Genomic DNA, 57,671 nt, shown 5'->3' on the forward strand with positions numbered 1-57,671 from the left:
AGTTTCCTGCTGGAGATCAGTTTTTTCACCTGCCTGTCGAAGAGCACGAGTCGATTGATCGGAAAGGTGTAATCGATGTCGAGGTAATCTTGTTTGAGCACCTCTGCAATTTTATCGGAAGCAATCGAAGGCTTTGCTGCCCGGTAGAAAGTCATTGCGAAGTTGCGCATGAACTTTGGGAAACTCATGAGCCATTTTTTATCCGACAGGCGAGCCAGTCTTTTGAAAACATCGTAGCCTGCGAAGAGCTCATCACCTCCGAGCCCCGAAAGGGCCATGGTGATTCCCGCCTGCTTGGTCATTTTGGAAACCACAAACGTGTTGGGCCCATCACCGCTGGGGTGATCCATAGCGTTTAGTGCATCGGGAAGAAGATCTAGAAAATCCCTGGGGTTGAGTTGTATTTCGTGGTGGTCGGTTTTGAATTTATCGGCCACCATTCGGGCGTATTTGGCTTCGCTAAATTCGGCTTCATCAAAAGCGACATTAAACGTGCTCACGCGTTTGGTAGCCACTTCACTCATCAGTCCCACAATGGCGCTAGAGTCGATTCCCCCTGAAAGAAAAGCACCAAAAGGAACATCTGCACGAAGCCGGAGATCTACGCTTTTCAACATCGATTCGCGAATGTCGGTGAGGATTTCACTGCGCGACTGGCCTGCAGATTTTCTCGAAAACTGCTGCGTGACGTCCCAGTATTTTTTGAAAATCGTCTCGTTGTCGTTGAGCACCACGTAGTGTCCGGGCATCAGCATTTTGATGTCTTTCACAATGGTGTTGGGCGCGTGAACGGTTTGGTAACGAAGGAAGTCGGCAATTGCTGTAGTGTCTGTTTTTCGCTCCACAATTCCACTTTCGAGTATCGGTCGCACCTCAGACGAAAAGACGAAGTGGCTGTTGACGTCAGCGTAGTAAAGCGGCTTGATACCCAGTCGGTCTCTGGCGATAAACAGTTCGCCTTTCGACTTGTCCCAGATAGCGAAGGCAAACATGCCATTGAATTTCTGAAGGCATGCGCGTCCCCATTTCTCGTAAGCCGCCAGAATCACCTCCGTATCCGAAGAAGTGCGGAATGGGTAATCGCTAAGCTGGTCTTTGAGTTCGCGGTAGTTGTAGATCTCACCGTTGAAAACAATCACCAGATTGCTGTCGTGACTGTAGAAAGGTTGGTTGGCCGCGTCTGTAGTGTCAATGATGGAAAGTCGCTGGTGGCCCAGCACGAGTTCGCGGGCAGCGAAAGTCCCGTTGGCATCCGGCCCTCGATGGGACAGTGTCCGGTTCATTTTTTTGACAATCGCTTCGGGTTGATCTAACCTGCTAAGCCCAAATATTCCATTGATTCCACACATGGAGGCAAAAATAGAATTATCAATTATGAATGTGTGAATTACGAATTATGAATTTGCGGAAAGGGCTGAAGGTCGATCGGCCGTTGTCCCCCGCTGGAGGGGGTGCCCGTAGGGCGGGGGAGGACATTTTGGTCTAATGGTGATTAAGTAATCTTAGTTAACTCAGGTAACTGAGGGTGTTTGATCAACGCGATGCTCTCAAGACACACACTCACACTCAAACTGAGCCTGCCGCTGCCCCCGACCCCTAAAGGGGCTATCCACGTTCGAAGGTAATTGAGTGGATTAAGGGTATTTGTGTAATTGGAGAGTGTTTGATCAACGTGATGCTCTCAAGACTCAAACTCCAACTCAAACTGAGCCTGCCGCTTCCCCCGACCCCTAAAGGGGCGATCCACGTTCGAAGGTAATTGAGTGGATTAAGGGTATTTGTGTAATTGGGGAGTGTTTGATCAACGTGATGCTCTCAAGACTTAAACTCACACTCAAACTGAGCCTGCCGCTGCCTGCCGCTTCCCCCGACCCCTAAAGGGGCGAGCCACGTTCGAAGGTAATTGAATGGATTAAGGGTATTTGTGTAATTGGGGAGTGTTTGATCAACGTTATGCTCTCAAGACTCAAACTCACACTCAAAACTGATTTGCCAATCACTCAAACTCACTGCAATCTTCCGAAGGTTGATGCACTCCGCCACCTTGTTGGTAGACTACGCTTGCTCCGAGGTGGCCGGAATAGCTGATCGTTGCAGCACCACCAAGCAGGAGCAAGACAACGATGACAGGCAGGATTTTGCCGGCCTTATTTTTTAAAATTCTCGCGGCCACATCTAAAACAGTGGCTGCCGAAAAAACCCAGGCTGAGAGTTGTGCCCACCACAGATGATCTTTCAGAACAAAAGGATCGCAGATTGTGCGCACCACCTCATTGTAGGCTTCCTGGCCGGTGAAAAAAGTGATCCAGAAAAAGACGATTCCTGTCCACAACAAAAGTGAAAGCGTGAATCGCAGGTTGGATGCAAAAGATTTCTTTTGGAACACGAGCCAGGCCAGTCCCACTGCCGAGGAAATGATTAAAATGCCAATGGCAAAATGGACGAACAGAGGATGCCACAGCTCCGTTCGCCACATTGATGGGAGTTGATCCATGATTTAGTTGAGAATCTTCACTGTGATCGGATCCAGTCTTTTACCTTTTTTCTCAAGCTCAACTTCCACGCGGTCACCTTTTTGGAGAGCAGAAAACTCCACCTTGGCATCGTTCTCCATCAAAACCGTGTTGTCGGTGAAGTACAGCTCGAGGGTCTTGCCATCATCGGTTTTAACGTAGATTTCTTTCTTTTCAGGAACCACTTCATCAGCTGTCCCCGTGTAGGTTCCGGATTCCACGATGTCTGTTTCTTCGTGCTCAGAGTGTCCTGATTCTGATTCTGAACCACTGTTGCAAGATTGAATGGCAAACATCGAAAAGACCGCCAGTGCGATCGTAAAAAATGACTTTTTCATGATTTGAGGTTTTTGTCGTGAAATACAAGTTTAGGGTTTTAGCGCGTGACTTCGAAAATCGACACGACTGAATTGATAATTTGGAAGAAGTCTAAGCGGAAGTGTGAGTAACTTTTTAGCTGGCTATTCAAAAGACCTTTTGCCTAAAAGCGAATTAATCCTCCTCCGAACTCTACTTTTTATCGATCGATCCCAAGGTTTTGGATTGTCCCTAAGTTCAAGATCGTTAGGTTCAAGCCTGATTACTTGATAGTCATAGTCCATGGAGCTTAAATTGTAAGACTGAAGGAACGTTATTCTTAATCCGGAATCCCGAAGGTTTTTAGCGATTATATCCGTGTGTATTGGCTGATCAATAACCTGAAGTGTTTCTTTTGACGTTTCGATCTTGAACTCCAAATATTCGGGGTCGGGAATGTGAATAAGAACTACACCGAGGTCCTTCAGATGTCTGCGTATTGTTTTGAAGAGATCGTTGTGTTGATCGATAGGAATATGTTCTAATACATCGGGAAGAAGCACTAAGTCAAATTTCAAATCATGTGAGAAATCAGACATGTCTGTAACATGAAATTCAATGTTATTCACATTTGAATGCAGTTTTTTAGCGAACTCAATATTCTCTTCGCTAATGTCTACAGCCACAATCTTGCCTTCTTTGATTCTGTTTACAAAGTTCAAAGTGCTATGACCCGGTCCACAACCAATTTCAAGAACATTACTTGAAGAGTTTAGGTTTCCGAGTTTATCTAGCCATTTAGCTATTTGATAATGTCTGAAATTGTAACCAGATACATTCAGGTGATTACTGAATGTATCATAGAATGTTTTAATGTGCTTATTCTCTTGCTTCATTAATAATGGCTTAGTGTATGAGGTCTGTTTGCAAACATAGAAAGAGTTTCAGTTCGGCTTAGACGGTGCGAGCATATTTCCATAAACTTTGTTTGAAATAGCCGCGAACTAGTGATTGGATGACAAATTATTTGAACCTTTGGAAGCAATAATAATCTGGGATTTTGATCAACCTTTTTCTACCTGCAAAAACTACATCATTCATTGATCTTGAGATTGACAACTTGAAAAAGATCAAGGAGTCATTTCGAGTTGTTACATATGAAGGAGCTGGGCTACACTTGGTAGTGTCGAAAGGAATAGAAATTCCCAGGAGTTTCACGAACAAACAAATTCTACATCACCTTCTAGCGAATTTTCGAGAGTTGACCTCACTCTTCTTTAAAGACCTTTTTTACTCAGGCATTTCTCTTAATTACTTGATGAATTGGAGAACCAATCTAAAGGTTCTAGTGATGGCATCAAAGAATGCAAATCTGTTGTACTCAAAAGGTCTGTTTCAGGGGGATTCACTGAACTACACTTACTTCATGAATGAGTTTGCCTTGATTCTAGCATTCGCAAAAAGGAGAAAGTACACAAATAGTTTTTTCGGCAGGGGACACGGAAGAGATGTAATTGACAGCAGAGAAAGTAGTGGAAGGTTGCCGTTTCAGTGGCTGAAGTATAAATACGCAAATCGAGTTTATGCAGTTAGCGAGGCTACTAAAAGGTATATTCAGAATAGATATCCAAAGTTTCAAGGAAAAATCGAAGTCTCCTACCTCGGGATCGAGGAACCACCCTACCAAACTCCCGAATTCGAGAGTGAAGTTTACACCATTCTGAGTGTCGGTAGAGTGAGGAATATTAAACGCTATTATCTAATTGCTGAAGCCTTGCTTCATGTTGATGCTCAGATCAAATGGGTACACATCGGAGGGGTGAGTGAAACCGATCCTACCACCTCAAGATTCTACCGCGCACTGAAAAATCTGATGACAGCAACAAATATCGAAGTGGATTTAAAGGGGGAAATGACAAACGAGGAGGTTTTTGACTTTTATCGAAACACTCCAGTCGACTTACTCCTAAGCGTGAGTGAAGATGAGGGTTTGCCTGTTTCTATGATGGAAGCGATTAGTTTCGGAGTTCCGATATTGGCAACCGATGTCGGAGGCAATTCGGAAATTGTGAATGAAAAAACTGGCAAACTCATTCCTAAAGATTTTTCATATGAGGAATTCACGAGCATCCTAAGTGAATTGCTTTCGAAATACAGCCGTGACCTGGCAGTGAGAAAGGAGATTCGGATGTTTTGGGAAAGAAATTTCGAAAACGAAACAAACTTCAAACGGTTCCTGGAAAAAACCCTTGGACTTTGATAGCTAAGCTAATTTATTTTGAACCTTCGAAATTGTAGTGGTCGCTACTTTCTCCCATAAGAATCTTTCTCTTACTTCATTAAGGGAGTTGATTTTTTTCTCAGTGAGGTTTTCTTGCTTTAAACCTATGATGCGCTCCAGCTCGTCCTTCAGGTATACAGGTTCAATTGAGCCAATTAGCCAGCCGTTGTTGGAAATAAGTTGAGAAATCGCTCCTACATCAGTGGCGAGTATTGCCAGTCCCTTTGCCATTGCCTCTAATATCACTGTTGGCATTCCTTCAGAGTGGCTGGGACAAACGAGTACATCGCACTCTCTAAGAATAGCTTCGACTTTTTCAGATTCTCTGATCAGGCCGTGATAAATAATCCGTTTCTCTTGCAGTTGTTTTTTATTAGGAATTGGACCGACAAAATGAAACTCGAATTTTAAAGATTGGTCTCGCACTAGTTGCCTCAAAGCAGCATGAAGTTCCTCTATGCCCTTTCTTCTCTCGTATCTACCAATGAAAATGAATCTCCTGATTCCATCACTATTTACCTGAGCCTGGTTTTCAACCCATCTTTCTTCAATGCCATTTGGGATTTCTATTATTTTCTTTCTGTCAATTCTGAGGTTTTCGAGGATTTCTTTGATCTTACCTCCAAAACTCGAGACGTAGTCGGCATTTTTGAGATTCCATTTAGTAGCTGAACGCAAACTCAGGTGTTCCAGTTTTACACGAAATGAAGGAGCTTTTTGAAACATCTCCAGTCCGTGGAAATTTACCAATATTGGCGTGTCTAGCTCTCCAGCTTTTCTGGCCTTGAGACAACGCCATCCGGTAAATCCCTGTGCATAGATTAAGTCATACTTTCGAGGTCTCTGTTGAATCTCCTGCCAAATAAATTGCGAGTATCTGCGGTTCTCCCGCAAATAGTGTCCTGGAAGTGAATCTTGTCTCCCCGGCCAGCGAGCACACCAAAAATCAATGTTTTCAAGCTCTTTTTTGTTGAAGAACTTTGGGTCAGCACCACTCTGAAAAGGGATTGGATCATTTTCGCCCACACAGTGAAACAGGCTCACTTTAACTCCGCTCCTCGCCAGGTAGCGTGCAAGGTGGTAGGAGTGCTTTTGCATTCCCCCCATCACCCATGGGTATATTCCATCTGTTAGCAGCGCTATCTTCATGGCTTAAGCAATGACCTTTTTGTGTGAAAACGTTTTATTTTTCTCTGCTTCGGCTTCTTGATCTTTTTTATGGACCATATCCAAAAACTGCTCTTTATTGTAGAAGTACAACATCACGAAGAAGGGCAGTCCATTGAGGAAGTAGTTGCCTTGTCGGAGCAAACACATAAGAAGCATGACTAATATTCCGTTGCTGGCTAATTTATATGGAAGGCCTTCTTTATAAAGTCTATTGCCTATAAATCCGCGAATTAGAATGACTACAAATGCCAGTGTCCCAATTAGTCCAGTCTCTGTAATTAGACGCACTAGTAGAGAGTTTCCATCCGGTTTATTAAACTCAAAATCGTAATCAATTACGGAATTTGTCAATGTGTATCGGTCAAATGCCTTTTCATAAGAACCAAGACCTGTTCCAAAGAACGGGTAGTCCTGAACACTCTGCATCGCAATATGCCAGTTGTTGTAGAGTACAAAACTGGAGGAGTTGGTATTTTCTATAGAGTAATCCTGATAGACCCAGAGTCCAATTGATGAGTCTACGCGTTTTTGGAATTCCGAAACATTGGTATAGAATAACCAGAATGCCAGAGCTACGAAAACACTGCCAAAAACCACATATCTAATTTTGAATGATTCAGTAACCATGAAAAAGATTAACAATAAACCTAAGTAGCCGGTGGATGAAGAGGATAGAACAACTACCAGGAGCACAGCTGCCGATTGATATTTATTGTAGAAGTTTTCTTGGCCCTTAAGTAGATTGTACACAGAAAGAAAAACGGCCGGAGCCATGAAAATGGTCATCTGTGCAGGTTCAGTGAAGATTGAATTCACTCGCACACCCACAATACCTCCGGGGTTGTATCCCCATTTATTTAGAATTACCCCAAAATTTGCTAGGCCTTGAAGACCAATAAGAGTGGTAAACCCCTGGAAGAGTCCGATAAGCGCAGCCCAGTAACATAGCTGCAAGTATCTCTTGTAAAGGTACTGTGCGTCAAATTCATAATACTTCAGAATGAAAAAAAAGAAGCTGACCGAAAGGAACATTCCGCCCCATACTTTTATAAATACAAAGGGTGTGGCAGTGCCTGCAGAAATGCTGACTAAGCCAACAATTAAAGTGAACCCCAAAATTGCTGCTGTGATCTTAGGAATTCCATACTTTAAGAAGAAGGGAGGAAGGAGAAGAATGTACGAGATGTAGTAAAGATAACCTTCAAAAGGAAACCTGAAAAAAATGATAGTACAAATGAAAATTGCCAAAAAAGCAAGGACTTCTACCCAGATAGAAACATGCTCAGGACGTTTGAGTGTTTTAGGAGAAAAGGTATCAGTCATACAAGTCCTCCTTCCGATAATTTTTCTCTTAGAAATTGATTTAAACTATCTCTATGGGTATCCCAAGTAAATCTTTGTGATGCACTTCTTGCGGAAGTTGAGGCTTTCCGCATTTGATCTTGATCCAAATTTTTGAAGTGATGAATTGCCGATACTAGTGCATCTACATCCCTAATGGGTACAATTATTCCGGAATTGTTTGATTCCTCAATTACGTCCGGTCCGATAGAGTGTGGAGTGGTAATTACAGGTAGACCAGCCGCCATTGCTTCCACAATCACCATCGCAAAGCCTTCAAATACTGTGGGTAAAATCAGTAAGTCGTATTCCTGATACTTGACAAAGAGTTCATTTTGAGCCATTGAGCCGTGATAGTGGAAGTTGTGCACCTCTTTTTTGAACACATCCAGTTCCTTGTAGGCATTGCCGATAACGTGAAGCTCTACATCTGTCTTAGAAAATCGTTTGATAGCATCCAGTAAGTATTTAAAGCCCTTGCGCTGAGTTACCGTACCGGCAAACAAAACCTTCAAAGGCCTTTCATTCCAGTTATCAAATGATTTTTCAGTGTAGGATACGTGATCAAGCTCAAAACCGAGAGGGATGGTTGATATTTTCGATTGATCTAATCCTGCATTCAGTAAACTTTGCCTTGAAAAGTCCGAAGCAACGACTACATGGTCAGCTACAAAAGGCTCTTCTCTCAAACGTTTTTCATAAGCTACTGGAAACTTCAGATTCGTGATTGTAGGAGCCCACTCTGGATGGAGTCGCGCCTCTTCACGCAAAATTTTGTCTACTTCGGTTACGTGAGCTGTTGCCAGTTCACAAATGGCTTGCTTTCCTACTTCTTTAGCTACTTGCATCGTAAGCAATGAACTTCCCTGAAAACCATAATGAAAATCGGATGGTCGTGCAGCAATCTTTTTTGAGGCGTATTTGTCAAAAGCTACATCACGGTCGTAGACAAGCTGTTCCAGTTTTTGAGTATGACCATGTAATAACTTGTGTACTGTTTCTGGTATTTCAAAGCGCCAGTTTGACTCCACCAAGGATCCACTTAAGCCGGGCTCAAACCTTCTTGTCCAAAAGTGATCACCAGTTTTAGTGAAAAAATCTTGCAATAAAGACGGACTTACATATCCGCTAGTTATGAACTTGTCGAGCACACCAAGCTGCATCAAATTGCGCGCAGTTTTGTACGCGTGCTGCTTTCCTGCATGTGTGAGTGTGATGGATAGTTCTTTCAAGACTTCGAGTAACTGGAATGCTCAACGTGCAAATGTATGAATTATGGTTCTCTAATTTTGTAATGAGGTTAATGCTGGTTAATTACCTTTGCCAGGTAAACTTAGCCATGTGAAAAAGAGAATAAAAAAACTACTATTCAGAGGTGATGCCAGAGGTGTCCGTAAGTTAAAGTATGGAATTGCTTCAGGAATTTTCATGGATATTGATCTCAATCATAAAACTCAGCGCATCTTAGGGCTTGACGAATTTGAGATCATGAAGGACTTTAAAAAACTTGCCAAACGGTCTGATGTATTTGTGGATGTTGGTGCTTCTGATGGTTATTATGGATTAATTTACAACAAGCTAAATCCAAAGGGGCAATCTTATCTCTTTGAAGGTGATCCCGCATTTAAAGAAATTGCTGACGCCAATTTCAAGCTCAATAGTTTCAAAGCTAACTACAAGTGGATGACAACCTTGGTGGGTATGGTGGACGGAGGAAAATTCGTAAGTCTTGATTCAACTCTCTCCTTAAAGGGAGAGAAGATTTTCTTCAAGATTGATGTGGATGGAGGCGAGTTAGATGTGCTGAAGGGTGCAACAAGGACAATTGATGACAATGAATGTTACTTTATTATTGAAACACACTCAATGGAACTTGAAGAAGATTGCATTGAATTTTTGAGGGAGAGAGGGTTTTCAACTTCAATTATTAAAAACTCTGCATGGAGAAAACTGATTCCTGAGACACGTCCAATTGAACACAACAGGTGGTTTGTAGCATCTAGAAATTTACTGTGATTTATGGTCGGTGAGAAAACCGGAAATAGAAGTTAGTTTCTTTTGGACTACCTCATCCCAGGTGAAATGTGATTTAACTTTTCTCAGGGAATTATTTTGGAGTTGACTCAACTCTGCCGAGTTAAGTTCAATGATTTTTTCAACTGCACGTGAGAATAATTCGTAGCCGTGATTCTCCAAGAGAGCTCCGACTTCGTCTGATACCATTTCAGATACAGCTCCCACATCAGTCGCGATAATTGCGCAACCGGATGCCATGCCTTCAAGAATTACATTGGGCATTCCTTCGGCCGAACTGGGACAGAGAAGAACATCGGCCTTTTGAAGTTCCTTGCGGATATCGAACTCATCATGAAGTGGACCGGTGTATTCAACGTTAGGCAATTTCAACTGCCTGGATTCCGGGATTGGTCCCACAAATGTAAACGTACAGCTCTCGGGATCGCACTCTCGAATGACCTGCTCGATGAGATGTATTCCTTTCCTCCGAGTGTATCTACCTAAAAAAACAAAGTTGGTTTTACCGTTATGTCTCGTTTTCTTTTCGTCTTGAAGCAGCCAATCTTCACTAATGCCAGTGGGGATTTCGTAAATCTGCTCAGGTAGAACTCCGGTCTTTTTCTTCAGTATCTCAGAGATTTTCCCGCCATAGGAGAAAACTATATCGGCCATGCGAGAGTTAAAAATAGTTGGCTCCTTGTGAAAGAATGTTCCCAAGAAGTCTGTGGCATTAGTTTGGGTTTGAAAGATCTCATATCCATGGAGCATCACTCCAATAGGTGGTATACTTTTTCCTTTTTGCTTTTCTTCAAGGTATTTCCAGGAGGTGTAATTTTTGGAATACACGAAATCGACATTGTCACTGTGCTTAAGAAAAGCTTCATAAACGCGGCAGGAATATTCATAGGACTCGCGGACATAGTGGCCGGGAAGCTTTTTGTGTTTAGGAAAAGGTATGAAGAAGGAAGTGATGCTTCTTAACTCATCTTTGGAAAAGACAGAGGATAAATTGGAGTAATCCTTTTCAACGCCCTCCTCATAGGATTGCGCAAAGTAGGGCACAGTATGATAGAGGTCAATTTCGATGCCATTTCTCGCCAAATATTTACACAGATAATAACTGTGACGTTGGATGCCGCCCATTACCAATGGAGAGATACCGTCTGTGAAAAGTGCGATTTTCATTAATTGACGAAATTAATGTTTTAGAGGCCTAATAGAAGTTGAGTTGCTTTTTTTAACCCTTTAATGTGAAACGGGAATTTCGATTGAATCCATGCGTAAAATCCTAGCCAACGGGTTTGACTTTTTATTGAGCACGTTTCGATTAACTTCCTGCTCAATTCAATGTAGGATGATTTACTCAATGAACCGATTCGGTGTTGGTGGGATATGGCGCTTAGGGTTTCAAGCAGAGTTCCTGCCAGAAACTGCTTTAGTTCGTGTGGTACCAAGATTTCAAACTTTCTGTAGTACATGATTGCGCCTGCAATGTAGTTCTTGTGGAATTCGTCCCCTTTGAAGCTGTGTCTGTTAGCTGAAATCCTGTAGTAGCAATCTGCTGCTTTTTCTGGGAAAGTTCTGACTCTCGCTCCAGCCAAAAGACATTTCGTGTGAAACTCCACATCTTGCAACCGGGGAAAGCTCTCATCAAAACCACCAACCTTTTCGATGAAGGATTTTCTCCAAATGGGAGCTACTGTTGTCCATTGTAGATCGTGCTTGAGAAAGCATTTTAAAAGTTCATCTTCATTTTTTTTTGGAACCCAGGACATAGAGAGGTCTCGGTCACCAGGCTGATTTTCGAAAACCGCCATCGTCATCACCCAGGCATCGTAGTTTGGAAATGTTTGAGTGAGCGCCAGCCGATTCTCAATACAGTTTTCTGCAAGGAGGTCATCGGAGTCGAGGAAGATGACAAACTCACCATTAGCTTTGGACAGCCCGAAATTCCTTGCACTACTGCCACCTTTTCCGGGATTTCTGTATAGCTTCAATTGCTTGTGTTCTTTTATTAGGTTTTCTAGAAGCTCCCAGGATCCATCGGTTGAATTATCATCCACTGCGATCCACTCTACACCGGCAATATGATTCTTAGCGAGAGATGATATCGTCTCTTCGATAAAATTGGCCTTGTTGTAATTTGGGATGATGACAGATAATTTCATTCGATGTAAGGCTTATGAGAAGATTTTATCTTTTCATTTCTAAAATCTAAGGGCTTGTTGGAAAGAACTACATAAAAGTACTCTTCAAATGGATAGACTTTCACGACAGTCATTGGGTAACCTTGAATGTCAATTTTATCGCCTGGCTCAATTTCATCTGGTTTTTGAATATGTTCAACCTGCTGTGGATTGAACTCATAGCCAGGTAGAATTTTATATATGTCAAAGCACTGCTCTGGTGCCCGATGAAGACTATCAGCCAAATTATTGTAATACTCTGGGTTTTCTCTCTTTCGATAATGGTGATAGGCTGGGATTAAATCTGTATAAAATTGATGAAAATGGGTAAACCCATTAACTGCAAGTTTACCTTTGGTCAGCGGGTTCAATTCAATATGTGCATCTCTAATCTTGAAACTGGCATTGAGCAAATTGAAATATGAGACCAATGAGATGGAAAGGGCTAACTGCACAATTGCCACAGCCTTCAACAGGCTCAACTTCTTCAATAAAACATAAAGAATAATTGAAAGTGTAATTAGGGTTCCTGAGAAAATCGAAATCCATTTCACCCAACCTGGAAGTGGAGTATAGTTCCAGGTGTGATTCCAAAATACGGGTTCAGTCAAGTTCCTGAAAACTGTCAGGTAGATGAAAAAACTCAAGATTGAAGCAGTAATGAGAGTGACCCTAAGGGGTTTATGGCTCAAGCGAGCTACTGCAAAAGTGAGAACAATAACTATGAATGGAACAAGTATGGGGACCAGTGAAATCCACTTTTTGAAAGGATAGGAGTGAACAAATGCTCCTTGAAGAACCGCACAAATCATTGTAATGAAGCCAACTACAATAACCCTCTGCTGAATTGAGGTTAGTTGATTTCTCAACCCCTTAAGAGCCAGGATAATCCCGCCCAGAAATAGAGAACAGAAGAAAGTGATTAAAAGCAAGGGGTTGTATTGAAACAGATGAGTGAATAATATGCCAGCAGCTGAATAAATCATATTCATGGTAGTGCCCACCAATGTAAGTGCTGGTTTTTCTGACACTCCGCCACCATGAGCTGAAAGTGCATTTATGAATGAGAAGATGCTTTCTCCGAATGCAGCGAGTAATAAAGAAAACAACCCAATTGCAGCTACACCTCCACTGATGGCCCAAAGAGGAAGAAAATACTTCTTCTTGAAAATTGAGTAAAGCAATAAATAAATACCTGCCGCTAGACTTAAGAAAGCATTGTAAGGGTAGATAAAAAGTACAATAAAAACTGCAAGAAAGCCTATAATGATTGCCTGGGGTTTATTTATTTCAGCTCGCCACAATAGTGCCAACACCATTAATGAATTTCCAAAAATTGAATAAACCTGTGGGTTGGAGTGTCTGGCGAAGTTGAAAAACGTAAAATCAACAGCTAGCAGAACAATTGCTGAAATGGCTACGATCAGTCCAGTCCTGGATGAATTTAATCTAGTCAAGGTTAAACCGAGCAGTAAAAGTGAGACGAACCCTATCAATACAACAGGGACTCTCAAACCGTAATAAGAGTTACCAATTGTGTTTAAGCTTATGATCGTTAAAGGGTAACTGTAAAGCTCATAGCCTGAATGGTCGGTCGAAAAATCAGTTGATCGATTATTTTGTTCATTGAACTGATCAATTGCCAAAGCTGCATAATAAGCCTCGTCTTCTTGAGTGATGCTCATTATACTGTATGGTAGAACATCCTGATCGAGAGAAATGAAGTAGATCGAAAATAAAGAAAGGGCAAGTAAAGCGAGAATAACCTGGCTACGAAGAGGGGGTAAGTTCATTTTTTGTTATTCAAGGTTTTGCTTTATTTTTTCTGAAATTGTTTTTGCCTCATCAGGCTTTAAGTCATAAAACAAGGGCAGTCTCAATAAGCCCTCCGAATACCAATCACAATGAGGCAAACTTCGTCCATCGTGCTTTCCTTCGAAGTACGGACTTTTATGTAAGCCCAAATAATGAAAAACAGAATGAATTCCGTTTTTCTTTAGGTGGTCGATCACATCTTGCCGCTCTTCAGAATTATTGAAAACCAGGTAAAATACATGACCGTTCCTGGTGGCGTAATCCGGCACTTCAGGTAGTTGAATCTTTGATTCGAGAGGTTTGAGGTTTTCGTAATAGGTGTTCCAAAGTGCAATCCGTTTTTCCTGGATTTCATCGAGATGCTCGAGCTGAGCATACAAGAAAGCAGCAATCACTTCGGAAGGCAAGTAAGAAGATCCAATGTCGACCCACCCGTATTTGTCGACTTCTCCTCTCCAAAAAGCAGCACGATTGGTTCCCTTTTCCCAAATGATTTCGGCCCGTTCTGCAAAACGTTCATCGTTGATCACCAGCATGCCGCCTTCGCCCGAAATAATGTTTTTGGTTTCGTGAAAAGAAAACGTCCCGAGATGACCGATGCCTCCCAGTGGTTTGCCTTTGTAATAAGAGTCAATGGCCTGTGCCGCATCTTCAATTACAAAGAGATTGTATTTGTCGGCAATCTCCATAATCCTGTCCATATCGCAAGCGATGCCGCCATAGTGAACGGCTACAATCGCCTTTGTCTTTTTGGTGATCAGCGGTTCAATTTTCTCAGCGTCCAGGTTGGGGTTCGACTCCATGCTGTCGGCAAACACAATTTTGGCCCCGCGAAGCACAAAAGCATTGGCCGTACTGACAAATGTATAAGCAGGCATGATGACTTCATCGCCAGGCTGAATGTCAATGAGTAAAGCAGCCATTTCAAGAGCATCGGTGCAAGAGGTAGTCAATAACGTTTTTCGGAACCCAAACCTGGATTCAAAAAACTCCTGGCATAGCTGTGTATACTTTCCGTTACCGGATATTTTTCCCGATTGAACGGCATCTTCAATATATGCAGTTTCTTTGCCGGTGAGAAATGGTTTATTGAATGGGATCATTGCTTTTTCTATTGATCAGTAGCTACCTAAAATGTGTTCATTATCGAAACACCAAATAAACAAAATGTCAAGGGATTAATGTGTCTCATGAATAGACTTCATTAGATTTATCCCAAACTTAAAAGATGAGTATTGAAGCTTTAGATTGGGATTCGGACTTTTTTGGATTGCCGGTGTACTTCGCTGTTAGTGTTGATGTTAAATCTTTAGGAAGAGAGATTGAAAAGTTAAAGAGAACACCGGGACCAAAGCTTGTTTATGTTTTGTGTGACAACCCTTGTGATTTGAGTTTTCTGGAAAGTTCTCAATCCGCTGTCCACCTAATGGACGAGAAAGTGACTTATTTAAAAGATCAATTAGTTTACAGGGATTTGGGAGGTAGCGCATGGGAGTTTGAAGGTGAAAAACCTGATGATAAACTACTAGACCTAGCAATCGAGAGTGGAGTGTTTTCCAGATTCAACAAAGACCCCTTGATACCCAGGGATAAGTTCGAAGAGCTTTATCAGAGGTGGATAGAGAACTCCGTTAATGGAAAAATTGCTTCTTCTGTTTTAGTAACAGGAAGTGAAGATCACTTAACGGGCATGGTTACACTAGGTGAAAAGAATAATCGAGCTGATATCGGAATAATAGCAGTGGATGGTAATGCTCGAGGTAAGGGGGTGGGCAAAACGTTAATACTTGCGTCCCAAAACTGGGCTGTTAGAAATGGATTCAAAGAGTTACAAGTTGTAACACAAAAAGAAAACTCACCAGCTTGCCGGCTCTATGAATCATGTGGTTTTAATATATGTAAGTCGCAATATGTTTATCATGTTTGGATAAACTCTTAGCTCCTCTTTGCATTTGTTTTTCTCGCAATTAAGTAAATCGGCCGCCTTTTGACTCCTTCGAAAGTTTTCCCTACATATAATCCGATAAGTCCTAAAGTTGATAAAATGATTCCGCTGAGAAACCAAATCGAAATAATCAGACTTGCGTACCCCAGTACTACGATCTCACCTTTTAGCCATTGAATTAACTCAAATATGGCAAAGCCAAACGAAAATATCGAAACGATCAATCCAGCTTTGATAACCAGTCTGATAGGCTTGTCTGAAAAAGCCAATACAATGTCCATTGCTAGATGCAAGAGTTTTTTGAAATTATAAGAGGTTTTTCCTTCAGCTCTCGAGCTGTGTTCAACATCGAGCTTTGTTACCTTAAACCCAACCCAGTTTACCATAGTTGGGAAGTACCTGATGTACTCCCTCATCTGTCCAATGGCGTCAATGACAGATCTATGATAGATTCCGAAGTTTGCTACAGCTGGATCTTGTTTCGTTCCGGTCAGGTAGCTAAGCACTTTGTAGAACAATCTAGAAAAAGATCTCTTTAAAAAATTGTCTTGTCTTTGATGTCTTCTTGCCAGGACAATATCATAGCCTTTCCTTGCTTCCTGGTAGAGCCGTTCGATCTCTTCAGGTCTGTCTTGAAGGTCGCAATCCATAACAACGACCCACTCACCTTGTGCGTGATCTAGTCCAGCGGTGATGGCATAATGTTGTCCGAAATTTCTGCTTAGTTTAATGCCTTTAATTTCTGGATATTTTTCAGATAGTTCCTCAATAACCTCCCAGGAATGGTCTGGGCTGCCATCTTCTACAAGAATCAGCTCGAAATTATCAACTATTTGGATCACTGAATCTCGGACTCGATCAACTAATTCATTAAGTAAGCTTTCACCCATATAAACAGGGCTGACTATAGATATATCCACCATAGAAAGAAATTCACTTTTTAATTGGTTCGAAATTAATCTAAATTTCATGTTTTGCCCTGATCAAAACACTTCATTCTTCAATTATCAGGACTCAATGCCTTATCTTTCGGGAATTTCATCAAAGACAAATTAAAGCTATTGTGATGGGGGTTTCTATTGGGAATTCAAATAAGTACTTGCCATACGCGCTGCTAACTGTTGTAAGTGTTTCTGTTTTCACGTTCATAACATTTAATATTTCTACAGATATTCAAGCACATGCGGCACAGGCATTAAGTATTAAGAGCGGGGTGGCCGATTATCCTCCTAATCTTTTTTATTACTGGCTGTTAAACGTACTTTCTTTAGGTGCTGAAACAATAAATGTTTATTATATATTATCGATAGGGCTTCTAACGCTGGCTGTTTTAGTAAAGTACCATGTCACCTTGAAGATTTTCTCGAATTACTTCAGCAAGCTTACTACAGTTAAAGGTTTTCATGCTGCTTTATTATCACTTTCCTTGTGCGTGTTCTTTTCTCTACCGGATATTTATAACTACCATTATCTTGGTTATTATTACTTAGGGCGAATAACTCCAAATGTTTGGCATAATTCTACAACGATATTTGTTATGCCTTTTGCTTTGTTGTTGTTTTGGGAGCAATACAAGGTTATAGTAAGTGAACGTCTGAGTTCGTGGCGACTTGTCCTAATCAGTTCTCTTGTTCTGCTAAACTTATTGATTAAACCATCGTTTCTTTTTGTTTTTATTCCTATAACATGCTTGTTTTTGGTGCAAAAATTTAATTCAGATATCAGAAGACTATTCTTGAGTTTAATTCCCGCATTAGTGGGGGTCTTGGGGGTTTTCTTGCAGTATGTTGCTATTTATGAACTCGAATACGGTTCATTTCATCAAAGTGATTCTTCTGTATCAATTTCTTTGATTCCCTTTTCAGGTTTAAGTCAGTATTTACCGAACTGGTATATACCTGTTTCAATATTAATTTCTTATTTGTTTCCACTAACTTTTTTGGTGTTTTACCCTGAGCAGCTGAAGTCGAGGTTAGTTCGGTTTAGTTTATGGCTAGTATTCCTGGCTCTGCTTATTAGTGCTTTTGTGACTGAGGAGGGGCCCAGAAAGGGGCATTTGAATTTTTTTTGGCAAAGTATTATAGCTACTTATATCCTCATGCTTGTCACTACCCTAAAGTACTATAGTTTGCGATTGGCTTCAGGATCTAGGCTTAGCCTTAAGCTAAAGTTGCTAGAAGTTCTGTGGATACTACATATTATCTCAGGAGTCTTTTACTTCCTGAGATTGCTGGTCTATGAAATTTACAAATAAGCGTAGTTAACTGTTAATCTTGGTTTTTTTGTCAAGTAATAGTGCTTTAATTTTTTCGGCTTTCTCAAAGCCTAAAAAAGCTATTAGGATAATAATCGGTTTGCCTAAAATATCAGTTATATTAAACTTGTATCGACCTTTGAGATGTGTTTTATAGAGATTCAGGGCCAAATCTTCATCAAATGGATAAACGATATGGATAGTGTCGAAAAGTGCGGCCTGAGCTTCTGATTTCGGTGCGAGGTTACATTCGATAACATGCAAAAATATCTGCTCGCGCAGCTGAGCATATCGCTGCCAATTGCCCTTAGGGTCCCTTTGAGATATCGAGCCTGATTCTCGTGTTTGAATGTTAGTTAGAGGTGTAGTGTCATAAAGGATGATGTCATGTATCTTCATCATTCTAAACATCAGGTCGGCTTCCTGGCTGCTTTTCAGTGACTCGTCCCAACCACCTGCCTTTTCAACTAATTCTCTATTGAACAAATTGCTTGAGGTTATTCCCAGTTTAGTTCTCATTAGTTCTATCCAGGGTGATGTCTCATTGTCAGGAATGAATTGCTCTGTTTTTTGTCCATCTTTGTTCATTCTTTCAAATGCACCTACAACGAAAGCTGCTGAGCTTCCAGTGATAAGCTTTATCTGGCTTTCAATCTTTTCTTCTTTTAAAATATCATCTGCGTCAAGGAATTGAATGTATGTGCCACTAGAAATTTCCAGTCCGGCATTTCGTGCGGCACTTGCGCCTTTGTTTTGCTGTTGAATGACTTTGAAAGGAAATGACGAATCACTCTGAAATTCTTTGAGGATTTTAAAGGATTGGTCGGTGCTTCCGTCATCCACACAAATGATTTCAAGATTTGTATAGGTTTGATTCTTCACTGAGTTCAAACAATCAGCGAGATATCGTTCTACGTTGTAGCAGGGTATGATGACCGATACTTTCACGAGGCTAAACTAAAAACAAAATTCGTGCGAGCTCCTGTCTCTTAAGTAGGAATTCATTTCTTTTGCCGGATAGATAGGAAGTCCAATATGAAGCCACCCAATCGAGAAAAGTACTTCGAAGGAAAATTGTCTGACTACAGCCCTTATGTAGATACTCTCAGTGGGGTGAAGCGCCTCAAGTTTTGGTTCAATATCTGGCGCGATAAGCGCAAGGCAGAACGTAAATTGAAAGAGTCTATTAATAAAGGCGAGTGTTTTTTTGGCCCTTTTAAAGGTGAATTTGGTCACTTCCTAGCGCATACTGCCCCTTTTGTTGGTTACTTACACAGCCATGGTGTCAAAGTGCATTATTGTGGGATGGAGCTGCACAAACCTTTCTTAATTGATGAGAATGGAGAATCACTTGTCACTAGCTATTCTTCACTGAGGGATTTTTTTGGTGAGGTAAAGCCCAGTGCTAACATAACCTCTACGCCTGAGGATGTAACCAGAGAGATTGATCGTTTTAAAAAGAAGGCCGAAGAGTCTGACCTTCCTTTCTGGAATATCGATGACGAGTATTATTACTGGTTTATCCATCGCAACTGGATCACTGACAATGGCTATGGTGAAACTCCAAACCTCGAAATGACATACAAAACTCGCGATGAGAACAGCGCAGTAATTTTTGCACGAAAAAAAGGAGCAGCTAAAAGCAGTAACAATGGAGAACCATGGGACTACATGCGGTTGGCTCGGACAATTTCACCTTTCTTTGACAAAGTATATCTGGCCGGTCATCCTTCATTGAGCGATAATACTTTAAAAGCAGAGGGGAATATTCAGCTAAGTCTGTCAACGGATAATCGTGACATTTTAGAAAGCTGCAGTAATGCGTCACTTATACTAACCCAACATTCGGGCGCGTGTTTCATTGGGGAGTATACCAATAGCCAGGTATTGACAATATACAAAGGTGATGGGCCAATTGGAAGTGTTCGTAATACTCTCAGATTTAAAGATTATATAGGTCAAAAGTACCCTCTCGAATTCGCCTTCAGCGAAGAAGAAGTTGTTAGTTTTGTCGAGGATTTTGTTAAAAGAAGAAAATGAAGAGATTAGAAATAGATTACACGCTTGGGGCAATGGATGTCCTTGTTAGCCTCGCTCGCTACAACTTTGTGATGAGGACTGTTAATAATAAAGATGCCAAAGTTTTGGACTTTGGTTGTGGTTCTGGCTATGGAACTCGTGCACTCAAGGAACGCTTTAGCAATGTTATTGGATTTGATGAGTATCCCGATGATTACAAGCCATCTGGAGTTGAAGTAGTAACTGACTTGAATGAGCTCCCCATAGATCATTTTGATGTGGTAACGTGTTTTGAAGTTATTGAGCACATGGGTGAAAACGACCAGGAAAGTTTGATGCAAAATCTAGCTAAGGTTCTCAATGAAAATGGAACCCTTTTCATCTCGACTGTTCGAAAAATGGATCCCCCGCCAACCGAAAACAGGAAAAAGGAGCACGTCAGAGAGTTGACTTACGAGGAGCTACTTTCTTTTTGTGAGTCGAAATTTCACAATGTTTTTACATTTGGTCAGATCGATCAAAATATTTCAACATTCTACAAGGACAATCACTATCACTTCGTATTCATTTGCACGAATAAAAAGTAGAACATGGAACTTCTTGAGAGAATTCAAAGCCTTTCATCAGAGCTCAAGGTCCTCGTGGTCGGTGAAACGATCATCGATGAATTCGTGAATGTGTCTTACGAAGGACAATCGATGAAGTCAATGTGTCCTGTTTTCCGTCTCGAAGGTGAAAAGACTGAACAGGAGGGTGGGGCTGGAGCTATTGCAAATCATTTACGTCCTTTTGTAAAAGATCTCAAGCTCGTTACGAATGAAAATCGCGAGATTGTGAAAACCCGTTATGTTGATGTGGGGGATGAGAAAAAGCACGTGGAGGTGAATAAGTTCGATACGTCTTCTTTCGGACCATTTTCTGTTGATGTAACTGCTTATGATGTGGTTATAGTCGCAGACTTTGGCCACGGCTTTTGTAATGAGATCGACATTAACGAAGGTTTCCACCTGATGTGTCAAACCAACTCAAACAACTTTGGCTTTAACAGACTTTCAAAGTGGAAGGATTACCGAAAGAAGAGTGTTTGTCTTGACCTTCGGGAAGCAAGCCTGCAGATGAACAAGCGAATCAAAAAGATGGATCGTCAGTCTGCGCTGGATCTCTACGGATACGAAATGAACACCGAGGATCTTTTCGCAACTATCGGGAAGGATGGAGCGGTATACACCAATGGCAGCGATGTTATATTTCACCCGAGTTTTAAAAGTGAAATCGTTGATACGATAGGTGCCGGAGATACCTTTTTCGCTTTTGCCTGTCTGATGTCGCATCTTGATTTGGATCCAAAAGAAATACTCACTCTGCCATCGCTTGCGGCCAGTTTATCTACCACCTGGCTTTGCAACGAGAAATCAGTCACGCCTCAATTACTTCAAGATTATGCTAAAGGAAAAGATACAGTCGTACCAAAAAGTCTTTGATCAGTTTTTCACTGACTCTGAAATCATAAGTCAAATGGAGGCTGCCGAAATGGAAATTCGCAGTGCGCAAAGACTTTTCTTCGTTGGCAACGGTGGATCGAATTCTATTTGCTCTCACATGATGGAGGACTTCTGCAAAATCGCCAACTACCCGACCTTCGCCTTTTCTGATGCGGCATTGATTACCTGTTTTGCCAACGACTACGGGTATGATCGCGCCATGGCTGAATGGCTAAAGCGTCACTTGCACGAAGGGGATCTACTCATTGCCATCAGTAGCTCGGGAAATTCGGCTAACATTATTAATGCTGTCAAGCAAGCGAAAACCAGCGGAGCAAAAACAGTAACTCTTTCCGGGTTTAAACCTAACAATAAGCTCCGCACTCTGGGAGACGTCAATATCTACACCCCAGCCGAAGACTACGGTATGGTAGAGTGTTTTCATCAGACGATCTTGCACATGATTTTGGATGCGTTGGGGGAGTAACCCTCCAGTCCTCCAGTCCTCCCCCGGCCTGCGGCCACCCCCTCCGAAGGGGGACATAGCGTTGGCCGTCTTCATTCGGAAAAAATCAAAATAATATTCTGTGCAATGACAGGACTTGCAATGGAGTTTCAGGCTGCTCGACCACTGTCCCCCTCTGGAGGGGGTGCCCTTTAGGGCGGGGGAGGATTTAGCATCTTCACCAATCATAATTCTTACCTTTACCCACTCAAAATTTTCCGAACATGAAAAACGTACTGATCACCGGGGTTGCCGGGTTTATTGGTTCCAATTTGCTGGACTACCTGATGGAACAAACCGACTGGCAAATTACCGGGGTTGACAACTTCTCAACGGGACACAAACGCAATATTGAGCAGCACCTTTCGGACAGCCGATTTGACTTGAAAGAGATGGAGTGCAAAGACCTCGAGTCCCTGAAAGATTTTGATATCGTTTTTCACCTGGCGGCTTTGCCCCGCATTCAGCCGAGTTTTGAACTCATAAACGAGCACATCGATGCAAACCTCAATCAGGCGGTGCATTTGCTCGAATTGATGATTAAGGATAATCACTATCCGAGGTTTGTATATAGTGGCTCAAGCGGGATTTACGGCACTCCGGAGACTATTCCCACTCCCGAATCTGAAAAAGTAGATTGTCTCAGTCCTTATGCATTTCAGAAATACGAATTTGAAAAATACCTCGAATTAGTAGCGACTCGCTATCCTTTGGATTACATGACTTTGCGCTACTTTAACCCCTACGGGCCAAGGTCATTCAATCCAGAAAATCCATTCAATGCTTACAGCAGTGTGATAGGAATTTTCCTCAATCGACTGGAAAAGGGCGAGCCGTTGCTGGTTACCGGAGATGGAGAACAGCGGAGAGATTTCATACACGTGCGCGACCTGGCCACGGCAAATTATCTTGCTGCAATTTATCCTGATAAGCTGAACACTTCTTTCAACATCGGCTTTGGCGACACCACCAGCATTATCGATCTGGCAAAGATGATTTCAAGCGATTATGAGTTTATCGCTAAGAGAGAAGGGGAGGCCGACATCACCTTTGCGGATAATTCGAAAGCTAAGAAGGTCCTGGGCTGGGAGCCAACCACAGAGCTCGAAGACTACATCGTAAATGAATTGAAAGCTCATGGTCAAAAAGCTTAAAACGGGATTCACTTGTGGCGTTTTTGATTTGTTCCATGCCGGGCATGTTTTGATGTTGCAGGAGTGCAAGCAACATTGCGACCATCTAACTGTGGCTATCAACAAAGCGGAAAATATCAATCCGAGAATCAACCCAGATAAGAAGCCGCCAATTTTTTCATTTGGAGATCGCAAACTGATTATGCAGAGCTGCAGGTATGTAGATAGAGTAGTGGGGTACAACAGCGAACAAGAGTTAATTGAATTACTAAAGGCTGGCGACTACAACGTTCGCTTTCTAGGTGAAGACTACAGAGGGAAGCCTATTACCGGGGAAGAACTGACTGATGAGGTTTTCTACACAGACCGAAGCCACGGGAGGAGTACTTCTAGGTTTAAGGAATTGCTGAATGGAAAAAAGTAATCTTTACCTGTCGTTGGCTAATCCAAACTCGAAATAATCTTCGATCTCCTTTTTTGTAAAGAATTCCTGATTGGAGGAGTTAAATGACCAGTCGAGATCTGAAAACAATTGCTCTTTAGTTTTACAGGAAATATTCGCAAGTCTCGTTTTTGTAAAGATCTCAAAGTCCAGATAAGCCGGGAAGTAGAGTGTTTTGAGGCCGAGAAATAGTCTTTCAATGTTTGTTGAAGAATTTGTGGAAATCGCCACATTAGAATCGTAAAAACACTCAAGACTGTTTTTATTCCGAGCAGGAAAAATCAAGTCTTTCTTCTTTAGAGTTTCACGATAATAATCCTTTGCCCGTTCGAATAGTGCATCGTCCACCTTTTCGCACGGGTGCATCAAAATGGTCACTTCAATTTCAGGGTTCAATTGAATATATTCCCTGAGGTGATCAAGAAGTTCGAGCTCGGAGCGATATTCTCCACGATCATTTGCAGAATCACCACGTTCAATTCTCCTCCAAATTCCGCGTGTCATTACCGCGAGCGTCCTGGTTCGATCAGACCGAGCGGGATTCGGCTCAATTTCCCGGAGTTTCAGAAGCTGCTTGTAGTTGAAACACGGAAGGTTTACTAGCTCGTTGTACTTCCAGTTTCCCAGTAGTTTCAATTCTTCACTATGGAAGGGTGCGGTCAGAGCAAATTTATCAGTAACCACATCCTCATAGAAGTAGGAAAGTGGGTTTGAGGATGGAATTCGAATAAAGCTAATGCCTTCCTCCATAAGTAAAAGTGAAATGAAGTTGCCATCCAGCTCAAATGAACAGAAGAAGTAGACTTTCTGAATGTCATGCTCTTTAAGTGACTTTAAAAGGACACACCATTCGCAGTACTCCAAAATGAGCAGTGCGTAGCTTGCTCTGTTTTTCCCAAAGAAAAGATGGGGGAGGTAGATGATGAAAAGGAGTGATGTGAGAAAAAAAGTTTTTATCGAGAACCGGCTTAGTCTTCCATGTCCCAGGCTGTCCCGGCCAATCCAAAGACCAGGGTTGGGATTTGTCAATCCGGAGAGGTATTCCTTTCTTGACTCGACTTGTTTTATCGATCCGTCAAAACACGCTACATTATTTGCCTCCTCAATTTGTTGGTTGGGTTTCACCTTAAATAGTAAGCGAAAGCTTAATCGTAAATAGCGTAACCCAATCAAGATGTTGTCCTGATCTCCTTTCTGTAATCTGTAGCTCTGTGGGGCAATAAGTGATTTGTAAGAAACAGATTCAGATGACTTGCCATGTCTCTTACTTTTCGACTTTAAGAGCATACGGAAAATTTCAAAACTACCCACGCGAATTACTTTTTTGCGAATTAATTCAAATTCTCACTCACTTCCCACTTAGTAGATGATGAAATTCACTTTATTATCGCACCTAAGACAGTATCTTTGTTCGTATGAAATCATTTATTGTACAGGCGCGAACTGGTTCTACTCGTATGCCAGGAAAAACCTTGCTTCCATTATGGAATGAAATGGGCATGTTGGAATTGATACTTCAATACCTGGCTCAAGCCTTTCCTGAAATAGGTCTCGTGGTGGCAACAACAACTAATAGTGACGATGATCAGATTGAAGAATTATGCAACAAACTAAATGTGAAATGTTTTAGAGGGGATGAGCAAAATGTTTTGAAGCGAATGGTTGATGCAGCTAGATTTCATGAAGTTGATGATATTGTGAGAGTTTGTTCTGACAATCCTTTCTTACAAAAGAAATTTATCAAACTGCTAATTGACGATACGTCTGGAGCGGATTATGTTACTTGTACTGTAAATGGGACACCAACCATCATTACTCATTTTGGCTTCTTTGTGGAGCGTGTCAAACGGAAGGCTCTCGAACTCGTTCAGAAGATAACTGTAGATCCGTTGTATCAAGAACATGTGACAAATTATGTTTACCAACACCCAGATGATTTTGAATTAAAATTCATTGAAGTAGAAGATGAGCTTGGCAATTTGAAAAATACGAGATTCACAGTAGACGATGAGTCAGATTTCTTGCGAGCAAAAAAGATTTTCTCAACCTTTGACCGATTTCCTGATCTAAGTGATCTGAAACAATTTATCAGTCATAATCCTTCAGAGAAAGAACTCATGAAGAAGACTATAGAGAAGTATCAAAAATAGAATATGGCAAAGGGAACCTATATAATTGGAGAAATAGGGCAGAACCACAATGGCTCAGTCGATGTGGCCAAACTTCTTATTGAGTTGATGGCCATGCCTATTGAAGAGAAGTTGTTTGACCTGAAGTTAAAGGGAATGGATGCCGTGAAGCTCACAAAACGCGACCTTAATCAGGAGTTGTCACGAGAGCAGATGGAAAGACCATATACAGGCAGAAACTCTTTTGGTAAGACTTATGGCGAGCATAGAGCGAACCTGGAGCTCAGCGATGATGAGCACTTTGAAGCTTACAAAAAGGCTAAATCTTTGGGACTTGACTTTGTGGAAACGCTTTGTGCCCCCGGTTGTACGAGTATGTTAAAACTCTTTACTCCGGACAGATTGAAGGTGGCGTCCAGAGATCTCACGAATATACCATTACTCGAGGTTTTGGCGGAAACCAAGATCCCACTAATTATGTCAACGGGAATGGCAGGCAAGGAAGAGTTGGATCGAGCGCTGGAAACGGTAACTAAATACCATTCTGATGTCTCGATACTTCACTGTGTTTCGCAGTACCCAACTGAGCCGCAGAATGTGAACCTCAATACCATTCCTTACTTGAAGAAAAAATATCCCGATCATACAATTGGCTACTCAGACCATACAATTGGGATTTCTGCTCCTGTTGCTGCAGTAGCCTTGGGTGCTGAAATCATTGAAAAACACGTGACAATTGACAGGAGACTGCCTGGTACTGACCAGGCCGGTTCACTCGGCCCAGAAGGTGTAATACGGATGGTCCGTGATATTCGCGTGATGGAAATGTCAATGGGTAAAGAAGAAATCTTCGTAGAGCCTTCAGTGGCAGCTTCAAAAAACAAACTGGAGAGGTCACTAGCCACCAAAAGAAATATTTCTAAGGGTGAGGTCATTAATGAACAGGATATCCATCTGCTTTCTCCAGGTGATGGAATGCGTTGGTCCGAACGCGATGCTGTAATAGGCAAAAAGGCGAAGTCTAATTTATCTGCGAACGAAATCATTTACAAACATCATATCTCATGAGCACTACTCTAAAGTCTCTGGCCTCGGGTGAGGAAAACAGTAATAGAGAAAACCTAACAAAGTTATTTCAAGAGAGTCCTGTTTTTGAAGGAGAAAAAGTGAGCAATGTTGGACTTTTCTTAAAGAGACAGGATTTTACCAAGATGTTGTTTTTCAATGAAATATACTCCCAGCTGTTAAGTGTGCATGGTGTAATAATGGAGTTTGGTGTGCGATGGGGACAAAACCTGGTTACACTGAACAACCTGAGAGGCATTCATGAACCATATAATCACAGCAGAAAGATCATCGGATTTGATACGTTCAGTGGTTTTGAAGGTGTTACTGAAAAAGATGGTAAGCACGATTACAGTTCGAAGGGGGCTTTTGGTGTGGCAGAGAATTATCAGGAGTATCTTGACAGTGTTTTAAAGTGCCACGAAAACGAGTGTCCGGTGAAGCACATTGATAAAAACTTCACAGTTAAAGGTGACGCTTCAAAAACTCTAAAGAAATACCTAAACGAGCATCCGGAGACGATTATCGCATTCGCATACTTTGATTTCGATATCTATCAGCCCACACTCGAATGCCTAAAGTTGATTAAGCCGTACTTAACAAAAGGTAGTATTATCGGATTTGATGAGTTGTGCGATCCCGGATTTGCTGGTGAGACAGAGGCAGTTCGTGAAGTTTTGGGAACTCATAACGTGAGAATTCAGCGCAATAAATTCAGTGGAATTCAATCTTACATGGTAATAGAATGACGAGTGAACTTCCAAAACTAGTAATCACCGATATTGACGGAGTATGGACCGATGGCGGTATGTACTACGATCAGACCGGGAATGAGTGGAAAAAATTCAATACAGGGGACAGTGCCGGAGTGCTCTATCTCAAAAAGCTGGATATTCCTTTAGCAATCATCACTGGTGAGGACACTCAGATTGTAAAGCGCAGGGCAGAAAAACTCGGAATCGATCGCCTGCACATGGGAGTGAAAGATAAAGTCTCTGTGGCAGAAGGGATTAGAAAAGAGCTCAATATTCAATGGGACGAGATCGCTTTTATTGGAGACGACCTGGGCGACTACCTCTTGTTGCAAAAAGTAGGAATTAGTGGTGCCCCTTCATCAGCTCCAGAGTTCATAAGGAGTACCGTTAAAACCATCACCACTAAGAAAGGTGGCGAGGGAGCTTTTAGGGAGTTTGTTGAGATTCTTATTAGGTCCAATGTTAATTTTGAAGACTTTCTAAAGACTTTAATTGTCTGACATTTATGGCCACATTTCTATTGTCAATCCTATTTGATGTAAGAGCTGAAGTGTTTCCGAGCATTGAAGCTTTAGATTCAAAAAAAGAATTTTGAAAGAGGTAAGTCTATGCTGAAATCATTACTTGTTTCTACTATCCTTAGAGTTCGCAGGCTGCTCCCTCCTGGGTTTAGTAGAAGAAGTGTTTGGATGATCATCGCTCTTTTGGTGAACGCATTTCTTGAATTAGCTGGTATCGGAGCACTGATCCCGTTTTTCATAGCTATTGTCGAAAAAGATAGTTTGGAGTCCGGGTGGCTGGCTCAACTTTATGACTTTACGGGATTCTCTTCACCAGCTTCGTTTATTGTGGCTTTAGGGGTTGCTATATTTCTTTTCATAATCCTCAAAAATCTATTGGGTTTAGCGATTTCCAAATTTCAAGCGAATTACTCTTTTGGCCTTTTCTCGTATTTCGCCTGTGAAATGCAAAAGGAGGCTTATCAAAGAGGGTTTTCATTTTTTTCATCGACCAATTCAAACATAATCTTTCGTGATATAAATATCATCACACTCAATTTTGCACAGTTACTAGTGTTGCCGCTGTTGAATTTGTTCACGGAAATCGTAATAGTGCTACTGATAGTGGTTGGAATCATTCTATATGATTTCAGAGCAGTTTTCCTTCTCTTATTATTAGTTCCATTCTTTGCACTCTTTTACCGTTTAGTGCGCAAGAAGATAGTTGATATGTCTTTAGAGGTTAAAGATTTACAGGCAGAAACTCATAAAAATCTGTATCAATCAATTTTTGGATATGTTGATGTTGTGATGAACAATAATGAAAAGTGGTTTTTTGATCAATATCGAAACAACGTAAACCGACTCAAAGAGCTAAGAGCATGGCAATTCGTTTATAATCTGATGCCTTCTAAAGTCATAGAGTCCGCGGTTATTTTAGCAGTTTTGGTAATTATGGCGTATGGTTTCGTCTTTTTAGATTCGCGGACAGAGCTTGTTATGCTGTTAGGTGTTTTTGGCGTAGCTGCTTATCGAGTGATTCCTTCTATTAACCGCATGATGATGGCTTTGATGAATATCCGATCCTATCAGTATACCATAGATTTCATGGAAAGAGTGAACTCTGTAGAAGACGCAGATCTAAAGCTTAACTCATCGGCTATATCACCTTTAAAGATGAATGATGAGTTTAGAGTCAAGCAAGTGAATTTTAGTTATGAAGATTCTGATGACATGGTGATAAATGGAGTTGACCTTAAAGTAGAGAGAGGTGAATGTATAGGTGTTATTGGTAAAAGTGGCTCTGGAAAAACTACCCTAATGAATTTGATGCTCGGTTTCCTGAAACCACAATTGGGTGCGATAGAAATTGACGGGGTGAAGTTGGATGAGACCAATATTAGAAATTGGCGAGAAACAGCCGGCTACGTGCGCCAGGAGGTTTTCCTGGTGGACGGGACCTTGGCAGAGAATATTGCTCTTGGATTTGCAGAAGTTGATCTCGGTCGTGTCCAGGAGGTCGCGAAGAAAGCTAGTCTCACAGAACTCATTGAAAAACTTCCGCAGGGAATTGACACTCCTGTAGGAGAGCGTGGTGCTATGATTTCCGGAGGGCAACGACAGCGCGTGGGAATTGCCAGAGCGCTTTATTCAGGGGCCAAGGTTCTGTTCTTTGATGAAGCTACTTCGGCACTGGATTCTGAAACCGAAGAGGAAATCACAGAAGCTATCCATCACCTATCTGATGAAAAAGTGACCATCGTCATCGTGGCTCATCGCCACTCAACTCTAAAATACTGTGACCGCATCTACGAACTGGAAGATGGAAGGGTGAAAGCTATTCATGAGGGGTACGAGGCCTTAGGCAAGTAGTAATTCGTGATTTGGATTTCGGTGACTTAGGAATCAGGTGATTGCGGGACGAGCTCTTCTCAAGACTCAAACTCACACTCAAACTGTTCATGTAGGTGATTGAAAAAGTCCTCCCCCGCCTCGTACCTCGGCACCCCCTCCAGCGGGGGACATAGCGTTGACCAATTTCCAACGAGGAACGATAAAAAGATTTTTGTGCTATGACATTCCGAGCAAGGAATTGAAGGTCGCTCGACCGCTGTCCTTCTTTGGGCGCCTATGCTAAAGCTTCTGCGACAGCGTGAGGAGGTGGCTGGAGCTTCGGAGCTTTGCGGAGAAGTGGAAGTCGGAGGAGGAATGTGTAGCGTGAAGGTAATTGAGAGTCCTTGATCAACGAAATTCTCTTCACTCTCACTCTCACTATGATTTGCTCGCAGAGCCCACGGAGAAATCGCGTTGAACTGAAAAGCAGTTGAAATCAATTGCTAAAGAAGCTCAGTGTTCTCTGTGCTCAGCCTCTGTGTTCCCTGCCAACCTTCGCACGCTTCGGTTGAAGCATGAGCACTTCCCGTAGCTGCAGGGACTTAATGAACCTTAATGACAGTAACTCAATTTTCCTTAATGTTTTCAAAACACGTCAATTCGATACAATTCGTGTCACTTCAGTACGATCCTCCCTTTAGTCGGATCACTCAGTGAACAAGCCCGAATCACTCAGCGACCAATAGAGTTGTTAGGAACAGATGTCAGAACGAAACATTCCCTCGACCGCTAACCCAATTTGGAATTTGGTGCTTGTTATTTGGTACTTTTCGCAGTTTACTTTTTCCCTTCCTCCTCCGCAGAGTCCCCGTACATCTCCGGGCCGCCTCCGTAGCCATAGCCGTAGTTGAAGCCATAGCCATATCCGTATCCGTACTTGTACGCGTATTTCTGATAATAGTACTTCCAGCGTTTTTGTCTGAGGTTGTTTAGGGCTAAACTGACGTGCTCAAGATTGTTTTGCTCCAGGGTCTCTTCCAGGAAGTTCACTCCCTGTTTCGTGGCCTTTAGGGTATTGAGCACAAAGATTCCCGTATCCGCGTATTTCAACAGCACATAAGCATCGCTGATCATCATGGCCGGTGGCGTATCTATTATCAGATAGTCGTATTCATTTTTGAGTTCTGAAAGCATTTCCCTCACTTTATCGTTGAGCACAAGTTCCGAGGCATTTGGTGGCACAGGACCGGCATTCAGAAAGTTGAGGTTCTCTATAGTTGTCTTTTTAATTGCTTCGCGATATTCTTTTCGACCACTCAGGTAGGCGGTTATTCCACCTTTGTTTTCCATCTCAAAGACCTTGTGAGCCCGCGGCTTGTGGAGGTCAAAGTCGAGCATCAAAACCTTTTTGCCTGCTCGGGCAAGAATCGTAGCCAGATTTGTGGAGGTGAATGTCTTTCCTTCTCCGGGATGGAGTGAAGTAATGAGAATAATTTTATTCTTCTCATCGCCCGTTAGCATGTACTGTAGATTCGTTCGGATCGTACGGAAAGACTCTGTAATTGCAGATCGCGGGTCGCTCAGAACTACCAGAGGTTCTTCATCAATTTCTTTATAGTGCGGAATGCCACCTATAACCGGAATACTAGAAAGGCGTTTGAGGTCACGTGTATTTTCAATTCGTTCGAAGAAGAAAACTCTGATAAGCCCAATGAGTAGCGCTATGAAAAAACCTCCACCAAGTGCCAGGTAATGAGTTCGTGAGGTATTTGGTCCAATTCTTCCCTGACTCCGTGCAGTTTCGATAATACTTGTTTGTGGAATGATAGCCGCTCTGGCGATAACTGTATTGGCTTTCTTTTCGAGTAAGAATTCAAGCAATCCTTCATTGACAGTCATTTTTCTCTCGATACCAATAATATCGCGTTGAGACTTTGGCACGTTTCGTAACTCATACTCCAACTGATCTATTTGCTTATCGATGTCGCTAATACGAGACTTGAGCGCTTTTCTTGAATCTTGAGTGTATCGTAGAATTGAGGCCTTAATCCTATTAATTGTCGAATCCGCTTTCTGTACAGTTAGGTTAGCTTCTTTATTGTCAATCAGAAGTTGTTCCCTTTCTATCTGTTTTCTGTAAAGGGTCGCTAATTGATCACTAAGCATTTCGTCTTCCCCGAGAATTAGAGCATTAGGTGGTAGAGATATATCCTTTCCGGAGGACTGGTATAGGTATTCTTCAAGAGAGTTCACGGACTCAAGTGTAAGTTGCAGTTGACGCTTTTCTTGTTCGAAGTTAGTCAATGCCATGAACGATTCATCCTGCTCTCGGGTAAGATCAAGAATTTGGTTTCTATCTCTATAGGTCTGCATTTCCTGCTCAAGGGAATCCATGATTGACTCTAGTTCATTAAGCTGTCGGTTTATGTACTCTTCAGTGTTCTTACTGATTCTTATCTGAGACTCCAAAGAGTAATCGATATAAGTATCTGTTAGAGTATCGAGAAAAGTCTTTGCATTTGAAGCCAATTGATCTTCAGCTGTGAGTGTAAGTATGCTTGTAAATTCAAGATTGTTGATGTTCAGTGACCGCTTGTACTTACCTACAAGGTAATTAAGAGGGTGAATTTGAATTCTAAAAACTCTCTCTTTTTGGTTACGCATCATCTCGTCATTAAAGAGCGGATTCTTAATTAACTTGATGGTGTAATGGGCGGTTTGCACAAATTCCCCAAACTTGTGTGGGTCTTCATGGCTTACGCCATTCAGCTCATAATCGAGTCGGTAAGTGTTTTCGTTAAGTATTTTTATGTCGATTGGGCGGTTGTGAAGGGCCGGGGTCATTTTATTGGGGTCGGCTTCTACTTGAAATGGTTTAAACCCCGTAACTTGAGTAGTCGTCCAGCGGCCTACAAGGTGGTAGGACACCTCGAAGTCAAGTTTCTGTAGCACGTCTTCAATCATATCGTAAGAAGACAGGATGCGCTTTTGGTTGGTGACGTCAGCATAAGCCTGCATGTATCCAAGACGCGAATAAATCTGCGACTGGTAGTCGTAGGTGTCGTCACTTTTGAGGAGGATTTCCGTCTTGGCAGCGTATACGTCCGGTAGGCGCATCGTGTAGAGATAGGCTGCGCCAAAGAAGATGGCCGGCAAGATCACCATCAAATACCAGTTCTTGCCGATAAACTTAAATACCGGTACGAGATCTTCCGGGTCGAAAAAATTGTTTTTCCTGTTTGGGGCCATGCGCCTTATCTAACTACTTGCTTTTTGGAAAATTGCGACAAAGGTATTGGTTTTTTAAACCTGTGAGCAAAGAAACGAATTTTGGGTGATTGAGGGACTAAGGTGATTGGGGTAATTAAGTAGACTAAGGTAACTGTGGGATTGAGAGGCTATTCAATTACGAATGATAAATTACGAATTATGAGTTGCTCGCAGCTAGTGTAGTCTACTGGGCGAGCTTCCTTTAGCATGAGGATTATCGTGGTTGAGCGCTGGCAATTCCCTTTAGGGACCTAGGGAAGCGGGGGCTCTTAACGAAAAGTAATTGAGGTGACTAGGGTACTTAGGGTAACTAAGGAAAACTTGATCAACGTGATGTTCTCAATACTCACACTCACACTCAAGCTGGATTGGCTCGTTCCTTCAGGGGAAAGTGGTGGCAAAAACATAATCGGTCAACTAAATCGTGCTCACTCTCACTCTCACACTCACTCTGATCACCGTAGGTCCCTGAGTGATTCTGACGGAGGAAGAATTGTATCGAAGGGCCGGAAAACCAAAACCGATTTCTTTTCGTTCATTACTGTCGAACGAATTGCTTAATTTCGTCCTTGAAAAATTGAAAACTCATGCTACGTAGATTTTTAGCGCTTTTAACGATTACAGCTTTCTTTTGTTTGCCTATTACTGCTCTGGGGCAGGATACTCCAGATGATCCATGTGACCCCACTCCAAATTGTAACGACAACCCTTTCGGGTGTCCATGCGTGCCAATCGATGGTGGTGTGTCTTTCTTGATCGCTGCCGGTGTAGCTTACGGTGGTAAGAAGGCATTTGACGTTTACAAAAATCGCTAGTCGCCAGTGAAGGAGCTCCTTCGCAATCCTATACTTCGTTTTCTCGTTTTGGGCACGGGCATTTATTTGCTGTGGTATTTCCTTTATGCCTATTGGGTGAAACCCGACCTTCCGGTGGATGAGCGAATTATCGACAATCTCATTGCTATTAATGAATGGGTGCTTTCTGCTGTGGGGTATACCATGATAGAATACTCCGATTCTCTTTTCGATGTTCACAAAACGGGCATTGCCGGCAGCACAGGGGTTTTGATAGGTCCTGAGTGCGATGGAATGGTTCTCTTTGGGCTGTTCATTGCTTTCATTGTCGCTTTCCCCGGGCCCTGGAAGCATAAGCTTTGGTTTATTCCTATGGGACTTATCAGTATTCACCTTATCAACTCGCTCCGTGTAATCGCACTGGTCCTCATTCAATATTACCGTCCACAGTGGCTCGCGATCAATCACGATTACACGTTTACCATCATCGTTTATGCCTTTGTCTTTTTGCTGTGGTACTTGTGGGTGAATAAATTTTCTCCGTTGAAGAGTTAGGTAACTCCCTTCTACGCTAAAGCTTCGAAGGGCGAAGAAGGTAATTGGGGTAATTAGGGAGATTGATCAACGAAATGCTTCTCCATACTCACATTGCATTTCTCACAGAGTTTATGAGGTTTTACAGAGCTCACGGAGCAATCTCATGGAATTGGAAAGTCAGGATAAAGCATTGTGGTCTTATACCTGTACTCTGCGCTCAGGCTTGCCCCTTTAGGGGTTAGGGGCGCAGCAGGGCTGAGGATCATTCTTCGATACACGTCACTTCGATAAAACACCTCCTAAAGTCGGTGCCACTCAGTGACTGATATCGTTATTGCTAAAACGTATTGTAGGTCATTGTATGATTCTGACAGAGGAAGTAATGGATCGAAAGGTTTGAAATAAGGGCGAAATCCTCCTCGCTCTCACTTTCATTCTCACTCTGAATTTCTCCTACATTTGACCCAATGAAAAAAACCGGAAGGAAAAGAGTTTACAGGCTTTCAGCCATCGGGCTGTTGATCGTGATGCTGGCTTTTGGTTTTTATCAGGAGCGCGTCAAGATCGGGATGAACTTCTATCTCGATCTCGGTGATCGGGTTAGCGGATTTTACAATGAATCTCCGGAAAAAAGAGAAGAGCTGTTTTTCCAGTACCGCCATCGAATGAATCGCGATCCATACAGCAGCAGTATTCACCTGAGTTGGCTCAATCATTTTGATCGCTCAACGATATCGGCTCTAAAATGGGTTTTTACGCTGGTCTTCACTATAGTTCATCTCGGGCTTGCCATGGCTATCTTATGGCTTTGGTTTGGCGAGAGGAAATATCTTCGCTGGTTGGTGTTGTTCTACGGAGTGGTTTTCGTGCTGGCAGGAGCGATCTTCATCTTTGGCAAACTCACAGGAACCCACGATGCCACCTATCAGGTCACCAGAAAGTTGATGGGCGCCCTTCAGTCGGCTGTGCCTTTAATGGTGTTTTTTCCTGTTGTGATTTTTCACCGGAGGTTGGATAATTCCCTACTACGCTAAAGCTTCAGCGACAGCGTGCGTAGGCGCAAGCTTCAGCGAAAGTGTAAACTCACGCTGTATAGTCCTCCCCCGGCCTGCGGCCACCCCCTCCAGCGGGGGACATAGCGTTGGCCAAATTCATTTGAGAGAAACTCAAAACTCTTCAATGCGATGTCAGAACTTGCAATAGAGTTTCAGGTCACTCGAGAGCTGTCCTCCTTTGGAGGAGGTGGCTGGAGCTTCGGAGCTTTGCGGAGAAGTGGAAGTCGGAGGAGGACACATTAGCCATAAGGTAATTGAGGTGACTGGGGTAATGTTGGTAATTAAGACAGCTTGATCAGCGGAAATGCTCCTCCCTACTCAAACTCCAACTCACTCTGTTTTCTCACAGAGCATGGGAGGTTTCACAGAGCGCACGGAGCAATCTTGCTTTACAGAAGCATTCCTGAACTTTTCAACGAAACCGCTCTGTGGACTCCGTGCTTCTTCTCTGTGTTCTCAGCGAGAACCACCCGTAGCTGCGCGCCTTCATGAACCTTAATGAAAGCGACTGATTTTTCTTAATGTTTTCAAGACACGTCACTTTGATACAATCCTCCCTTTAGTCGGATCTTTCAGTGAACAAGCCCGAATCACTCAGTGATCAGTCGTTGGGAAAACGGATTTATTTAGCTCCGAAATACAGCTGTTGGATCTTCAAAAGATTTGAATTCGATTACGTTCCCATCGGGGTCCTGAATCATCATGGTTTTTTGTTCGCCTGCTTCGCCCGGGAAAACAGTCTGCGGTTCAACTAAAAATCGAACTTTTTCTTCCGTGATTTTGTCTTTGAGCACATGCCAGTCGTTCCAGGCTAAGATCACCCCAAAGTGATTGGCGGGAAACATAGTTTTGGGGTGGAAGAAATTGGGCTGTGCACCCTCTTTGGCGGCAACAAACTGGATGGTGAGTTGGTGACCAAAAAAATCGTAGTCGGTCCAGGAGTTGCCACTGCGGCCCTGAGGGCAGTCTAAAAACTCTCCGTAGAATTTTTTTGCAGCATCGAGGTTCTTAGTTGCAAATGCGATGTGAAATCTACCTGTCATGGTTCTTTAATCTATAGATATTTGGATGCCCGAACTACAAGTCGTCATCATCATCATCGTCATCGTTATCTCCTGAATCTTCGAGGTCTTCGGAAGAGAAGTCGCCTACATCTTCGCCAATTTCGAAGTCGTCATCAGTGAAGTCGTCAATTTTCGCGAGCATCTTATCGCTGATTTTGATGAGGTAAATGGTGTCATCCGTTTTTACTTCCAGAGCGCGAATGTAATCGCCCTTCGGGGTAGTGAAAGAGATGATGTTGTCTTCGTCAAACCCTTCAGGATACTGTTTCTCCAGTAGCTGAAGTTGTTCTTTTGTGATGGTCTGATAGTCTTTGATGATCCTTTTCATGGAAACTCTTTTTATCGAATAAATCAGTTACAAGTTTAAAATAGATTTTGGATTGCGCTGCAAATGCAGGAAAAAATTAACGGTTAAGAATCCATGCAAACATCAGCGGAGCTACAATCGTGGCATCGGACTCAACTATGAATTTTGGAGTGTCTTTATCCAACTTCCCCCAGGTGATCTTTTCATTTGGCACCGCACCGGAATAGCTTCCATAACTAGTAGTCGAGTCTGAGATCTGGCAGAAATAGCTCCAAAAAGGAATGTCGGTCATTTCCATGTCCTGATACAACATCGGCACTACACAGATCGGGAAATCTCCGGCAATTCCTCCACCGATTTGGAAAAATCCAACTCCGGCACCATCACTGTTTTTTGCATACCAGTCGGCCAGAAAAGTCATGTATTCAATTCCCGATTTCATGGTCGAAGGCTTAAGGTCGCCTTTCATGCAATAAGAAGCGAAGATGTTCCCCATCGTGCTGTCTTCCCATCCGGGTACTACAATCGGCAGATTTTTTTCAGCGGCAGCCAACATCCACGAGTTTTTTGGATCAATTTCGTAGTACTCTTCCAGCACACCAGAAAGAAGCATTTTGTACATAAACTCGTGCGGGAAATAGCGTTCGCCATTTTCTTCGGCATCTTTCCAGATCTTGAAAATGTGCTTTTGCAATCTGCGAAAAGCTTCCTCTTCCGGGATGCAGGTGTCGGTAACTCTGTTCAAACCTCGCTCAAGGAGATCCCATTCTTGAGAAGGCGTGAGGTCGCGGTAATTGGGAACTCGTTCGTAGTGTGAGTGAGCTACCAGGTTCATGATGTCTTCCTCGAGATTGGCTCCGGTACAGCTGATGATCTGAACCTTGTCCTGACGAATCATTTCTGCAAATGATTTTCCCAGTTCGGCAGTACTCATGGCTCCAGCCAGGGTTACCATCATTTTGCCGTTTTTAGCGAGGTGAGTTTCGTATCCTTTTGCCGCATCAACGAGCGCAGCAGCATTGAAATGTAAAAAGTTGTCTTCTATGAAATTTCTTATCGGGCTGTTTTGTGCCATGTCTATTTTTTTATTCGATTTATAGAATAAAGATCTCTTCTTCTGTCTTTTAAAATGTTGACGCTACCATGGGTGTGGAGCTCCTTGAGGTGGTCCATGTCCACGTCTACAATCAGCGTCATCTCTGTGTTTGGAGTGGCTTCAGCTTTCACCGCATTGGTAGGGAAAGCAAAATCACTCGGAGTGAAAACTGCAGACTGAGCGTACTGAATGTCCATGTTGCTCACTCGCGGAAGGTTGCCCACGCAGCCGGCAATGGCAACGTAGCACTCGTTTTCGATGGCTCTGGCCTGAGCGCAGTGTCTCACGCGTGTGTAGCCATTTTGTGTGTCGGTTAGGAAAGGGACAAAAAGCAGGTTGACTCCCTGATCGGCATAAATCCTGGAGAGCTCCGGGAACTCAACATCGTAGCAAACGAGGATGCCAATTTTTCCGCAGTCGGTGTCGAAAGCCGCCATGTCCGATCCACCGTGCATTCCCCACGTTTTCTTTTCGTTTGGGGTGATATGAATCTTTCTGTAAGATTCAAAACTGCCATCTCTTCTGCAGAGAAATGAAATGTTGTAAAGGTGACCGTTTTCAACCCAGGGCATGCTGCCGGTGATGATGTTAACGTTGTAGCCTACTGCCAGCTCGCTAAAGTATTCTCGGAGTGGAGCGGTAAATTGTGCAAGCTCCCTGATGGCTGCCGCTTCACCGAGGTGATTAAACTCCTCCATCAGCGGGGCATTGAATAGTTCAGGGAAAAGAATGAAGTCACTTTGGTATCCGCTCACCACGTCAACAAAGAATTCAATCTGCTCCTTGAGCACATCCAGGTTGGGCATGGTTCTCATTTGCCATTGCACCAACCCCAATCGAACAGTTTGCTTTGGTAGATTGATCAGCTTTTCCTCTTCCTGAAAGTAAATGTTGTTCCACTCCAGCAAGGTGGCATACTCTCGAGATTCTTTATCTCCCTCGAGGTAACCCTTTAGAATTTTACGCACGTGAAAATCGTTGGACAGCTGAAAGGTGAGAGCGGGATCGTAAATTTCCTTCATCCTCACTTTTTCGATATACTGTCGCGGAGTGATTTCATCGGCATACTGGTGGTAGTTCGAAATTCGGCCACCAGCCATGATGCTGCGAAGGTTGAGGTTTTCGCAAAGTTCTTTACGAGCCTCGTAGAGCCTACGCGCAAGTCGCATACCGCGATATTCCGGGTGCACAAAAATGTCGATACCGTAGAGCACATCTCCATTCGGATCGTGGGTGGAAAAAGTGTAGTTTCCGGTGATGTCCTGATAGGTGTGGTTGTCGCCAAATTTTGCGTAGTCGACAATTACAGCCAACGCACCAGCCACAACAGCTCCGTTTACCGTCACGCAGAGTTGCCCTTCGGGAAAAACGCTGAGCAGCTTTTTCACTTCACTCTCCTGCCACTGCATGTCACCGAGTTGCGGATAGATTTTGTCCTGAACCTTTGCCAGGTCCATGAAATCCTTCAACTCGAGATTACGCAGTTCTATATTTATTTCTTCACTCATTCGTGTTTGTTGAAAATGTAGCTGAGCATCTTGTAATAGAGCTTAGCTGCTAAAAAATCTGGTGCCTTGTTGTTTTCATTTGGACAAAGCTCCACAATGTCGAAACCGACAATGTTTTTATTTCTGTTCACCGCTTTCACGATGTCGAGCACCTGATACCAGGTGAGGCCGCCCGGTTCCGGAGTTCCTGTAGAAGGCATAATTCCCGGATCAAACGCATCCAGATCGATGGTGATGTACACGTTGTCGGTGCAATGGTCAACCATCTCGCTGATCCAGGTAGTGGATCTCGATTCGCGAATGTGATGAGCGAAGTAGACTTGCTCCTCATTCATGTGTTCTCGCTCGGAGATGTCCATGCTTCGGATTCCTACCTGAATTAAATTGGCTTTTTGCGAAGCTTCGTACAAGGCACAGGCGTGATTGCATTTGGAACCGTGATATTCCGGGCGCAAGTCGGCATGGGCATCGATCTGCAAAACGGTGAGGTCGCTGTAATTTTCCATGAAGGCACGAATCGATCCGATGCTGATGGAATGTTCACCGCCAAAAAGGGTCACAAACTTTTTGTTTGATAAATGCGCTGCAACTGCCTTGTGAACAGCATCTGTCATGGCTTCTGGCGAACTTTTTTCCTTGATGGCTTCTGCCAAATGAATACCGTGTCTGAAGACTTCTGATTCAGTTTCGATGTCGTAGATCTCCATATTTTCGGCCGCTTCGAGAAAAGCGTCTGGCCCGCGATCAGCTCCTTTTACCCAGGTGCTTGTACCGTCATAGGGAACAGGAAGCAAAACGATCTCGGCTTTGGAAAGATCGTGGAAGTTTTCCTCGATCCCTGCGAATGTTCGTTGTTTCATTGGATTATGGTGTTGTGATTAATAGGGAGTCAATCCTCGTCATCTTCTTCGTCATCTTCATCGTAGAACTTCTTGCGGTATTTCTCCTTCTTTTGATCTACGCGTTTGATTTTCGATTCTTTCTCGAATCTGTCTTTTTTGCGATCTTTTGGTGTCTTCTTTTTCATTTTTCTAAAAAATTGAGTTAGACAAATACTCTCTTGATACTGGTTTTGATTGTTTATTTATCGTAGCCGAGGATGTCCATCATCTGCTCAGCTTTTTGCATTTCTGCAAATACTTTGGTTGTCAAATTTCCGTCCTTGTCCCGATCTATTAAAATGTGCTTGGGGCCCGGGATGAGGCAGTGGTGAATGCCGCCAAACCCACCAATTGTGTCCTGGTAGGCTCCGGTGTTAAAGAAGCCGAGGTACTGCGTTCGGGTTTCTTTAAACTGAGGCATGAAGATGGCGTTCACGTGCTGTTCCGAATTGTAGTAATCATCGCTGTCGCAGGTGAGGCCACCGAGGAAAACTCTTTCGTAGGGCTCCTCCCAATTGTTGATAGGTAGCATAATAAACCTGCGAGAAATTGCCCAGGTATCGGGTAAGGTGGTCATGAAAGACGAGTCGATCATGTTCCACTTTTCCTTGTCGTTTTGCTGCTTTTGGTAAAGCACCTTGTAAATTCCGCCACCGCTTTCACCAACTGTAAACGAGCCAAATTCTGTGTAGACGTGAGGTTCCGGAACATCGTACTCTTCGCAAGTCAACTTGATCTGGTTGACGATTTCCTCAATCATGTAGGCGTAATCGTAGTCGAATGCAAGTGAGTTTTTGATCGGAAATCCTCCGCCAATATTCAGTGAATCGAGGGTCGGGCAGATTTTTTTCAGCTCGCAGTAAACGCGTAAACATTTCTGAAGCTCGCTCCAGTAGTAGGCGTTGTCGTTGATTCCCGTATTCACAAAAAAGTGAAGCATGCGGAGTTTCACGTTCTCGTTTTCGCTGAGTTTTCTCTTGTAAAACGGTACGATGTTGCGATATCCAATTCCCAGCCTGGAGGTGTAGAACTCGAATTTTGGCTCTTCCTCACTGGCAATCCTGATGCCCACTTCGAAAGGCTTTTCGGCTTTCTCTTCGATCACATCGAGTTCTCTGTAGTTGTCAATTACCGGCCACACACTTTCGTAGCCGCTGTTTATCAATCCGGCAATTTTGGTGGCGTAATCTTCCGTTTTAAAGCCGTTACAAATAACTTTCTTCTTCTTGTCGATCTTCCCGTTTCGTTCCAGGTTTTCTATGATATCGATGTCGAATGCACTCGAGGTTTCAAGATGAACACCTTCGGAGATCACACGGTCGAGCACATATGAAAAATGCGAACTCTTGGTGCAGTAGCAGTAGTTGTACTCGCCTGGATAATTTAGTTTTTTGATTGCATCGGCAAACCAACCTTTTGCTCTGTTGATGTTTTCAGAGATTTTTGGCAGGTAGGTGAACTTGAAGGGAGTGCCGTGTTCCTCAATGATTTTCATTAAATCAACTTCGTGAAAAGTCAGATTTCCATCCTTTACGTCAAACTCCTCTTGCGGAAAGTCAAACGTCTGGGAAATAAGGTCGATGTATTTGTATTTCATTTCTCGAATAAGCTTCTCAGGTCGCGTAGTTTTGAAGCAACCTGTTTTGGCCGGACAAATTAATAATTTCGATGGCGGTACCCACTTTTTTTAAAGTTATGGAATTGCTTAGATCCTCAGAGTTTTTGTGCCTAAATCTTAAACTTCGCCTGAGCGGCTGTTGTGGGTTGAGATTGATTTTGTGCAGCAAATGTATACACAAATCATTTCGATGATAAGAAGAGGTGAGAATTTTTGCAGCGCATACAGGGTTGGTTTTAAAGGTCAGTAAAATAGGTGGTTGCGTGCTTCTTCAGCTTCTTGAACTTTCATAAGTTACAGTTGCCAGTTCCGTGTCTCTTCCCGCAGTTGTACAGATCTACTGTGACTATGTGTTTTATTATTCAGTTTCAGGAAGAGCTGGGTGAATTAAGCTCATCTATCAAATGAAGTGGCTCAAGCCGTTTGAGATTTGTTTTTTGGGATTTGGAATTTTTAAATGTTTCCCATTGCTAGCTCCGTGTCTCTTCCTGCAGTTGTACAGATCTACTGTGACTATGTGCTTTATTATTCAGGTTCAGGAAGAGCTGGGTGAATTAAGCTCATCTCTCAAATGAAGTGGCTCAAGCCATTTGAGATTTATTTTTTGGGATTTGGAATTTTTAAATGTTGCCCATTGCTAGCTCCGTGTCTCTTCCCGCAGTTGTACAGATCTACTGTGACTATGTGTTTTATTATTCAGATTCAGTAAGAGCTGGGTGAATAAACTCAACTATCAAATGAAGTGGCTCAAGCCATTTGAGATTTGTTTTTTGGGATTTGGAATTTTTAAAAGTTGCCCATTACCTATTGCGTTATTCCCATTTTCCTCATCAAAAAAGTAGCGTTCATATTGCTGCAAATGCCATTTCTCAAGGTGTAGTCAAAGTACAGATCGTCATCTTTTATTTCCACATCGAAGTAGCGGTTAACAATCAGGTTGGGATGGTCTTTCTCAATTTCGCAGAGTGAGAGGTCGTGTGTTGCAATCACTCCCGCAGCATCAAAAGTCAGCAGTTTTTCCATGAATTTTTTAGATCCTTCCGCTTTATCTGTGGAGTTGGTTCCTTTGAGGATTTCATCCAAAATGATGAACAGCTTCTCACCGGCTTCCAGGTGATTGACGATCATTTGAAGACGTTTGAGCTCGGCATAGAAATAGGATTCGCTTTCTTGCAGACTGTCACTGGTTCGCATTGAAGTGAAGAGATACACTGGTTTGAATGAAAAACGCTCTGCAACTACAGGGCTTCCCATCATGGCCAACAGATAACTTACGCCAAGTGCTCTTAGGAAGGTGCTTTTCCCGGCCATGTTGGCTCCTGTGATGATTGAAAACTCGCCAAATGTTTTCGTGTCAAAATCGTTGGGAACAGCCGTTTCGAACTTCATCAGGGGATGAATCAAACCAGCGGTTTCAACCAAATGGCTTTCGCTGAAGGTTGGCATGGTGAGCTGTTCTTTTCTGTTGAAGTGAAAAGTTGCCAGAGACCCCAGTGCTTCGAAATCGGCCAATGCATCGAACCACCGCTCTGCATTTGCGCTGTTTTCTTTTCGCCAGTTTTCAAGCTTTCTCACACAGCGAATATCCCAGAGGAAGCTCGCATTGAGAAAGATTGCGAGTAGGAAATTGTTGCGGTTGTCGAAAGCCGAGATGATCTTTGACAGGTCGTTGAGCGACTGATGAGCGCCTTTTGCTCCGGAGGCAATTTCACGTAATAGCTCGGTGGAGTATTGGTTTCTCTCAATTTGTTCGAAAGCTTTTGCGTAGTTCTCAAGTGTGCGATGATACTTACCCAGGTCGTTGTAAACCGCGTTGACTTTGGGCAACTTGGGAAAGAGAATGAATAGGGGTGCGAAGTAAGCCACCAGGAACCACATCAACCCGATGAAGTCGAAAGAGTAGGCGAGAATGGTCGCTATTGAGTAAAAGGGTACCAGATAGAGAAGAGCTTTTGAGTGACTTCCAATCCCTGTCGATTCAGATTCGACCCATTGGATGAAATTCGACACATCGTCTTCTTCCTCTTCTATCTGACTGCTTGAGGCGAAAAAAGCGATGCGTTCCTCAGTCAGATTAGAAAGCTCTGCTGTGGCGTTCTGTCTGGTTGTGATTTTTGACTCATCCTGCAGAGGCACTTTCAACCAACTTGCAAATCTAGTTTGGCCTGTGCTGGTCTGTGCTCTGTTGAGGTATTGGTAAACCGATTTTTTTCCGAAAATGTCGAGATCCAGCACAAATTGGTGCTCATCATCTTTGAACTCGCTGCCGTCAGGTTGGTGCTCAAATTCTCCCTGTAGCACCTTCATTTCAGAATTCACTCTTTCGAGCTGCGCTTTCAAAAAGTCGCGTCTGGCAATCAGTTGGTTGTTTTGCTTCACTGCCAAAAAGAAAGACGCAAGAAAGCCCAGGCAGATTGCAATTGTCCAGTTTTGAAAGGTGGAGTAGAAAAACCAAATTCCAGCAGCTGCCAAAAAAAGTAGCAGTCGATAAACCACGAAGGCATTCAATTTTGGCTTCATTTCTGCCAGTTGACTCTTCAGTCGATTTGCTAAATTTCCGTAGTCTTTCCAGGCGTTTGTCTGCTCGGTTTTCTCCATGGCTGCAAATTAAATTGAAAAAAATCTTCTTTTAATTGTAGGTACATTAAATGTATGTACATATATTTGCAATCAAATCGAGATCAATGACAATAGAAGAGGCACTCAAAACCGAAAAGTTCGAAAGCGAATACCAGCGTCTGCTGTGCAATATCATGTATACCAACGGCTGGGTTGTGGGCTTGCAACAGCGTTTTTTTAAGGATTACGACCTGACACTCCAACAGTACAACATCCTGAGAATATTGCGAGGGCAAAAGGGAAAGCCGCTTCCACTCAACAGCATCACCGAGCGAATGATTGACCGCATGTCGAACACTTCCAGAATCGTGGATCGGCTCGAAAAGAAATCGCTCGTCTCGAGAAAGACTTGCCCAAAAGACAGACGACAAGTGGATGTCCTGATCACGGAAAAAGGACTTGAAAAGTTAGAAGTGATCGATAAAAACACCAGAGAAATGGAAGAGGGCATGAATCAAATTTCCGAAGAAAAAGCTCGCAAACTGAACGATCTCCTGGATGAGTTCAGAAGCGAATAAATCAAATAAATCAACAATAAAATCAATACGAGAATGAAAAAGAATCTATTAGCATCGTTGGCTTTTAGCCTGTCAGCCATTTTTGCATTTGCTTCAGGTGGCGAAGAAAGTGACAAACAATCATTTACAGTCGACACAAAGTCCAGCAAAATTGAGTGGCGCGGAGAGAAAGTGACTGGCTATCACACGGGGACAGTCAATCTTTCGGAAGGAAACATGGAAGTGGAAGATGGTAGAATTACCAGTGGGAATTTCACCATCGACATGACTTCAATCGAGAATACAGATATCGAGGATGAGGGAACAAAAGCAAAGTTGATTGGACACCTCAAGTCAGACGACTTCTTCTCGGTTTCTTCTCACAAAACAGCAAATTTCAACCTCACCAGCTTTCGCCCAATGAAGGAAGACGAAAATGGAAACAACTACATGGTTAAAGGTGAGTTGACCATCAAGGGAATTACCAACGAAATTAGTTTTCCAGCTAATGTAAAAATTGATGGTGATCGCATGGTAGCGAAGGCTGATGTGACTTTCGACAGAACGAAATGGAAAGTGCGCTACGGCTCAGGCTCATTCTTCGATAGCCTCGGTGATAACATGATTTACGATGATGTTGAGATTAAGCTCAATATCGTGGGCAAGGTGTAAGAGAAGCACTTTCAAGACACTATTAGGGCGAGCTCAAACGGGTTCGCCTTTTTTTATCTCCTTTCTTGCTCTTCGTGAAAGAAATAGCGGAAATCAAGCGTGAGGTAAGTACCGTTTAAGTTGTTGAACAATTGCACTGGAATGCCGTCTTTTTGGTAGGTGACTCTTGTCCGGGCAACGTCCTGAAATGGCTGGTGGAAAGAACCACCGAAATAGAAGTAGCCGCTCTCATCGGTTCGGTATTCGAAGCCAACGTTGGCCAGCAATGAAAATTGACCCCAATACTCTCTTCTGGTTTGCTGGCGGTAGTCAAACTCGATTGTTTCTACATCCGAAGGGTAGGTGTCAAAAGAAACACCGGTGGAGGCATTCATCCAGATTTTGTCGCCCAGTCTAACGTAGAGCAATCCCTGCAGCGGGATTTCATAGCCGATGAATCGAAAATCCATGTCTGCTGCAAAGCCATTGTCGTTGTCGCGAAGCTCGATGCTGTAGTTCCTTCTAACGTAGTTTATTCCAGTTTCAAGGGAAATCATATCGGTGAGCCCTACTCGAATCACCATTCCAAAGGTGTAGGCCATTCTCGGGATAAAAGTAGCTTCGACATTTTCAGTCTCTGCTTGCACAGTTTCTTCACCGGCTCCAAAAAATTCACTGGGAACAATTGGACGAAATTGAATACCAACTGTGGTGATGTTTTCCTGAGCTGCTGCGAGGCCAGAGGTTAAGAGTAGAAGCGTAGCGAAAATCGCTCTTGTGAAGTTTTGCATATTTCTATTTACTCAAAAAATATCCGATGAATGCCAAAATGATAACAGAAAGCGTGAAGATAAGTAGCGTATACTTAAAAAACTTATTGGTGATCATCGGTTTCCGATACCGGGCATGTGTGAGGTAGTTGCAGTGAACGGCCTCTTTGTTGAAACGCTTACTTATTCCAAAGAGTATTTTAGGCGGGTCATCATCTTCGTCAAAATGTCGCTCAAAAATAACATCTCTTTCTTCCAGCAGCGTTTGAAAATGATCAGCGTGCTCTTCCATAAGGAATCGATAGACAACGTAGCGATTGTCTCCAGGGTGATCTTTGTAATTGGTGATGTTCAAAGCAGTTGAGCTATTTGTCGTTCCATTCAGTAACGTACTCGAGCGGAGTGCGGTGACTTTTTGGCCAATCTTTGTCCGGGTAACCCATGTAAAAAATTCCCAGACAGCGGTCTTTTTCTCCGAGACCCAGAAATTCGTTCATACGGCTATCGTAAACCATTTTCGGTGAAGACCAATAGCCACCAATTCCGTAGGCTGTGCAGGTAAGATGCATATTTTGAACCGAACAGGCAACGGCTTCTATTTCTTCAATTTCGGGGATCTTCTCTTCTTTATCTCGCTCCATGCAGATGAATACCATTGCCGAAACCGACTCGGCTCTCTTCTTCATTTTCTCAGCTTTCGATGGCTTAAAGTTTTCCCCTTCAATTTCTTTGTAGAGTTCAGGAAGTTCCGTAGCTAGTCTTTTGAGTGCATCCTCTGTGAAAATCTTGAAGCGCCACGGTTGAGTCATTCCATGGGTTGGAGCCCAGCGTGCATTGTCCAGAACAGCTTTCACAATCTCCTTGTGCACTTTTCTAGAAGAATAGTCTTCAGGATAAATTGTTCTCCTGTCGCGGATCAACTCGTTAACTTCACTCAGGTTGTGCCTCATCTTCTTATTGATTTTTCCATTTGATGTTGCATCCCATACTCGGGCGCTGATTTTCCGGGTCGATTTCTTTTCCTTCCAGAATTTTATCGAGTACCGCTCTCATGCTTTTACCAGTTACAGGAGTTTCGTTCCCGGGGCGGCTTCCATCAAGTTCACCGCGGTAAACGCATTTCAATTCGCTATCGAACACATTGAAGTCTGGTGTGCAAGCAGCATCGTAAGCTTTTGCTATCTCCTGCGACTCGTCATACAGATAGGGAAAAGGAAATTTATTCTCTCGTGCAAACTCCTTCATCTTATCTGGTGCATCCTGAGGGTAGTTCTCGATATCGTTAGAACTGATAGCCACGAAGCCGATTCCCTTAGTTTGATAGTCGTTGGCCAGTTTCACAAGTTCATCTTTTACATGAATCACATAAGGACAGTGGTTACAAATAAACATCACCACAGTTCCTTTTTCTCCTTTGATGTCTTCTAGAGAAACGTTCTTTCCGCTCGATACATCAGGCAGGATGAATTCAGGAGCTCGATGGCCAAGAGGTATTTGCTTTGTTGGAGTTAGGGACATTTTCTCTGTTGCTTTTTCACTACAAAAGTAATCAATGGAGTGGTTTGTTCTTCTTATTGAAAAGGGCATAAAAAAACCGAGCCGGGAACTGAAGATCCCGGCTCGGTTTAGAATTTATGTAGAGTTTATAAATACTCTAATTCATCAGATTTGACTAGTTGACAGTCGGACAAGTTGAACCGTAAGCTCCAAGGAATTGGAGAAGGTCATCTGTTTGTACGATACCGTCTTCAGTCAAGTCTTCAGGACATGTACTGTCTGGGCAGTCGAACGTACAAGAACCGTCATCGATGAGAGCAGTCTCATCGTAGTTCTCTGCGTCTGGGTAAGTACATCCCTGACAGCTGTCAAATTCACATGATCCATCGTCAATTTCTGCTACTGGATCGTAGTTACAGGCAACTGGCTCAGTACATCCACCTGGGATACAAGTGATAGTAAAGTTCAATTCTGGAGAAATTTCACCTGTTGCACAGCTGAAAATTCCGTCAGAATCAACTTGAACTGAGATTGAGCTACCTGAAGCTTCGTATGAAAGACCAGTCATGTCACCGGCATTACCGTAAGGCGCGCCACTGTTCAATACAGGAGCTCCTACGTTGTCACCGTCATAGATGTAAATTTCATCCCATGTGTTCTCTACAGAACCTGAGTTGAAAGTAATCACCATGATGTCGCCTTCGTTTTCAGCATTGTAAGTAAGAACTGTACCTGCTGCGTTGTCTCCGTAGCAGTAAGTGTAAGTTCCACCACAAGCAGCTTCGAAAACGAAGTCACAAAGTGTGTTATCAATCACGTTAGCATCAGGGTTGTAGTTAGCAGCTGCTGGGTTACCACACCCTACAATTACTTCTTCGCATTCGAGTGTAAGATCGAAGTTCGCAGTAGAGTTTTGACTCTCTACGTAGATGTAATAAGTCTCACCTACAGAACCAACCCACTCGAGGTATCCATCATCCTGGAACTCAAATCCACATTCGTTATCATCTTGTGGAGTTGGGTCGTTAGCACTAGAACCGATACAAGTCAATGCTCCACACTCACCAGAGTAAACGCTCACGCGAGTATCCGCGTCAGATCCACAAAGGCTAGCAGTGTAAAGTTGATCTGCACCTTCTACTGTATACCATACACCAGCACCAGTTGCGATACATCCGGCAGGAGCTTCAAATGCAGAAGCACCACCTACAGAACCTTCAAGTGTTTGACCACATTCGATAGCGATTGCGTCAGCACATGTGTCGTTAGCAGGTGCGTTAGCATATGTACAAGATCCATCTGGGAAGTTCGCATCTGGAACATAGTTATCTGCAGCTGGGTCTGTACAACCCTCGATCATTGCCCAAGCATTGATAGTGAAGTCAGTAGTGTTGGCACTTCCTGAAGACCAGATGTTCACAAAGTAAGTGTCACCGACTGTGAAGAAGTCAGCAAGAGGTCCAACGATGTTACCAGTTACTGGTCCAACACAGTTAAGGTCACCAGCAGTAGTTGCATCCAGGCAAGGATCAGAAGATCCTGAAGGAGCAGAGTAGATAGAAAGACCAATGTTTCCAGACTCTCCGAGGTTTTGGATATCGAAGTAGTAAGAAACCTGAGTTGCAGTGAACTCATACCACACACCATAAGTCGTGTTGAATCCAACGCATCCTGGCTGCTGAGCTTGAGGAGGTGCACATACTGTAGTACCTGCAGTCTCAAGGCTGTCTAGCAAGAAAGTAGCGTTATCACAATCAACGTTAGCTGGAACTGGAGTACAAGGCTCAGAGCACTCAAATGTTATTGAGTAATCACCAGCATTAGCTGAGAATGAGAAGTTACCTACGTGAATGTAGTAATCTACACCAGCGGTAGTAGGGAATGAGATTGAAGACTGAACGCCACAATCATCATCGTTGTTAGCTACACACTCGTAAGTTTCTACATCACCGCAATCACCAATAGTAAAGATCGTGATTTCGGTATCTGTAGAAGATCCACAAGTGGAAGCAGTGAACTGCTGTCCGTCACCGTTATATACATACCAGTTACCTGGAGTAATATCTGGGTTACAGATCCATGCGCTATCACCTTCGATTCCTGCAGTTGAGAAAGCAGTGCTTCCTGAAAGTGAATCACCACAAGTTACTGGAGTTGCGTCAACGCAATCATCGTTCTCAGGTGGGTACACACAAGAACCGTCATCTTCAGTTGCGTTTGGATCGTAGTTTAGAGCTGTTTCATCAGTACATCCTGGGATAGTACATCCGAGCTCTTCAACTGTACCTCCAATTGGAGTGAAGTTAATTACTGGGCCGCCTCCATCGTCAAGTGTACCAGTGTAAAGAGTGTCTCCAGCACCATCAGTGATTAGGTAAGTGTTACCGTTCCATCCGTCTCCAAAAGAGTCGAACATTTCGAACTGGTAGCATCCATCAGCAATACATTGACCCTGGTCGTATGGTGCACCACCTGAGATGGCTACAACACCACCTTCATCCTGAAGTTCCCATGAAACTTCTCCAGTGAATGAACCACCACCAACTTCGATGTTGATGAATGACTCACCTTCTGCACAAACAATACAAGAACCATCGTCTACAGTAGCGTCTGGGTTGTAGTTTGCTGCTGTTTCATCTGTACATCCAGGAATAACTTCTGAACCACAGTACACAGTGTACTGGAATTCTTGAGCTGAAGAAGAACCTGATACACAAGAAACAGAACCGTCAGAATCAACACCGATAGAGATGAAATCTCCTGTTGATTGAACAACGATACCAGCAAGTCCGCCAGTTCCTGTGTAAAGCACAGCGGCAGTTTCGTCAGCACCATCGTAAATAAAGATATCATCACAGCATGTTTCTAGTGAACCACCTGTGAACTCAATAAAGATAGGCTCTCCTGGAGTAACAGCCTCGTAAACTGCGAATGGAGTTCCATCTTCGTTGTTGTCATAGCAGTAAGTAGCTGAGATTGGCTCATCTTCGCAAGCAGCGAGGATACATGACCCATCGTCAATCGTAGCTAGTGGATCATAGTTTGCTGCTGTGTCATCTGTACAACCAGGAGTTTCAACCTGACCACAGTATACATTGTAGACAAATTCAGAAGCAGCTGTAGAACCTGACTGGCAAGATGCGAATCCACCTGTAGAAGTTCCAAGAGAAATTACATCTCCTGTAGCTTCTACTACAGTTCCTGAAATGTCAACTGTTCCAGTGAGGGTCAATAGTACAGGGTCGTTTGTAGAAGGACCATCGTAAATGATCAATTCATCTCCAAATGCTAGATCACCACTTTCAAATTCGATAGTAACAGCTTCGCCTGGAGTAACAGATCCGTAAACAGCAAAAATGCCGTTCTCGTTGTCACCGTAGCAGTAAGTCTCGTTCAATGGAGTTGTGTCAGCACAATCCACAAAGAAGCAAGAACCGTCATCTGTGTTGGCTGCCGGGTCGTAGTTCGCTGCTGTATCATCAGTACATCCTTCAATTGTAGCCTCAGCTACTGAGATAAGTGTTGGTGATGAAAAGCAGAATCCCCATGCCCATGCTCCACCGTCATCAAACATGATGCGGTACTGGAAGTTTTCAAGCTGGTTTGCTGAAAAGCCTGAGATATCTATAGCAGGCGCATCGAGTGGATCTGGAACAGCACTACAGAAGTTGTTAGTTGGTGTATTGGTACCATCTTCATCGAGTAATACCCACAGTTGCCATGCTCCGGCATCAGCATCCCACCATTCAACGTTAATGAAGTCAGAACCAATATTGTTATAAACGTAATCAGCACTGAGCTCCAAATACTGTTCTCCACCAGTTGAGGCAGCAGTTAAATCGTAAACAGGAGATACGGCAGCAATATCGTTGATGTTGGCACTACCAGCGTCATCATCATCGTATGCAAAGTTTGCGTCCACAGTTGGATCTCCCTCGAGAATATCCGGACCAGTTACATAACTACCTGTCAACGACCAATCTCCATTTGGCCAGTTGGCTGGCTCATTTAAGATCTGTGCGTTCAAATTGCCAAAGCAGCAACACAGCAGTGCTATGAAACTTACTGAAGCAATTCTTGTAAAAGTTTTCTTCATCGATTTTGGGTTTTGGTTAATAATTGTTCTTTTAAATCAAGGGTATCCTATTTCTACAACCCTCTCAAATTAATCTATCTATTCGGTCGATCTTTCGATCGTTATCCGCATCACACTACTCCAGTGACGAAAAAAATAATCACTGGATGCCTATCAGTTTAATGTAAGAGGTACTTGAGACAATTGATTTGAATCAGTACAGTGTCGTCTTCGTAGTTGATCCACATTCCTATTGAGGAAGATGCAAATCCGGTAAATTAAGGTTGCCGTTGCCTGTCGATGAACGACCATTAACAGCGGGTTAAATTTACCAAAGAATGGAGACATTCCCCAAAAATCTTCTTATTAAATTTTTTAAACAACATTTAAGGTGCTGATAATCAAATAGTAACAATTTATAATTTAGACGAAAATCGAGTGTTTTATCTGGAGAAATCCCAACTTGAGCTAACGATACTGGAATTTTATCGTGTCAAAAGCTAGTTTGAACGAAGGAAATTACAGTGTTTTGCATTCTGGTGCAACTTTTTTTACCAATATTGATCTTACTAGTTGACAGTACCCTATCTTTTAAGCTATGTCCAAGAACAAAACTCTCATACACTCTTTCTTGACAATAATCAGCCTGGCTTACTTTTCACAGTTAGAAGCGCAGGATTTGTCGGATATTCAGATTAATGAAGTCTGTGCGTCAAACAGCTCGGTTGTTCAGGATAGTTTTGGAGAGTATGACGACTGGTTTGAGTTGGTAAACAACGGGAACCAACCTGTCGCTTTAGATGGAGCTTATATTCGAATAACGGAAGGAAGTGACATTGACCTTCATCCAATAAATGACCCTGGAGGGGAACTGGTGATTGAGCCGGGAGAGTTCTTGTTGATGTGGGCTGATGGACAGCCTGGTCAGGGAGTGTCGCACCTCGACTTTAGTATTTCTTCTGATGGGGCTATGCTGGAATTGCTCGATGAAAATCAGCAGCAGGTGAGTGAATTACAGTTTGATTTTCTCCAGTCGGATGTTTCCAAAGGCGTGAATCCCGATGACGGTACCTTATTATATTATGACGAGCCCACGCCAGGAGGAGAGAATGAAGAGGAAGGATATATTGGCCAGCTTGCTCCTCCGTATTTTCTCGGAGCAGGAACATTTATTTCAGGGGAAGCACAGCTTGAGATCTACCATGCAGAGCCGGATGTGACGATTCTTTTTACTACAAGTGGGGAGAATCCTGTCGAAAGTGGAATTCCGTATACATCCACAATTGATGTTGATCCTGGTGACGTTGTAAAGGCTTACGCGATCAAGGATGACTATTTACCCAGCTACATCAACTCACGAACTTTTATTGAAGCTCAAGACCTGAGTCTCGACATTGTGTCAATCTCTGGTAATCAGGATGACATTTTTGGCTCTGAAGGCATTTACAATAATCCGTATTCCGGAGAGGAAAAAGTGGTGTCATTTGAATACTACACTGCCGATGGCAACTTGCAGGTTCAGCAAAATGCAGGGGTTAAAATTCACGCTCCGGATGGTCGTTCTCAAAAATCGATGCGACTCTACGCCAGGTCGGAATATGGCGAGAACACGTTTGAGTATCAGTTTTTCCCACAAAAAGAACTCGATGAACACAAGCGTCTCGTGCTGAGAAATGCTGGAAATGATGGGCTGGAGCTCAACAAAACCGGAGTCCGCGATCCACTGATTCACGAACTATTTCTTTCTATGAATCCCGACAATAATCCGATTGCAGGTTACCGCTCAGTGCATGTTTATCTCAATGGTAGCTACTGGGGAATTTACAACCTGAGAGAACGCCAGGATGAGTTTTACATTGAATACAATTACGGTTACACTAGCATAGATTTGATTGAAAGAACTGCCCAGACAGGAAGCACCTGGGAGTTGTGGGAAGGAAGCTTTGATGATTTTTATTTGATGGAAGAAACAGCAATCGAACTGGATCTCTCACAGGACGAAAATTACCAGATCATTACCGACTGGATCAATATCGAGAATTTTGTCGACTACCAGTTGACCGAGATCTACATAATCAACCAGGACTGGTTGAGCAACAACATGAAAATGTGGAGGCCGCAAGATGGTTCGGAAAAATGGCGCTGGATATTGTGGGATACTGATTGGGGACTTGGTCTTTTTTATCCTAATTACGAGCACGGTTATCCAGATTGGAATGCCTTGAACTTTGCACTTTCTAATTGGGGTGGCTGGAACAGTACGGTCAATACTGAGCTGCTGCAAAATTTGGTAGAAAACGATGACTTTGTTTGGTACTTTTCTTCAAGAGGTGCCGATTTGCTCAATAGCCACCTCAAACCTGAAACGGTCAATTCAAAACTTGGAGAGATTACCGGAACACTCCAACCAGACATTCAGATGCAATTCGACCGCTGGGGTGGCTCAGTTAGCAACTGGGAAGGAAAACTCGATTACGTGCAATCTTTTGTGCAGGATCGCCCCTTTTTCTTCCGCCAGCATTTTGTAGATCGCTTTGAGTTGATCGACACGCATGAGATCACTCTGGAAAGAACTCCGGCCGAAGGTGGAACCATTGAAGTGAACACCATTGTAGCAGAAACAAGTCCGTGGGAAGGAATTTACTACGAGGCTTTGCCTGTGCGACTAAAAGCCGTTCCGAACCCAGGCTACGAGTTCATCGGCTGGGAAGGAATTGAAGAAAGTTCGGATGAAATTTGGGTAGACCTCACCTCAGACAGCACTTTCGTGGCCAACTTTGAGTACATCGCTGGACAAACGCAGCCCCTGGTGATTAATGAAATCAATTATAACTCCGGAGAGGAAGATCCGGGAGAATGGGTAGAAATTTATAATCCTGGACCAGACACAGTGAACCTAAACGGATGGAAGTTTACAGACGGATCGCAAAATTTCTTCACCTTTCCAGAAGAGCTGATGTTGCACCCGGATACATTCCTGATCCTTTGCTCAGATACCTTGCTCTTTCAGCAGGTTTATCCTGAAGTGGAGTCTTACTACGGGCAGTTCAACTTTAATCTGAGCAACAGCGGTGAATCGCCTAAATTATTGAGTCCTTTTGACGAAGTGATGGACGAGGTTACTTATTCGGACTCTGGCCAATGGCCGACAGAGGCAGATGGAGGAGGAGCCACGCTAGAGTTGGTTTCACCGGAACTCGACAACTCCATTGCCACTAATTGGTTTGCCAGAGCTGTTCCTCTGGGGAGCCCCGGTGAACACAATATTTACGATAGTGTGGATGAGGAAAATCCACTGCAGATAATTGCCAAAGGGTTTCCAAATCCTGCATCTGATCGCTTCAATATCTTGGTTGATGTGAAAAAGCCCACATCCCTGAGCATTGAAGTTTTCGATGTGTTCGGAAAAAAGGTAGCCGAGATTGGTAGTGAGAAAAATTACGCTTCCGGAGTTCACCACTTTCACTGGAACCTGCAGTCTGCAGAAGGTGGCACAGTGCCATCAGGACTTTACCACATCGTTATTCAAACCGACACGGGACGATCTTCTCTGAGAGCAATTGTGGCTCGTTAGTCGAACATTTGTTTGTGCCAGCTTTTTTCGAGTGGCACCTCCCAGCTGCTTTCCAGCTCGGCTTTGTTTTTTACGAGGTTGTTGTAGACAGTGGTCTCGCTTGTTACTCGTCCTGATTTGATTAGTGCCCAAAAGTCGTTCATAGAAACGTGTCTGAGCTCATCGCCATCTCGATAGGTGACCACCATGCGGTTCATGAAAGAAATGCCCAGCAACTTTTCCAGACTTTGGATAGTGTGCACGGAGTCGTCAATTGAGCAACCGCTCGCATTGGCCTGATCTTCATCGACCATAAGAATAAGGAACGTACTGTATAGAAAAGCGTAGTCAGCTTTCAACTTGTTTCCATGAGCACTCCAGCTTTTAACGAAACTGTCGATTTCGGTACGCAGCATCTTTTCCTCTTTTTCATTTAGAGGTCTTTCGGATTGATAAATCCAAACCCGAGCGGTGTCGGGCATATCGGAGAATAATTCTTTCAGAGCCTGAGGTTTTGTAAGCTGTGCCATTTGTGCTGTTCTTTTGTGCTTTCTGATGCAAATGTACAAACCCACATCGTATGAAAATGTTGCTTGTAAAACTTCCGTAGAATTAAGGCAAAGCAAATTTTCATACTTTAGAGAAATTTGAAAATCACGCCTTTCGAAATCGTCTTCATGAAAAAGTTGCTCTTCATTTTCGCGTTAGCCACTTTCCTTTTTCCATCCTGCTCTAAGGCACCGGGGGCTCAAGCCACTGCTGGAGGAGCAATTGCTGCAGATCTCAAAAGTGTAATTGACAATCAGGACATTGATGGTGTGATCATTTGCTGTGTAGACTGTGAATGCAATGTTTCGTACGATGAGGAAGGGGAATACGAATTTCAGGGTGCGAATTTTATTGTCATAGATTCGATCTCTTACAACCTCAATAATTTGCACAGCTATGATGTGCAGACTATCGAAGATCCCGATGGCGAAGAAGGTTCGAAAAAATTCCTCATCCTATTTTTCCCCTAATCAGTTCTTTTGGTTCTAGGACGCTTTTGTCAATTCGATATTTTCCAGAAAGTTAGAGAGGTCTTGATCGGCATTGATGTTTAGCTTTTTGCGAAGCCTGTTCCGTGCCTTTTTCACGGAGTCCGGAGAGATGCCCAGGACAGATGCAATTTCTTTAGTGCTCATCCCGACTCTGAGAAGCGAGCTAAGTCTTTTTTCTTTAGTTGTAAGGTTGGGAGCTACAGCGCTCAAAGCCGACAAGAAAGAGGGGTGAACCTCTTCAAAGTATACGCTAAACTCTTTCCAGTCGCGGTCGGTGTTGAAGGCGAATTTCAATGAAGACCTAATGTCCTGTAATCCGCTCCTTGATTCATCTGGGATATCCTTGTCTAGCTTCTCAAGTTTCTCTTGCAGCTCTTCCAGCTGTTTGTTTTTTTGAATGATCCGCAAGCCCTCTTTCGTGAGCGATCGAACTTTCATGTCGAGCTCGCTCTGGAGCTTTTCTCTTCTTGCTTGCTCCAGTTCAATTTCTTGTTCGTGCACCCGATTTTCCGCTTTTCTAATGCGCGTCAGATTGCGCATCCGAATAAAAAATGCAATCCCAATTGAAACGGCAAGTGCCAAAAGCAGAATGAAGAGCCACTGTTTGTTTTGCTCTGCCTGATTTTGGGCTTCCAGCAGCGCAATTTCGTTTTCTTTCTCAGATAGTTTGAATTTGCCCTCAGCTTCGGCAACAGCAGCTTCTTTTTCTTTGTTGTAAAGCGAATCCTTTAGAGTAGACAATTTAGAAATTACTTGAAACGCTTCTTTGTGGTTCCCTTTGTTATTGAGTGCCCCTGCTTTTCTCTCCAGGATTTCGGGTACGTTTTTGAGGTTACCTATTTCACGGTACAAATGGATGGCGCTGTCGCCAGTTGAGAAGCCTTTGCTGTACTCTCCACGAGAAAAATGTATTGTCGACAAAGCAAAGTTGGCGTTTGCCAGACCGATTTTGTGATCAAATCGCTTGCTGAGTCTCCTGGCTTTGGTGATGTAATGAACGGCACTGTCAATTTCATCTGAGTTGATGAAAACAGTTGAAATGTTGAGGTAAGCTGGAATCGCGTTAGTTGTGTCCTCGTTTGCTAAAGCACTTTCAACGAGGCTACGGAAAATTTTGAGTCCGCGCTCCTTTTGACCATCTGCAGCGTATACGATCCCC

53 protein-coding genes (2 of these 53 cut by a window edge) are annotated in these 57,671 nt (G+C 43.1%); 23 read left to right on the forward strand and 30 right to left on the reverse strand.

Going from position 1 to position 57,671, the window contains the following annotated elements:
* From asnB to ABHV44_RS02975, 4 genes are all read right to left on the reverse strand, one after another.
* Positions 1–1,349 carry the 5' portion of an asparagine synthase (glutamine-hydrolyzing) gene (gene asnB, locus ABHV44_RS02960; protein WP_459073156.1) on the reverse strand. Its footprint begins 532 nt before the window's first position, so 1,349 of the gene's 1,881 nt are visible here — the first part of the coding sequence; it begins with the start codon at positions 1,347–1,349; its stop codon lies off the left edge, out of view.
* 647 nt (positions 1,350–1,996) lie between these two features.
* Positions 1,997–2,494 (reverse strand): DUF2231 domain-containing protein, encoded by a 498-nt coding sequence (locus tag ABHV44_RS02965; RefSeq protein WP_459073157.1) that lies wholly within the window; start codon positions 2,492–2,494, stop codon positions 1,997–1,999.
* A 3-nt stretch (positions 2,495–2,497) separates the two neighbouring features.
* The gene (locus ABHV44_RS02970) at positions 2,498–2,851 is read right to left on the reverse strand and encodes a hypothetical protein (RefSeq protein WP_459073158.1); all 354 of its coding nucleotides are present in this window, start codon (positions 2,849–2,851) and stop codon (positions 2,498–2,500) included.
* Positions 2,852–2,974: 123 nt separating this feature from the next.
* Entirely contained in the window at positions 2,975–3,706 is a 732-nt protein-coding gene (locus ABHV44_RS02975; RefSeq protein ID WP_459073159.1) for a class I SAM-dependent methyltransferase, read from the reverse strand.
* A gap of 455 nt (positions 3,707–4,161) precedes the next feature.
* On the opposite strand from ABHV44_RS02975, the gene ABHV44_RS02980 reads away from it, so the two are divergent.
* A complete protein-coding gene (locus ABHV44_RS02980) occupies positions 4,162–5,070 on the forward strand; it encodes a glycosyltransferase (RefSeq protein ID WP_459073160.1) in 909 nt (302 codons plus the stop codon).
* A gap of 3 nt (positions 5,071–5,073) precedes the next feature.
* Here ABHV44_RS02980 and ABHV44_RS02985 read toward each other — a convergent pair whose 3' ends face one another.
* The 3 genes from ABHV44_RS02985 to ABHV44_RS02995 are packed head-to-tail and all read right to left on the reverse strand — an operon-like array spanning position 5,074 to position 8,765.
* Positions 5,074–6,240 (reverse strand): glycosyltransferase family 4 protein, encoded by a 1,167-nt coding sequence (locus tag ABHV44_RS02985; RefSeq protein WP_459073161.1) that lies wholly within the window; start codon positions 6,238–6,240, stop codon positions 5,074–5,076.
* 3 nt (positions 6,241–6,243) lie between these two features.
* Positions 6,244–7,584 carry an O-antigen ligase family protein gene (locus ABHV44_RS02990; RefSeq protein WP_459073162.1) on the reverse strand — a complete coding sequence of 447 codons (1,341 nt, stop codon included), beginning with the start codon at positions 7,582–7,584 and terminating at the stop codon, positions 6,244–6,246.
* Complete coding sequence (locus tag ABHV44_RS02995; protein ID WP_459073329.1) at positions 7,581–8,765, reverse strand: glycosyltransferase family 4 protein; 1,185 nt, start codon at positions 8,763–8,765, stop codon at positions 7,581–7,583. Before ABHV44_RS02995 ends, ABHV44_RS02990 begins: the two co-directional genes overlap by 4 nt.
* Before the next feature lie 178 nt (positions 8,766–8,943).
* Between ABHV44_RS02995 and ABHV44_RS03000 the strand changes: the two genes are divergently transcribed.
* Positions 8,944–9,618 (forward strand): FkbM family methyltransferase, encoded by a 675-nt coding sequence (locus ABHV44_RS03000; RefSeq protein ID WP_459073163.1) that lies wholly within the window; start codon positions 8,944–8,946, stop codon positions 9,616–9,618.
* Here ABHV44_RS03000 and ABHV44_RS03005 read toward each other — a convergent pair.
* The 4 genes from ABHV44_RS03005 to rffA are packed head-to-tail and all read right to left on the reverse strand — an operon-like array spanning position 9,610 to position 14,722.
* Positions 9,610–10,803 carry a glycosyltransferase family 4 protein gene (locus tag ABHV44_RS03005; protein WP_459073164.1) on the reverse strand — a complete coding sequence of 398 codons (1,194 nt, stop codon included), beginning with the start codon at positions 10,801–10,803 and terminating at the stop codon, positions 9,610–9,612. The two genes, ABHV44_RS03000 and ABHV44_RS03005, sit on opposite strands and share 9 nt — an antisense overlap.
* 20 nt (positions 10,804–10,823) lie before the next feature.
* Positions 10,824–11,786: a glycosyltransferase family 2 protein gene (locus ABHV44_RS03010; protein ID WP_459073165.1), complete on the reverse strand. Its 963-nt coding sequence runs from the start codon at positions 11,784–11,786 to the stop codon at positions 10,824–10,826.
* Positions 11,783–13,597 carry a hypothetical protein gene (locus ABHV44_RS03015; protein WP_459073166.1) on the reverse strand — a complete coding sequence of 605 codons (1,815 nt, stop codon included), beginning with the start codon at positions 13,595–13,597 and terminating at the stop codon, positions 11,783–11,785. The genes ABHV44_RS03010 and ABHV44_RS03015 overlap by 4 nt, the downstream gene beginning before the upstream one ends.
* 6 nt (positions 13,598–13,603) lie before the next feature.
* The gene (gene rffA / locus ABHV44_RS03020) at positions 13,604–14,722 is read right to left on the reverse strand and encodes a dTDP-4-amino-4,6-dideoxygalactose transaminase (protein WP_459073167.1); all 1,119 of its coding nucleotides are present in this window, start codon (positions 14,720–14,722) and stop codon (positions 13,604–13,606) included.
* Positions 14,723–14,847: 125 nt separating this feature from the next.
* Here rffA and ABHV44_RS03025 point away from each other — a divergent pair, with 125 nt between their 5' ends.
* Positions 14,848–15,558: a GNAT family N-acetyltransferase gene (locus ABHV44_RS03025; protein ID WP_459073168.1), complete on the forward strand. Its 711-nt coding sequence runs from the start codon at positions 14,848–14,850 to the stop codon at positions 15,556–15,558.
* Here the strand turns inward: ABHV44_RS03025 and ABHV44_RS03030 are convergent.
* A complete protein-coding gene (locus tag ABHV44_RS03030) occupies positions 15,555–16,535 on the reverse strand; it encodes a glycosyltransferase family 2 protein (RefSeq protein ID WP_459073169.1) in 981 nt (326 codons plus the stop codon). The genes ABHV44_RS03025 and ABHV44_RS03030 overlap by 4 nt on opposite strands.
* Positions 16,536–16,630: 95 nt before the next feature.
* Between ABHV44_RS03030 and ABHV44_RS03035 the strand changes: the two genes are divergently transcribed.
* The gene (locus tag ABHV44_RS03035; protein ID WP_459073170.1) at positions 16,631–17,818 is read left to right on the forward strand and encodes a hypothetical protein; all 1,188 of its coding nucleotides are present in this window, start codon (positions 16,631–16,633) and stop codon (positions 17,816–17,818) included.
* 6 nt (positions 17,819–17,824) lie between these two features.
* Here ABHV44_RS03035 and ABHV44_RS03040 read toward each other — a convergent pair whose 3' ends face one another.
* Positions 17,825–18,766 carry a glycosyltransferase family 2 protein gene (locus ABHV44_RS03040; protein ID WP_459073171.1) on the reverse strand — a complete coding sequence of 314 codons (942 nt, stop codon included), beginning with the start codon at positions 18,764–18,766 and terminating at the stop codon, positions 17,825–17,827.
* 87 nt (positions 18,767–18,853) lie between these two features.
* Between ABHV44_RS03040 and ABHV44_RS03045 the strand changes: the two genes are divergently transcribed.
* The 6 genes from ABHV44_RS03045 (at position 18,854) to ABHV44_RS03070 (ending at position 23,380) form a co-directional block, all read left to right on the forward strand.
* On the forward strand, positions 18,854–19,858 hold the full coding sequence (locus ABHV44_RS03045; RefSeq protein ID WP_459073172.1) for a hypothetical protein: 1,005 nt from the start codon (positions 18,854–18,856) through the stop codon (positions 19,856–19,858).
* Positions 19,855–20,424, forward strand: a complete 570-nt coding sequence (locus ABHV44_RS03050) for a class I SAM-dependent methyltransferase (protein ID WP_459073173.1) — start codon at positions 19,855–19,857, stop codon at positions 20,422–20,424. Before ABHV44_RS03045 ends, ABHV44_RS03050 begins: the two co-directional genes overlap by 4 nt.
* 3 nt (positions 20,425–20,427) lie before the next feature.
* Complete coding sequence (locus tag ABHV44_RS03055; RefSeq protein ID WP_459073174.1) at positions 20,428–21,318, forward strand: PfkB family carbohydrate kinase; 891 nt, start codon at positions 20,428–20,430, stop codon at positions 21,316–21,318.
* Positions 21,278–21,805, forward strand: a complete 528-nt coding sequence (locus ABHV44_RS03060; RefSeq protein ID WP_459073175.1) for an SIS domain-containing protein — start codon at positions 21,278–21,280, stop codon at positions 21,803–21,805. The genes ABHV44_RS03055 and ABHV44_RS03060 overlap by 41 nt, the downstream gene beginning before the upstream one ends.
* 242 nt (positions 21,806–22,047) lie before the next feature.
* Positions 22,048–22,977 (forward strand): NAD-dependent epimerase/dehydratase family protein, encoded by a 930-nt coding sequence (locus tag ABHV44_RS03065; RefSeq protein ID WP_459073176.1) that lies wholly within the window; start codon positions 22,048–22,050, stop codon positions 22,975–22,977.
* Positions 22,961–23,380: an adenylyltransferase/cytidyltransferase family protein gene (locus ABHV44_RS03070; protein ID WP_459073177.1), complete on the forward strand. Its 420-nt coding sequence runs from the start codon at positions 22,961–22,963 to the stop codon at positions 23,378–23,380. Before ABHV44_RS03065 ends, ABHV44_RS03070 begins: the two co-directional genes overlap by 17 nt.
* Positions 23,381–23,383: 3 nt before the next feature.
* On the opposite strand, the gene ABHV44_RS03075 is transcribed toward ABHV44_RS03070, so the two are convergent.
* Complete coding sequence (locus tag ABHV44_RS03075; RefSeq protein WP_459073178.1) at positions 23,384–24,523, reverse strand: hypothetical protein; 1,140 nt, start codon at positions 24,521–24,523, stop codon at positions 23,384–23,386.
* A 290-nt stretch (positions 24,524–24,813) separates the two neighbouring features.
* Between ABHV44_RS03075 and ABHV44_RS03080 the strand changes: the two genes are divergently transcribed.
* The 5 genes from ABHV44_RS03080 (at position 24,814) to ABHV44_RS03100 (ending at position 29,719) form a co-directional block, all read left to right on the forward strand.
* Positions 24,814–25,548 (forward strand): cytidylyltransferase domain-containing protein, encoded by a 735-nt coding sequence (locus ABHV44_RS03080; RefSeq protein WP_459073179.1) that lies wholly within the window; start codon positions 24,814–24,816, stop codon positions 25,546–25,548.
* 3 nt (positions 25,549–25,551) lie between these two features.
* Positions 25,552–26,595: an N-acetylneuraminate synthase family protein gene (locus tag ABHV44_RS03085; RefSeq protein ID WP_459073180.1), complete on the forward strand. Its 1,044-nt coding sequence runs from the start codon at positions 25,552–25,554 to the stop codon at positions 26,593–26,595.
* Positions 26,592–27,341 (forward strand): crotonobetainyl-CoA--carnitine CoA-transferase, encoded by a 750-nt coding sequence (locus ABHV44_RS03090; RefSeq protein ID WP_459073181.1) that lies wholly within the window; start codon positions 26,592–26,594, stop codon positions 27,339–27,341. Before ABHV44_RS03085 ends, ABHV44_RS03090 begins: the two co-directional genes overlap by 4 nt.
* Positions 27,338–27,847 (forward strand): KdsC family phosphatase, encoded by a 510-nt coding sequence (locus ABHV44_RS03095; protein ID WP_459073182.1) that lies wholly within the window; start codon positions 27,338–27,340, stop codon positions 27,845–27,847. Before ABHV44_RS03090 ends, ABHV44_RS03095 begins: the two co-directional genes overlap by 4 nt.
* Positions 27,848–27,955: 108 nt before the next feature.
* Positions 27,956–29,719 (forward strand): ABC transporter ATP-binding protein, encoded by a 1,764-nt coding sequence (locus ABHV44_RS03100; protein ID WP_459073183.1) that lies wholly within the window; start codon positions 27,956–27,958, stop codon positions 29,717–29,719.
* A gap of 798 nt (positions 29,720–30,517) precedes the next feature.
* Here the strand turns inward: ABHV44_RS03100 and ABHV44_RS03105 are convergent.
* Positions 30,518–32,929, reverse strand: a complete 2,412-nt coding sequence (locus ABHV44_RS03105; RefSeq protein WP_459073184.1) for a polysaccharide biosynthesis tyrosine autokinase — start codon at positions 32,927–32,929, stop codon at positions 30,518–30,520.
* 309 nt (positions 32,930–33,238) lie between these two features.
* On the opposite strand from ABHV44_RS03105, the gene ABHV44_RS03110 reads away from it, so the two are divergent.
* The 4 genes from ABHV44_RS03110 to ABHV44_RS03125 all read left to right on the forward strand — a co-directional run bounded on the left by ABHV44_RS03110 (position 33,239) and on the right by ABHV44_RS03125 (position 35,315).
* Positions 33,239–33,511 (forward strand): hypothetical protein, encoded by a 273-nt coding sequence (locus ABHV44_RS03110; protein WP_459073185.1) that lies wholly within the window; start codon positions 33,239–33,241, stop codon positions 33,509–33,511.
* Positions 33,512–33,537: 26 nt separating this feature from the next.
* On the forward strand, positions 33,538–33,765 hold the full coding sequence (locus ABHV44_RS03115) for a PID-CTERM protein-sorting domain-containing protein (RefSeq protein WP_459073186.1): 228 nt from the start codon (positions 33,538–33,540) through the stop codon (positions 33,763–33,765).
* Between the two features lie 6 nt (positions 33,766–33,771).
* A complete protein-coding gene (gene xrtX, locus ABHV44_RS03120) occupies positions 33,772–34,299 on the forward strand; it encodes an exosortase X (RefSeq protein ID WP_459073187.1) in 528 nt (175 codons plus the stop codon).
* A 449-nt stretch (positions 34,300–34,748) separates the two neighbouring features.
* Entirely contained in the window at positions 34,749–35,315 is a 567-nt protein-coding gene (locus tag ABHV44_RS03125; RefSeq protein ID WP_459073188.1) for a hypothetical protein, read from the forward strand.
* A 647-nt stretch (positions 35,316–35,962) separates the two neighbouring features.
* Here the strand turns inward: ABHV44_RS03125 and ABHV44_RS03130 are convergent.
* The 8 genes from ABHV44_RS03130 to ABHV44_RS03165 form a co-directional block, all read right to left on the reverse strand.
* Positions 35,963–36,379, reverse strand: a complete 417-nt coding sequence (locus tag ABHV44_RS03130; protein ID WP_459073189.1) for a VOC family protein — start codon at positions 36,377–36,379, stop codon at positions 35,963–35,965.
* Positions 36,380–36,413: 34 nt separating this feature from the next.
* Entirely contained in the window at positions 36,414–36,728 is a 315-nt protein-coding gene (locus ABHV44_RS03135; RefSeq protein WP_459073190.1) for a DNA primase, read from the reverse strand.
* A gap of 76 nt (positions 36,729–36,804) precedes the next feature.
* The gene (locus ABHV44_RS03140) at positions 36,805–37,782 is read right to left on the reverse strand and encodes a deoxyhypusine synthase family protein (protein WP_459073191.1); all 978 of its coding nucleotides are present in this window, start codon (positions 37,780–37,782) and stop codon (positions 36,805–36,807) included.
* A gap of 2 nt (positions 37,783–37,784) precedes the next feature.
* Complete coding sequence (locus ABHV44_RS03145; protein ID WP_459073192.1) at positions 37,785–39,311, reverse strand: bifunctional GNAT family N-acetyltransferase/carbon-nitrogen hydrolase family protein; 1,527 nt, start codon at positions 39,309–39,311, stop codon at positions 37,785–37,787.
* Positions 39,308–40,171, reverse strand: a complete 864-nt coding sequence (gene speB, locus ABHV44_RS03150; protein WP_459073193.1) for an agmatinase — start codon at positions 40,169–40,171, stop codon at positions 39,308–39,310. The genes ABHV44_RS03145 and speB overlap by 4 nt, the downstream gene beginning before the upstream one ends.
* Before the next feature lie 29 nt (positions 40,172–40,200).
* Positions 40,201–40,338: a hypothetical protein gene (locus tag ABHV44_RS03155; RefSeq protein ID WP_459073194.1), complete on the reverse strand. Its 138-nt coding sequence runs from the start codon at positions 40,336–40,338 to the stop codon at positions 40,201–40,203.
* Between the two features lie 53 nt (positions 40,339–40,391).
* The gene (locus ABHV44_RS03160; protein ID WP_459073195.1) at positions 40,392–41,789 is read right to left on the reverse strand and encodes a type III PLP-dependent enzyme domain-containing protein; all 1,398 of its coding nucleotides are present in this window, start codon (positions 41,787–41,789) and stop codon (positions 40,392–40,394) included.
* Positions 41,790–42,614: 825 nt separating this feature from the next.
* On the reverse strand, positions 42,615–44,408 hold the full coding sequence (locus tag ABHV44_RS03165) for a MutS-related protein (RefSeq protein WP_459073196.1): 1,794 nt from the start codon (positions 44,406–44,408) through the stop codon (positions 42,615–42,617).
* Between the two features lie 86 nt (positions 44,409–44,494).
* Between ABHV44_RS03165 and ABHV44_RS03170 the strand changes: the two genes are divergently transcribed.
* Both ABHV44_RS03170 and ABHV44_RS03175 read left to right on the forward strand, forming a co-directional pair.
* Positions 44,495–44,947 carry a MarR family winged helix-turn-helix transcriptional regulator gene (locus ABHV44_RS03170; RefSeq protein ID WP_459073197.1) on the forward strand — a complete coding sequence of 151 codons (453 nt, stop codon included), beginning with the start codon at positions 44,495–44,497 and terminating at the stop codon, positions 44,945–44,947.
* 33 nt (positions 44,948–44,980) lie between these two features.
* Positions 44,981–45,598 (forward strand): YceI family protein, encoded by a 618-nt coding sequence (locus ABHV44_RS03175; RefSeq protein ID WP_459073198.1) that lies wholly within the window; start codon positions 44,981–44,983, stop codon positions 45,596–45,598.
* Between the two features lie 53 nt (positions 45,599–45,651).
* Here ABHV44_RS03175 and ABHV44_RS03180 read toward each other — a convergent pair whose 3' ends face one another.
* From ABHV44_RS03180 to ABHV44_RS03200, 5 genes are all read right to left on the reverse strand, one after another.
* Positions 45,652–46,368 carry a hypothetical protein gene (locus tag ABHV44_RS03180; RefSeq protein ID WP_459073199.1) on the reverse strand — a complete coding sequence of 239 codons (717 nt, stop codon included), beginning with the start codon at positions 46,366–46,368 and terminating at the stop codon, positions 45,652–45,654.
* Between the two features lie 4 nt (positions 46,369–46,372).
* Positions 46,373–46,702, reverse strand: a complete 330-nt coding sequence (locus ABHV44_RS03185) for a hypothetical protein (protein WP_459073200.1) — start codon at positions 46,700–46,702, stop codon at positions 46,373–46,375.
* Positions 46,703–46,712: 10 nt separating this feature from the next.
* Positions 46,713–47,297: a nitroreductase family protein gene (locus tag ABHV44_RS03190; protein WP_459073201.1), complete on the reverse strand. Its 585-nt coding sequence runs from the start codon at positions 47,295–47,297 to the stop codon at positions 46,713–46,715.
* Positions 47,298–47,301: 4 nt separating this feature from the next.
* On the reverse strand, positions 47,302–47,865 hold the full coding sequence (locus ABHV44_RS03195; RefSeq protein ID WP_459073202.1) for a thioredoxin family protein: 564 nt from the start codon (positions 47,863–47,865) through the stop codon (positions 47,302–47,304).
* A 154-nt stretch (positions 47,866–48,019) separates the two neighbouring features.
* Entirely contained in the window at positions 48,020–51,940 is a 3,921-nt protein-coding gene (locus tag ABHV44_RS03200; protein ID WP_459073203.1) for a hypothetical protein, read from the reverse strand.
* Between the two features lie 577 nt (positions 51,941–52,517).
* Between ABHV44_RS03200 and ABHV44_RS03205 the strand changes: the two genes are divergently transcribed.
* Positions 52,518–55,493 (forward strand): CotH kinase family protein, encoded by a 2,976-nt coding sequence (locus tag ABHV44_RS03205; protein ID WP_459073204.1) that lies wholly within the window; start codon positions 52,518–52,520, stop codon positions 55,491–55,493.
* Here ABHV44_RS03205 and ABHV44_RS03210 read toward each other — a convergent pair.
* Positions 55,490–56,002 (reverse strand): ABC transporter ATPase, encoded by a 513-nt coding sequence (locus ABHV44_RS03210; protein ID WP_459073205.1) that lies wholly within the window; start codon positions 56,000–56,002, stop codon positions 55,490–55,492. The two genes, ABHV44_RS03205 and ABHV44_RS03210, sit on opposite strands and share 4 nt — an antisense overlap.
* 147 nt (positions 56,003–56,149) lie before the next feature.
* Between ABHV44_RS03210 and ABHV44_RS03215 the strand changes: the two genes are divergently transcribed.
* Positions 56,150–56,491 (forward strand): hypothetical protein, encoded by a 342-nt coding sequence (locus ABHV44_RS03215; RefSeq protein WP_459073206.1) that lies wholly within the window; start codon positions 56,150–56,152, stop codon positions 56,489–56,491.
* A gap of 15 nt (positions 56,492–56,506) precedes the next feature.
* Here ABHV44_RS03215 and ABHV44_RS03220 read toward each other — a convergent pair whose 3' ends face one another.
* On the reverse strand, positions 56,507–57,671 hold the 3' portion of the coding sequence (locus ABHV44_RS03220) for a LuxR C-terminal-related transcriptional regulator (protein ID WP_459073207.1). Its footprint extends 437 nt past the window's final position; the window shows 1,165 of its 1,602 coding nt (coding positions 438–1,602); its start codon lies beyond the right edge, outside the window — the gene reads right to left on this strand; its stop codon occupies positions 56,507–56,509.

Origin of the sequence: Halocola ammonii, from assembly GCF_049334165.1 — a bacterium.
In the GTDB taxonomy this organism is placed as follows: domain Bacteria; phylum Bacteroidota; class Bacteroidia; order Flavobacteriales_D; family Sanyastnellaceae; genus JBEGHD01.

What these genes read in the sequence shown, in the direction of transcription:
- ABHV44_RS03195 (WP_459073202.1), bottom strand. Translation starts at nt 47,865, where the DNA reads ATGTCCCTAACTCCAACAAAGCAAATACCTCTTGGCCATCGAGCTCCT.
- ABHV44_RS03140 (WP_459073191.1), bottom strand. Translation starts at nt 37,782, where the DNA reads ATGGCACAAAACAGCCCGATAAGAAATTTCATAGAAGACAACTTTTTA.
- ABHV44_RS03095 (WP_459073182.1), top strand. Translation starts at nt 27,338, where the DNA reads ATGACGAGTGAACTTCCAAAACTAGTAATCACCGATATTGACGGAGTA.
- ABHV44_RS03135 (WP_459073190.1), bottom strand. Translation starts at nt 36,728, where the DNA reads ATGAAAAGGATCATCAAAGACTATCAGACCATCACAAAAGAACAACTT.
- ABHV44_RS03215 (WP_459073206.1), top strand. Translation starts at nt 56,150, where the DNA reads ATGAAAAAGTTGCTCTTCATTTTCGCGTTAGCCACTTTCCTTTTTCCA.
- ABHV44_RS02980 (WP_459073160.1), top strand. Translation starts at nt 4,162, where the DNA reads ATGGCATCAAAGAATGCAAATCTGTTGTACTCAAAAGGTCTGTTTCAG.
- ABHV44_RS03125 (WP_459073188.1), top strand. Translation starts at nt 34,749, where the DNA reads ATGAAAAAAACCGGAAGGAAAAGAGTTTACAGGCTTTCAGCCATCGGG.
- ABHV44_RS03165 (WP_459073196.1), bottom strand. Translation starts at nt 44,408, where the DNA reads ATGGAGAAAACCGAGCAGACAAACGCCTGGAAAGACTACGGAAATTTA.
- ABHV44_RS03015 (WP_459073166.1), bottom strand. Translation starts at nt 13,597, where the DNA reads ATGAACTTACCCCCTCTTCGTAGCCAGGTTATTCTCGCTTTACTTGCC.
- ABHV44_RS03210 (WP_459073205.1), bottom strand. Translation starts at nt 56,002, where the DNA reads ATGGCACAGCTTACAAAACCTCAGGCTCTGAAAGAATTATTCTCCGAT.
- ABHV44_RS02990 (WP_459073162.1), bottom strand. Translation starts at nt 7,584, where the DNA reads ATGACTGATACCTTTTCTCCTAAAACACTCAAACGTCCTGAGCATGTT.
- ABHV44_RS02970 (WP_459073158.1), bottom strand. Translation starts at nt 2,851, where the DNA reads ATGAAAAAGTCATTTTTTACGATCGCACTGGCGGTCTTTTCGATGTTT.
- ABHV44_RS03155 (WP_459073194.1), bottom strand. Translation starts at nt 40,338, where the DNA reads ATGAAAAAGAAGACACCAAAAGATCGCAAAAAAGACAGATTCGAGAAA.
- ABHV44_RS03035 (WP_459073170.1), top strand. Translation starts at nt 16,631, where the DNA reads ATGGGGGTTTCTATTGGGAATTCAAATAAGTACTTGCCATACGCGCTG.
- ABHV44_RS03050 (WP_459073173.1), top strand. Translation starts at nt 19,855, where the DNA reads ATGAAGAGATTAGAAATAGATTACACGCTTGGGGCAATGGATGTCCTT.
- ABHV44_RS03030 (WP_459073169.1), bottom strand. Translation starts at nt 16,535, where the DNA reads ATGAAATTTAGATTAATTTCGAACCAATTAAAAAGTGAATTTCTTTCT.
- ABHV44_RS03180 (WP_459073199.1), bottom strand. Translation starts at nt 46,368, where the DNA reads ATGCAAAACTTCACAAGAGCGATTTTCGCTACGCTTCTACTCTTAACC.
- ABHV44_RS03085 (WP_459073180.1), top strand. Translation starts at nt 25,552, where the DNA reads ATGGCAAAGGGAACCTATATAATTGGAGAAATAGGGCAGAACCACAAT.
- ABHV44_RS03160 (WP_459073195.1), bottom strand. Translation starts at nt 41,789, where the DNA reads ATGAAATACAAATACATCGACCTTATTTCCCAGACGTTTGACTTTCCG.
- ABHV44_RS03170 (WP_459073197.1), top strand. Translation starts at nt 44,495, where the DNA reads ATGACAATAGAAGAGGCACTCAAAACCGAAAAGTTCGAAAGCGAATAC.
- ABHV44_RS02995 (WP_459073329.1), bottom strand. Translation starts at nt 8,765, where the DNA reads ATGCAGCTTGGTGTGCTCGACAAGTTCATAACTAGCGGATATGTAAGT.
- ABHV44_RS03080 (WP_459073179.1), top strand. Translation starts at nt 24,814, where the DNA reads ATGAAATCATTTATTGTACAGGCGCGAACTGGTTCTACTCGTATGCCA.
- ABHV44_RS03200 (WP_459073203.1), bottom strand. Translation starts at nt 51,940, where the DNA reads ATGAAGAAAACTTTTACAAGAATTGCTTCAGTAAGTTTCATAGCACTG.
- rffA (WP_459073167.1), bottom strand. Translation starts at nt 14,722, where the DNA reads ATGATCCCATTCAATAAACCATTTCTCACCGGCAAAGAAACTGCATAT.
- ABHV44_RS03115 (WP_459073186.1), top strand. Translation starts at nt 33,538, where the DNA reads ATGCTACGTAGATTTTTAGCGCTTTTAACGATTACAGCTTTCTTTTGT.
- ABHV44_RS03060 (WP_459073175.1), top strand. Translation starts at nt 21,278, where the DNA reads ATGCTAAAGGAAAAGATACAGTCGTACCAAAAAGTCTTTGATCAGTTT.
- ABHV44_RS02985 (WP_459073161.1), bottom strand. Translation starts at nt 6,240, where the DNA reads ATGAAGATAGCGCTGCTAACAGATGGAATATACCCATGGGTGATGGGG.
- ABHV44_RS03065 (WP_459073176.1), top strand. Translation starts at nt 22,048, where the DNA reads ATGAAAAACGTACTGATCACCGGGGTTGCCGGGTTTATTGGTTCCAAT.
- ABHV44_RS03145 (WP_459073192.1), bottom strand. Translation starts at nt 39,311, where the DNA reads ATGAGTGAAGAAATAAATATAGAACTGCGTAATCTCGAGTTGAAGGAT.
- ABHV44_RS03025 (WP_459073168.1), top strand. Translation starts at nt 14,848, where the DNA reads ATGAGTATTGAAGCTTTAGATTGGGATTCGGACTTTTTTGGATTGCCG.
- ABHV44_RS03190 (WP_459073201.1), bottom strand. Translation starts at nt 47,297, where the DNA reads ATGAGGCACAACCTGAGTGAAGTTAACGAGTTGATCCGCGACAGGAGA.
- ABHV44_RS03010 (WP_459073165.1), bottom strand. Translation starts at nt 11,786, where the DNA reads ATGAAATTATCTGTCATCATCCCAAATTACAACAAGGCCAATTTTATC.
- ABHV44_RS03105 (WP_459073184.1), bottom strand. Translation starts at nt 32,929, where the DNA reads ATGGCCCCAAACAGGAAAAACAATTTTTTCGACCCGGAAGATCTCGTA.
- ABHV44_RS03175 (WP_459073198.1), top strand. Translation starts at nt 44,981, where the DNA reads ATGAAAAAGAATCTATTAGCATCGTTGGCTTTTAGCCTGTCAGCCATT.
- ABHV44_RS03005 (WP_459073164.1), bottom strand. Translation starts at nt 10,803, where the DNA reads ATGAAAATCGCACTTTTCACAGACGGTATCTCTCCATTGGTAATGGGC.
- ABHV44_RS03205 (WP_459073204.1), top strand. Translation starts at nt 52,518, where the DNA reads ATGTCCAAGAACAAAACTCTCATACACTCTTTCTTGACAATAATCAGC.
- ABHV44_RS03090 (WP_459073181.1), top strand. Translation starts at nt 26,592, where the DNA reads ATGAGCACTACTCTAAAGTCTCTGGCCTCGGGTGAGGAAAACAGTAAT.
- ABHV44_RS02975 (WP_459073159.1), bottom strand. Translation starts at nt 3,706, where the DNA reads ATGAAGCAAGAGAATAAGCACATTAAAACATTCTATGATACATTCAGT.
- ABHV44_RS03045 (WP_459073172.1), top strand. Translation starts at nt 18,854, where the DNA reads ATGAAGCCACCCAATCGAGAAAAGTACTTCGAAGGAAAATTGTCTGAC.
- ABHV44_RS03130 (WP_459073189.1), bottom strand. Translation starts at nt 36,379, where the DNA reads ATGACAGGTAGATTTCACATCGCATTTGCAACTAAGAACCTCGATGCT.
- ABHV44_RS02965 (WP_459073157.1), bottom strand. Translation starts at nt 2,494, where the DNA reads ATGGATCAACTCCCATCAATGTGGCGAACGGAGCTGTGGCATCCTCTG.
- speB (WP_459073193.1), bottom strand. Translation starts at nt 40,171, where the DNA reads ATGAAACAACGAACATTCGCAGGGATCGAGGAAAACTTCCACGATCTT.
- ABHV44_RS03070 (WP_459073177.1), top strand. Translation starts at nt 22,961, where the DNA reads ATGGTCAAAAAGCTTAAAACGGGATTCACTTGTGGCGTTTTTGATTTG.
- ABHV44_RS03055 (WP_459073174.1), top strand. Translation starts at nt 20,428, where the DNA reads ATGGAACTTCTTGAGAGAATTCAAAGCCTTTCATCAGAGCTCAAGGTC.
- ABHV44_RS03100 (WP_459073183.1), top strand. Translation starts at nt 27,956, where the DNA reads ATGCTGAAATCATTACTTGTTTCTACTATCCTTAGAGTTCGCAGGCTG.